The sequence below is a fragment of the Herbidospora yilanensis genome, from assembly GCF_001570565.1.
GTDB lineage: Bacteria > Actinomycetota > Actinomycetes > Streptosporangiales > Streptosporangiaceae > Herbidospora > Herbidospora yilanensis.
Genome location: NZ_BBXE01000014.1, coordinates 390798 through 438469 on the forward strand (window position 1 = coordinate 390798; position 47672 = coordinate 438469).

Annotated in this window: 29 protein-coding genes and 1 pseudogene; 16 read left to right on the top strand and 14 right to left on the bottom strand. The window is 73.4% G+C overall.

The features are described 5' to 3' along the window. Positions 1-452, top strand: a pseudogene (locus AW273_RS38425) (hypothetical protein); the annotation flags it as partial. Positions 453-508: 56 nt separating this feature from the next. Here the strand turns inward: AW273_RS38425 and AW273_RS06085 are convergent. After that, positions 509-2056 carry an ArnT family glycosyltransferase gene (locus AW273_RS06085; protein ID WP_063909848.1) on the bottom strand — a complete coding sequence of 516 codons (1548 nt, stop codon included), beginning with the start codon at positions 2054-2056 and terminating at the stop codon, positions 509-511. Then, positions 2053-3597, bottom strand: a complete 1545-nt coding sequence (locus AW273_RS06090; RefSeq protein WP_062346044.1) for a 4-hydroxyphenylacetate 3-hydroxylase family protein — start codon at positions 3595-3597, stop codon at positions 2053-2055. The genes AW273_RS06085 and AW273_RS06090 overlap by 4 nt, the downstream gene beginning before the upstream one ends. Positions 3598-3822: 225 nt before the next feature. On the opposite strand from AW273_RS06090, the gene sbnA reads away from it, so the two are divergent. The 7 genes from sbnA to rfbB are packed head-to-tail and all read left to right on the top strand — an operon-like array spanning position 3823 to position 26145. Next, positions 3823-4818: a 2,3-diaminopropionate biosynthesis protein SbnA gene (gene sbnA / locus AW273_RS06095; RefSeq protein WP_062346049.1), complete on the top strand. Its 996-nt coding sequence runs from the start codon at positions 3823-3825 to the stop codon at positions 4816-4818. After that, positions 4812-5804: a 2,3-diaminopropionate biosynthesis protein SbnB gene (sbnB, locus tag AW273_RS06100; protein ID WP_062346050.1), complete on the top strand. Its 993-nt coding sequence runs from the start codon at positions 4812-4814 to the stop codon at positions 5802-5804. Before sbnA ends, sbnB begins: the two co-directional genes overlap by 7 nt. Positions 5805-5813: 9 nt before the next feature. Further along, positions 5814-6014 (top strand): MbtH family protein, encoded by a 201-nt coding sequence (locus AW273_RS06105; protein ID WP_062346051.1) that lies wholly within the window; start codon positions 5814-5816, stop codon positions 6012-6014. 10 nt (positions 6015-6024) lie between these two features. Continuing rightward, on the top strand, positions 6025-17070 hold the full coding sequence (locus AW273_RS06110; protein ID WP_062346052.1) for a non-ribosomal peptide synthetase: 11046 nt from the start codon (positions 6025-6027) through the stop codon (positions 17068-17070). Then, positions 17067-24290 (top strand): non-ribosomal peptide synthetase, encoded by a 7224-nt coding sequence (locus tag AW273_RS06115; RefSeq protein WP_232327103.1) that lies wholly within the window; start codon positions 17067-17069, stop codon positions 24288-24290. Before AW273_RS06110 ends, AW273_RS06115 begins: the two co-directional genes overlap by 4 nt. A 2-nt stretch (positions 24291-24292) precedes the next feature. Further along, complete coding sequence (locus AW273_RS06120; protein WP_062346053.1) at positions 24293-25213, top strand: ornithine carbamoyltransferase; 921 nt, start codon at positions 24293-24295, stop codon at positions 25211-25213. Next, positions 25210-26145, top strand: coding sequence for a dTDP-glucose 4,6-dehydratase (gene rfbB, locus AW273_RS06125; RefSeq protein ID WP_062346054.1), 936 nt, complete (start codon positions 25210-25212; stop codon positions 26143-26145). Before AW273_RS06120 ends, rfbB begins: the two co-directional genes overlap by 4 nt. A gap of 15 nt (positions 26146-26160) precedes the next feature. Here rfbB and AW273_RS06130 read toward each other — a convergent pair whose 3' ends face one another. Genes AW273_RS06130 through AW273_RS06145 form a run of 4 tightly spaced genes read right to left on the bottom strand, consistent with a single transcriptional unit; the run spans position 26161 to position 30628 of the window. Beyond that, complete coding sequence (locus tag AW273_RS06130; RefSeq protein ID WP_062346056.1) at positions 26161-26835, bottom strand: response regulator; 675 nt, start codon at positions 26833-26835, stop codon at positions 26161-26163. Continuing rightward, positions 26832-27965: a sensor histidine kinase gene (locus tag AW273_RS06135; protein WP_062346059.1), complete on the bottom strand. Its 1134-nt coding sequence runs from the start codon at positions 27963-27965 to the stop codon at positions 26832-26834. The genes AW273_RS06130 and AW273_RS06135 overlap by 4 nt, the downstream gene beginning before the upstream one ends. A 21-nt stretch (positions 27966-27986) precedes the next feature. Beyond that, positions 27987-28952: a sulfotransferase family protein gene (locus tag AW273_RS06140; RefSeq protein ID WP_062346061.1), complete on the bottom strand. Its 966-nt coding sequence runs from the start codon at positions 28950-28952 to the stop codon at positions 27987-27989. Continuing rightward, the gene (locus tag AW273_RS06145) at positions 28949-30628 is read right to left on the bottom strand and encodes a carbamoyltransferase N-terminal domain-containing protein (RefSeq protein WP_062346063.1); all 1680 of its coding nucleotides are present in this window, start codon (positions 30626-30628) and stop codon (positions 28949-28951) included. Before AW273_RS06145 ends, AW273_RS06140 begins: the two co-directional genes overlap by 4 nt. A gap of 198 nt (positions 30629-30826) precedes the next feature. On the opposite strand from AW273_RS06145, the gene AW273_RS06150 reads away from it, so the two are divergent. Genes AW273_RS06150 through AW273_RS06170 form a run of 5 tightly spaced genes read left to right on the top strand, consistent with a single transcriptional unit; the run spans position 30827 to position 36453 of the window. After that, entirely contained in the window at positions 30827-32056 is a 1230-nt protein-coding gene (locus AW273_RS06150) for a class I SAM-dependent methyltransferase (RefSeq protein ID WP_062346065.1), read from the top strand. Between the two features lie 18 nt (positions 32057-32074). Further along, on the top strand, positions 32075-33064 hold the full coding sequence (locus AW273_RS06155) for a methyltransferase domain-containing protein (RefSeq protein ID WP_062346067.1): 990 nt from the start codon (positions 32075-32077) through the stop codon (positions 33062-33064). A gap of 11 nt (positions 33065-33075) precedes the next feature. Further along, a complete protein-coding gene (locus AW273_RS06160) occupies positions 33076-34614 on the top strand; it encodes a tryptophan halogenase family protein (RefSeq protein WP_062346069.1) in 1539 nt (512 codons plus the stop codon). Beyond that, the gene (locus AW273_RS06165) at positions 34607-35128 is read left to right on the top strand and encodes a flavin reductase family protein (protein ID WP_062346070.1); all 522 of its coding nucleotides are present in this window, start codon (positions 34607-34609) and stop codon (positions 35126-35128) included. Before AW273_RS06160 ends, AW273_RS06165 begins: the two co-directional genes overlap by 8 nt. Continuing rightward, positions 35125-36453: a cation:proton antiporter gene (locus tag AW273_RS06170; protein ID WP_062346071.1), complete on the top strand. Its 1329-nt coding sequence runs from the start codon at positions 35125-35127 to the stop codon at positions 36451-36453. Before AW273_RS06165 ends, AW273_RS06170 begins: the two co-directional genes overlap by 4 nt. On the opposite strand, the gene AW273_RS06175 is transcribed toward AW273_RS06170, so the two are convergent. Both AW273_RS06175 and AW273_RS06180 read right to left on the bottom strand, forming a co-directional pair. After that, positions 36426-37430, bottom strand: coding sequence for a hypothetical protein (locus AW273_RS06175; protein WP_157555587.1), 1005 nt, complete (start codon positions 37428-37430; stop codon positions 36426-36428). The genes AW273_RS06170 and AW273_RS06175 overlap by 28 nt on opposite strands. A gap of 127 nt (positions 37431-37557) precedes the next feature. Next, positions 37558-37944 carry a GntR family transcriptional regulator gene (locus tag AW273_RS06180; protein ID WP_062346073.1) on the bottom strand — a complete coding sequence of 129 codons (387 nt, stop codon included), beginning with the start codon at positions 37942-37944 and terminating at the stop codon, positions 37558-37560. Positions 37945-38304: 360 nt separating this feature from the next. Here AW273_RS06180 and AW273_RS06185 point away from each other — a divergent pair, with 360 nt between their 5' ends. Continuing rightward, complete coding sequence (locus AW273_RS06185) at positions 38305-39003, top strand: LmbU family transcriptional regulator (protein ID WP_198168020.1); 699 nt, start codon at positions 38305-38307, stop codon at positions 39001-39003. A 51-nt stretch (positions 39004-39054) separates the two neighbouring features. On the opposite strand, the gene AW273_RS06190 is transcribed toward AW273_RS06185, so the two are convergent. Together AW273_RS06190 and AW273_RS06195 are read right to left on the bottom strand one after the other, a co-directional pair. Beyond that, positions 39055-41589: an ABC transporter permease gene (locus AW273_RS06190; protein WP_062346074.1), complete on the bottom strand. Its 2535-nt coding sequence runs from the start codon at positions 41587-41589 to the stop codon at positions 39055-39057. Continuing rightward, on the bottom strand, positions 41589-42380 hold the full coding sequence (locus tag AW273_RS06195; RefSeq protein ID WP_083949535.1) for an ABC transporter ATP-binding protein: 792 nt from the start codon (positions 42378-42380) through the stop codon (positions 41589-41591). Before AW273_RS06195 ends, AW273_RS06190 begins: the two co-directional genes overlap by 1 nt. A gap of 314 nt (positions 42381-42694) precedes the next feature. Between AW273_RS06195 and AW273_RS06200 the strand changes: the two genes are divergently transcribed. Together AW273_RS06200 and AW273_RS06205 are read left to right on the top strand one after the other, a co-directional pair. Continuing rightward, positions 42695-42925, top strand: coding sequence for a hypothetical protein (locus AW273_RS06200; protein WP_062333207.1), 231 nt, complete (start codon positions 42695-42697; stop codon positions 42923-42925). 10 nt (positions 42926-42935) lie between these two features. After that, positions 42936-43172, top strand: a complete 237-nt coding sequence (locus AW273_RS06205) for a hypothetical protein (RefSeq protein WP_063909849.1) — start codon at positions 42936-42938, stop codon at positions 43170-43172. Positions 43173-43569: 397 nt separating this feature from the next. On the opposite strand, the gene AW273_RS36020 is transcribed toward AW273_RS06205, so the two are convergent. The 4 genes from AW273_RS36020 to AW273_RS37000 form a co-directional block, all read right to left on the bottom strand. Beyond that, entirely contained in the window at positions 43570-44196 is a 627-nt protein-coding gene (locus AW273_RS36020; protein ID WP_198168021.1) for a V-type ATP synthase subunit D, read from the bottom strand. Beyond that, complete coding sequence (locus tag AW273_RS06215) at positions 44193-45560, bottom strand: V-type ATP synthase subunit B (RefSeq protein WP_062346081.1); 1368 nt, start codon at positions 45558-45560, stop codon at positions 44193-44195. The genes AW273_RS36020 and AW273_RS06215 overlap by 4 nt, the downstream gene beginning before the upstream one ends. Next, on the bottom strand, positions 45557-47236 hold the full coding sequence (locus tag AW273_RS06220) for a V-type ATP synthase subunit A (RefSeq protein ID WP_062346083.1): 1680 nt from the start codon (positions 47234-47236) through the stop codon (positions 45557-45559). Before AW273_RS06220 ends, AW273_RS06215 begins: the two co-directional genes overlap by 4 nt. Continuing rightward, on the bottom strand, positions 47224-47672 hold a 449-nt coding region (locus AW273_RS37000), incomplete at its 5' end, for a hypothetical protein (protein ID WP_198168022.1). The genes AW273_RS06220 and AW273_RS37000, both read right to left, overlap by 13 nt.

Here is a 47672-nt window from a genome sequence, read left to right on the forward strand (position 1 = left end):
TCGGCGACCTCCAGGTCGTCGGCGCCGTCTTCCGGCACGACCCCGACCTGGACGTCGTCACCTCGGGCAACGTGCTGCTGAGCACCCCCCACGGGGTCGCCGCCCAGCTCACCTTCGGGATGGAGCACTCCTACCACAACGCCTACCGGCTGATCGGCAGCACCGGCCAGATCCTGCTCGACCGGGTGTTCACACCGCCGGAGACGCACCGCCCGGTGGTGCGGATCGAACGCCAGGACAACCGCGAGGAACTCGTGCTGCCCGCCGACCACCAGTTCGCCAACGTCGTCGCCGCGTTCGCGCGGGCCGTGCTGACCGGCGAGGACGTGACCGCGCAGCAGGAGGGCTCGTTGCGGCAGGCCCGCCTGATCGAGGACATCAGGGCCGCGGCCGTGCACGCCGACATCCGCTCGGGGGTCTTCCGCGAGGCGACGGCCCCGGTCCCCCGGTGAGCGCGTGACGAAGGCCCCGGTCCGTCAGCCAGCCGGACCGGGGCCTTCGACCGTGTTCAGCGAAGGGTCAGGCTCCGCATCTCCGGCCACAGCCGCGACCAGGGCTTCAGCGGCCGTTCGCAGATCCAGATCGGCGTGCCGATCGCGATGCCGATCCGGCCCTCCACGGTCCCGGCCCGCCGGACGGCGCCGAAGTGGCGGCGCAGGCTCTCCTCCGTGCCGCCGACGTACAGGACCGTCGTGACGCCGTCGCCGGGCCGGCCGAAGTCCCAGTAGCCGCGGTGCGGGCTGTGGGGACGCGGCAGGCCGCGGTCAGGGCCGAGCACCTCCAGCGCGCCGGCCTGCCAGTAGAGCTTGGTGACCACGGCGGCGCCGCCCGGCGGCCCGGCGGGCAGCGTCCGCCAGACCCGGGCGACCGAGTCGGTGAACTCGGGCCAGCCGAACTGCACCAGGGTGTCGAACCGCGCGCGCCGGTCGTCCGGCGAGGTCGCCGGGCGCACCTCCGACGGCGAGTCGATGGGCAAGCCCAGCAGCGTGAGCAGCGCGGACAGCGCGAACACCGGCCAGGTCGGCACCCAGCGCCACCAGCGGGCCGGCCGCCGCTCCTGCAACTGCACGGCCCCCGCCGCGAACAGCAGCGGGAACACGCCCGCCACGTAGGTGAACCTGCCGTTGGCGGCCACCACCGCCACGATCACGACCAGCGCGGCCCACCCGAGGTAGCGGTGCGGGCGCAGTTCGGGTGAGCGCAGCAGCTTCCAGAGGCCGTAACAGCCCAATATCGTGCCGATGGCCAGGCCCATCGTCATCAGCGCCTGGGGCAGGAAGGCCAGCCGGCCGCCCCACATCAGCTCGGTCTCCTCCGAGAGCACGGCGGTCATCTCCGCCTGCGGCCAGCCGTGGGCCGCCTGCCAGACCAGGCCGGGCGCCGCCGTCAGCACGGCGAAGGCCGCCCCGGCCCAGAGCAGCGGGCGGGTGAGCATCCGGCGGGGGCCGGCCACCAGCAGGCCGATGCCGACGCCCGCCCAGAAGATCGGGATCAGGTACTTGACCTGCAACGCCACCGCCGTGGCGACCCCCGCCCACAACAGCGGCAGATCGGCGGACCATCCGGTCCGGCCCTCGTTGTGCAGGCGCACCCACCGGGCCACCAGCCAGGTGCACGACGTCCACGCCACGAGGTTGAAGGTGCCCGTGTCGATCTGCCCGCCGTGGTTGAGGAAGGCGATGGCGAACGCCGCCGCCGCCATCACCTGCGCCCGCCGCCGCCCGCCGAGCTCGCGCGCGATGAGCGCGCACAACACGACCCCCGCCGCGACCACGAGCGCGTCCGGCGCCCGCAACCAGAACAACGAACCGGGGAAGAGCCCGTCCATCAGGGCGGCGAGCAACGGCACGAACGGCGGCTGGTCGGCGTAGCCCCAGTCGGGGTGGCGGCCGGCCGCGACGAAGTACAACTCGTCCATGCTGTAGCCGTAACGGTGGATGGTGGCCAGGAGCAGCGCGGCGGTGACCGCGGCGATGCCGCCCACCGGCCACCAGGCCACCGGCGCGGCGCCCCGCTCCGTGGTCTCCGTGTCGGGTTCGCGTTCGGTCACGCTCACCGGCCGGCCCCCGGGTTGATCAGGTCGGGGCGGGTCCAGCCGTCGAGGTCGTAGTCGGCCATGCACTGCTCGGCGAAGCCCTTGAGCTGCTGCGCCTGCCCGCTGGACTGGTACGCCAGCAGCGTCTGCACCCGGATGCCCTCGTGGTCGCCGGCGTAGGAGCGCTCGTACAGCTCGTGGCGTCCGGCGAACTCGGTGCCGACGCAGTCCCACAGCAGCTTGAGCAGCTTCACCCGGTCGACCGCCGCCATGTCGCGCGAGCCCCGCAGATAACGGTCGAGGTAGGGGCGGATCTCGGGGTTCCGCCAGTCGTCGGCGTGGGAGTTCAGATAGATCAGGCCGCTGCCGAGCGTCTTCTGGATGATCTCCTTGATCTTCGGATAGCCGACGCCCATGAACGTGCGGTACGCGTTGGCGTAGTTCACGTTCGGCCGCACCGACCCGCCGTGCCACGGGAGCGGCGACTTGGCCATGGCGTCCGACAGGCCCCAGAACAGGTCGCGCCAGTTGAGGATCTCTCCCACCTGCGCCTGCACGCCCCGGAAGGCGGACACCCCGGTCGCCTCGACGCCCTTCAGCACGCAGCCCGCGATGAAGTCGAGCTTCACGGCCAGCCGTGCGCAGCCGTGGAAGGTGAACCGTTCCTGCACCCCCGACCGGGCGGCGAACGCGTTGGCCGCGCCGGCGTCGTACATGAAGACGTCCTCCCAGGGGACGAGCACGCGGTCGAAGACCATGATCGCGTCGTTCTCGTCCATGCGGCTGGACAGCGGGTAGTCGAACGGGCTGCCCTGGGCCGCCGCCGCCCACTCGTAGGAGGAGCGGCAGATCAGCTTGAGCCCGGGGGCGTTCGTCGGCACGGTGAACACCAGGCCGAACTTCTTGTCCCTGATGGGCAGGCCGAAGTGGGCGATGAAGTTGGCGTTCGTGATGGCCGAGCCGGTGGCGACCACCTTCGCGCCCGAGACCACCAGGCCCGCGTCGGTCTCCTCCTCGACGTGCACGCACACGTCGGCCGTCCGGTCGGCGGGCCGGTCGCGGTCGATGGGCGGATGGGCGATCGCGTGGTTGAAGTAGAGCACCCGCTCCTGCGCCTCCTTGTACCAGCGCAGCGCGTTGTCCCGGAACGGGCCGTAGAGGTCGGCGTTGGCCTGCAGGGTGCCGAAGAAACCGGCCTTGTAGTCGGGGGTGCGGCCCATCCAGCCGTACACGCGGCGCTGCCAGGCCACGATCGCGTCGCGGGCCAGCAGCAGATCGTCGGACGAACGCGCCGTGCGGAAGTACGGATGGGTGAAGCCGCCGTTTCCCGTGTCGGTCGGGACGCGCAATACGCCCTCGGCCTCGGGTTCGTGCAGGGCGTCGTACAGCTGGGCGATCGAGCGGGCGCTATTGCGGAATGCGGGGTGGCTGGTGACGTCCGCGACGCGCTCTCCGCCGATATATACCGTGCGTCCGTCGCGCAGCGATTCCAGGTATTCGGCGCCGGTCATCGGCCGGACGTCATTCAATGGGCCGGCCGTGGCGGGGGAAACGGTCGTCATCTTTGGCATTCTCCTTCTGGTAGCGGAGATCGGCCTGCTGAACTGCATGTAAGCTGCTCGCGCGTCCCGCTGGCGGGACATGCGCATTTTATTGGCGGAGAATATGCCTATCATGCGGAGAACGTTGATCCGAAGGCAATGTGAACGTGGTTGCCGGGTCGGCCGGGCCCTGGTTATGGTTGCCGCGAGTTTCGGCCCGATAGCCACAGAATGGGCGGGCGAAGAATGTTCGAGAAAATCAGTGAGGGGATTCTCTCCACCATTGGGGCGACCCCGCTCGTCCGGCTCGACCGCCTTTTCGGGAATTCCGGGGCCCGGTTCCACGCCAAGCTGGAGGCGGTGAACCCGGGCGGCAGCATGAAGGACCGGTCGGCCATGGGGATGGTGCTCGGCGCGATCGACCGCGGCGAGCTGATCCCCGGCCGGTCGACGGTCGTCGAGTCGAGTTCCGGCAACCTCGGCATCGGCCTGGCGCAGGTGTGCCTGTGGTTCGGGCTGCGCTTCATCTGCGTGGGCGACCCCAAGATGACGCCGCAGAACCTGGCGATCCTGGCCGCGTACGGCGCCGAGATCGACATCGTCCGCGAGCCGGACAACGACATGGGCGACTACCTGGCGGCCCGGGTCAGGCGGGTGCGCGAGCTCGTCGAGCGCATCCCGCACGCCTATTGGCCCAACCAGTACGCCAACCCGCTCAACGCCCGCGCGCAGGAGACCATCATGCGCGAGATCGCCGAGCGGCTCCACGGGCGGGTGGACTACCTGTTCGTCGCGACGGGCACCTGCGGCACCATCAACGGCTGCGCCCGTTACATCGCCGACCACGGGCTCGGCACCCACATCGTCGCCGTCGACGCCGAGGGCAGCGCCATCTTCGGCGAGCAGACGTGCCGGCGGCTCATCCCGGGGCACGGCGCGGCGTTCCGCTCGGAGTTGTACTTCGACGGCATCGCCCACTCCGTGGCGCGCATGACCGACCAGGACTGCGTGGTCGGCTGCCGGCGGCTGGTCGGGGCCGAGGCGATCCTGGCGGGCGGCTCCTCCGGGGCCGTCGTGAGCGCCGCCGCCCAGCGGCTGGCGGAGATCCCGGACGGCGCGAACTGCGTCCTGCTGCTGCCCGACCGGGGGGAGCGGTACCTCCAGACGATCTACTCCGACGCCTGGGTCGAGGAGAAGTTCGGCGACATCGCCCATCTGTGGAAGGAGCAGACCACATGCTGATCCTGCGGCGGCGCGACGTGCTCGACCTGCTGGACGGCGCGGAGGACACGGTGTGCGCGATCGTCGAGAACGCGTACGCCGCGCACGCCCGAGGCGAGACCGCGGTGCCGCACTCGGTCTTCCTGCGCTTCCCCGACCGGCCGGGTGACCGCATCATCGCCCTGCCCGCCTACGTCGGCGGCGAGCGCCCGATCGCGGCGCTCAAGTGGGTGGCCTCCTTCCCGGGCAACACCGCCGCCGGCCGTGAACGGGCCTCGGCGGCGATCCTGCTCAACTCGCTCGCCGACGGCCGCCCGGAGGCGCTGCTCGAAGGGGCGGTCATCTCCGCCCGGCGCACCGCCGCGAGCGCCGCCGTGGCGGCTGGCCTGCTGACCGCCGGCGCTCCGGCCGACGTCCGGCGCGGCGTCACGCTCGTCGGCTGCGGCGTGATCGGCTTCGAGATCCTCCGCTTCCTGCGGGCGCGGCTGCCCGAACTGGAGGAGGTCACCCTGTACGACCTGGACGCCTCCCGGGCCGCCGGCTTCGCCGACCGCGTCGCCGGGCTGGGCCTGAAGACGTCGGTCGCCGGGGACGCGGACACCGCCATGGCCGCCCACCGCCTGATCGCGCTGGCCACCACGGCGGGCGAGCCGCATCTGGGCACCGGCGCGTGCCGCCCCGGCACGCTCATCCTGCACGTGTCGCTGCGCGACCTCACCCCGGAAGCCGTCCTCGCCGCGCGCAACGTCGTCGACGACACCGACCACGTGTGCCGCGAGGCCACCTCGCTCGATCTGGCCGCCCGCCGCTCGGGGAACCGCGACTTCGTCGACGCGGAGATCGGCGACCTGCTGACGGGCGCGGCCGAACTGCCGTACTCCGCCGAGGCGCTGACGGTGTTCTCGCCGTTCGGCCTCGGCGCGCTCGACGCCGCCCTGGCCGCCCACGTCCTGGACGGAGCCGCCGCGCGGGGACTCGGCACGCACGTACCCGACTTCATCGCCTGAGGAGGACAGATGCCCACTGAGGAGAGGTTCCTGGTCGTGGTCAACCACGAGGAACAGTACTCGGTCTGGTTCGCCGACCGTGAGCTGCCCGCCGGATGGCGGGCGGAGGGCACCGAGGGCACCCGCCAGGAGTGCCTGGACCACATCGAGCGGGTCTGGACCGACATGCGCCCGCTGAGCCTGCGGCTGCGCATGGCCGAGTCCGGCTGAAGGGAGGCCCATGTCCACGCCCACGCCCGTCCACGAGCTGATCGCGGCACAGGCGGCCAGGACCCCGGACGCCGTGGCGGTCGAGTGCGGCCCGCGGCGTCTCACGTACGCGGAGCTCATGGCGTCGGCCGGCGCTCTGGCGCACCGGCTGCGCGAGCTGGGCGTGCGCCGTGGCGATCCGGTCGCGGTCGCCGTCCCGAGGGGCGTCGAGCTGGTCGCGGCGCTCGTCGGCGTCCACCTGTCCGGCGCGGCCTATCTTCCGCTCGACCCGGGCCACCCGGCGGAGCGGCTGGCGTACATGGTGGCCGACGCCGGGACCCGGGTGCTGGTCACCGCAGCGGTCACCACGGGCGCGGCCGTGCCGCCGCCCTCCGGCGTGGCGGTCGTCCGCATGGACGGCCTCCCCCCGGCGCCCTTCTCGGCGCCCTTCCCGATGGCGGCGGCGCACCCGGACGACCCGGCCTACCTGATCTACACCTCCGGCTCGACCGGACGGCCCAAGGGCGTGCTGGTGCCGCACCGCGCGCTGGCCAACTTCCTGGACTCCATGCGGGCCCGCCCCGGCCTGCCCGCCGGGACGGCGTTCCCGGCGGTGACCACCGTGGCGTTCGACATCGCCGCCCTGGAGTTGTTCCTGCCGCTGGTCACCGGGGGCACGGTCGTCGTCGGCACGGCCGCCGACGCGCGCGACCCCGCCCGGTTGACGGCGCTGCTGGCGCGGATCGGCGCCACCGCCATGCAGGCGACCCCGGCGACCTGGCGGCTGCTGCTGGACGCCGGCTGGACACCGCCGGAGGGCTTCACCGTCCTGTGCGGCGGCGAGCGGCTGCCGCCCGAGCTGGCCCGCCGCCTGGTCGCGGCCGGGGTCGTCCTGTGGGACCTGTACGGCCCGACCGAGACCACCGTCTGGTCGTCGACCGCCCGCCTGAGCGGCGACGGGACCGTCGACTTCGCCCCGGTCGCCAACACCACGCTGCACGTCCTGGACGAGCGGATGCGCCCCGCGCCGACCGGCGAGCTCCACATCGGCGGCGACGGCGTGGCGATGGGCTACCACGCCCGCACGTCGCTGACCGCCGACCGGTTCGTCCCCGACCCCTTCTCCGCCGCCGCCGGGGCCCGCCTCTACCGCACCGGCGACCTGGCCCGGTCGCATCCCGGCGGCCGGATCGAGATCCTCGGCCGGGCCGACGACCAGATCAAGATCCGCGGCCACCGCATCGAGCCCGGCGAGATCGAGTCGCTGCTCACCGGGCACGAAGGGGTGCGCGCCGCGGTCGTGCTGGCGGTCGCGGCGGGCGACGGCGAGCCCCGCCTGACGGCCTACGTCCAGCCGGCCGGGCCGGTCCCGGACGACGAGCTGCGCCGCCACTGCGCCCGCTTCCTCCCGCCCTACCTGATCCCCGCCGACTTCATCACGGTCGACCGGTTCCCCGTCACGCCCAACGGCAAGGTCGACCGCGCGGCGCTGCGCGCGCTGCCCCCGTCCGCGCCGATCGAGGGGCGTGCGCCCGGGACCGAGGCCGAACGGGCCGTGGCGCGGGCCTTCGCCGACGAACTCGGCCGTTCGCCGATCCCCGCGACCGCCGACTTCTTCGTGCTGGGCGGCCACTCGTTGTCGGCGGTCCGGGTGACCGGGCGGCTGGGCGCCGAGTGGGGGGCCGACCTGCCGGTCTCGGAGCTCTTCGAGGCGCGGACCGTGGAGGCGCTGGCCGCCCGGCTGGAGAAGGCGGGCGGCCTGCGGCCGATTCCGGCCGCCGGTCCCGGGCCCCACCCGCTGTCGCACGAACAGCGGCGCATGTGGATCCTGCACCAGCTCGACCCCGCCGGGACCGCGTACACCGAGGCCTTCGCGGTGCGTTTCCCCGGGCCGGTGGACGAGGAGCGCCTCCGGGCGGCGATCGGCCGGCTGGTGGCCCGCCACGCCATCCTCAGGACCCGGTACGTGCCCGGCCCGGACGGCGAGCCGCGCCAGGTGGTCGACCCCGCCGTGCCGGTGGCGGAGGGCGGGCCCGGTTCCTTCGACCTGGCCGGGGCGCCGCCCGTCCGGGTCCACATTGAGCCCGGACCGGACGGCGGACGCCGGGTGCTCTTCACGCTGCACCACATCGCCACCGACGACCGCACCCACGAGGTGCTGGCGCGTGACCTGCGCGCCTTCTACGACGGCGGCGAGCCCGCGCCCCCCGCGGTGACCTACGGTGACTACGCCGCCTGGCAACACGAGCGGCCCGCCGAGCCGCCGCACTACTGGCGCGACCGCCTGGCCGGGCTCGAACCCCTCGAACTCCCCGCCGACCACCCGCGCGCCGACGCCGGACGGCGGGCCGCCGTGCTGGCGTTCGACGTCCCGGCGGCGGTGGAGAGCGGCCTCGCCCGGCTCGGCGGCGCCTGCGGCGCGACGCCGTTCATGACCGCGCTCGCCGCGTTCCTCGCCCTGCTCGGCCGCTGCACCGGGCGCGACGACGTGGCCGCCGGCGTGCCGATCTCCCTGCGGAACCGCCCGGAGCTGGACGACGTGGCCGGCCTGTTCGTCAACACCGTCGTGATCCGGGCGGCCGTCGGCGGCCACACCTCCTTCGCGGACCTCCTGGCGGCGGCCCGGGACGCGGTGGAGGGGGCGCACGCCCACGCCGAGACGCCCTTCGACCTGGTCGTCGAGGCGCTGACGGCGCACCGGGAACCGCTGTTCTCGGTGATGTTCGCCTGGCACGAGGAGTCCGCGCACGGCGTCGAGGGCGTCAGCCCGGCCGAGGCCAAGTTCGACCTCGTCTGCCACGTGACCCGCCGGGCGGGCGGCGGCTTGTCCGGCCGCCTGGAGTACGCCGCCGACGTCTTCGACGAGACGTCCATGGCCACGCTCGCCGGCCTCTACGTCCGGCTGGCCGAGGCGGCCGTCGCCGCCCCGGGCACCCCCATTCGCCGGCTGCCGCTGTCCGCCTCCGCCGTCCGGACGGCCGAGCGACGGCCGGCGGCGACCGGCGGCGGCGTCCTGGACCTGATCGCCGGGCACGCCGCGACCGGCCGGATCGCGGTCCGGGACACGACGGGCGCCCCGGCCCTCACCTTCGGCGAGCTCGACGACCGGGCCGGCCGGCTGGCGTCGCGGCTGCGGGACCTCGGCGTCCGGCGCGGCACGCTCGTCGCCGTGCGGCTGCCGCGCGGCCCCGGCCTCGTCGTGGCGCTGCTCGCGGTGCTCAAGGCGGGGGCGGCCTACGTCCCGCTCGATCCGGCGCACCCCGAGGCCCGGCTGCGGCAGGCGCTGGCCGACTCGGGCGCGCCGCTGCTGATCACCGCGGCGGACACGCCGGGGGTGCGGACGCTGAACCCGGACGACCCCGCCGAACGGGCCGCGATCGACGCGTGCCCGCCGGCCTCCCCGGCCGACCTCGGCCCGGACGACCTGGCCTACGTGGTGTACACCTCCGGTTCCACGGGCCGGCCGAAGGGCGCCATGGTCACGCACGGCGGCCTGGCCAACTACACCCGCTGGGCGCGCGACCGGCTGCGCCCCGGCGACGGCGCGGGCTCGCCCCTGCACACGTCCATCGCCTACGACCTGGCCCTCACCTCCCTCTATCCGACGCTGGCCGCCGGTGCGGCGGTCCGGCTGGTGGAGGAGTCGCCGGGCGTCGAGGCGCTCGCGCGCGCCCTGCCCGGCGGCCCCTACGGCACGCTCAAGCTGACCCCCACCCACCTGGGGCTGCTCGCCGCGACCGTCCCGGCCGCGACGCTGGCCGGGGCGGCCCGCTGCCTGGTGGTCGGCGGGGAGGAACTGCGCGGCGAGACCCTCGCGGAGTGGACGGCCCACGCGCCGGACACCCGCGTCGTGAACAGCTACGGCCCGAGCGAGACGGCCATCGCCTGCTGCGTGCACGAGGTCAGGGCCGGTGACGTGCGACCGGGGCCGGTGCCGATCGGCGCCCCGATCCCGGGCGCCGCGGTGCACGTGCTCGACGACGCGTTGTCCCCGGTGCCGCCGGGCGTGGTGGGCGAGATCTACGTCGGCGGCCGCGGCGTGGGGCGCGGCTATCTCGGCGACCCCCGCCGCACCGCCGACCGTTTCGTGCCCGATCCGTTCGCGGCGGAACCCGGGGCGCGCCTCTACCGCACGGGCGACCTGGGACGGCGCGGCCCGGACGGCACGCTGCTCTTCCACGGCCGCGCCGACGAGCAGATCAAGGTCGACGGCCACCGCGCCGAACCCGGCGAGGTCGAGGTCGTGCTCGCCGCCCATCCCGACGTGCGGGCCGCCGCCGTCCGGCTCGACCGGTCCGACCCGCGCGCGCCCCGGCTCGCCGCCCACGTCGTGCCGGCCCGGCCGGGGGTGCGGCTGCCCGCCCTGCGGGCGTACGCGGCCGAGCGGCTCCCGGCCCACCTGGTGCCCGCCCTCTGGGGGTTCCTGGACGAACTCCCGCTGCTGGGGAACGGCAAGATCGACCGCCTGGCGCTGCCCCGGCTGACCCCGGGCGAGACGGCCGGTCACGTCCCGCCCGCCACCCCGGCCGAGCAGGCGATCGCCGAGGTGTGGGCCGACCTGCTCGGCGTCGCGAGGGTCGGTCGCGACGACGACTTCTTCGTGCTCGGCGGCCAGTCGATCCTGGCCACCCGCGCCGTCGTGCGGCTGCGCGACCGCTTCCCGGTGCCGATGTCGATCCGGGACGTGTTCGCCGCCCCCACGGCCGCCGCGCTCGCCGACCTCCTCGCGGCCCGCGTGCGTGCCCGGATGGAGGAGATGTTCGGCCCGGACCTGCCCGTCCCCGAGGCCGCCGGACCGGCCGTCACCCCGATCCGACCGGCCGACCGCTCGGGCCCGCTGCCGCTGTCGTTCGCCCAGCGCGGGTTGTGGGTGCTCGACCGGATGCGTCCCGGGGGCGCCGAATACCTCGTGACGACGGCGCTGCGGCTGCGCGGCCCGCTCGACGCCGGGAGGCTGGGCCGGGCGCTGGCCTCGGTGGTCGCCCGGCACGAGATCCTCCGCACCCGCTACGTCGTGACCGGCGACGGGGAGCCCGCGCAGGTCGTCGACCCGCCGCCGCCGCCCTTCCCGGCCGTCGAGGACGGCGACCCGGCGGCCGTCGTCGACGCCGAACTGGCCACGCCGATCGACCTCGAACGCGGCCCCGTCCTGCGGGCCCGGCTCGTCCGCGTCGCGGCCGACGAGCACGTGCTCGTCCTGACCACCCACCACATCGCCACCGACGGCTGGTCCAGTGGCATCATCGCCGCCGACCTGGCCGCCGCGTACGGCGGGGCGGACCTGCCGGTCCCCGGCGTGCAGTACGCCGACTACGCCGCCTGGCAGCGTGCGCGTCTCACCGGCCCGGCGCTGGAGCCGTCGCTCGCGTACTGGCGGGACAGGCTCGCCGGGCTGGAGCCGACGGAGGTGCCGGCCGACCGGCCGCGTCCGCCGGTGGCCGACCACCGGGGCGCGGTGTCGCGCTTCGACGTGCCGCCCGGCCTGGCCGCCGGGCTGGAGGAGGTCGCGGCCCGGGCACGGGTGACGCCGTTCACGGCCTACCTGGCGGGGTTCCTGGCGCTGCTGGCCCGGTACGCGGGGCGGCCGGACGTGGCCGTCGGCGTGCCCGTCTCCGGGCGCGACCACGCCGGCACGGAGAACCTGGCCGGCTGCTTCGTCAACACCGTCGTCATGCGCGCCGACCTGGGCGGCGACCCGTCGTTCGAGGGCCTGCTCGACCGGGTGCGCGAGGTGACGACCGCGGCCCTCGACCACGCCGAGGTGCCGTTCGAGCGGCTCGTGGAGGAGCTGTCGCCCGAGCGCGACCTGTCCCGGCACCCGCTGTTCCAGGTGCTGTTCGCCTTCCGGGAGACCGGCGAGGAGCGCTTCGCCCTGCCGGGACTGGAGGTGTCGGCGGAGCCGGTGCCGTGGCGGACCGCCAAGTTCGACCTGACGATGGAGCTGACGCGGCGGCCCGACGGCGGCCTGACCGGGGAGATCGAGTACGCCACCGCCCTGTTCGACCCGGCCACGGCCGAACGCATCGGCCGCCACTACCGCACTCTGCTGGAGTCGGCGGCCCGCACCCCGGCCGCCCCCGTGACCACGCTGGAGGTCCTGGCCCGGGACGAGCGGCACGCGCTCACCGGCGGCGCGGCCGGGCCCGTCGTCGCCCGGCCCGACGCGGGGCTGCCCGAACTGGTCGCCCGGCAGGCCGCGCTGACCCCGGACCATCCCGCCGTCGAGCACGACGGCACGGCCGTCACCTACCGCGACCTCGACGCGGCGGCCAACCGGCTGGCCTGCCGCCTGCGTGCCCTCGGCGTCGGCCGCGACGACGTCGTGGGGGTCTGCCTCGCCCGGCGGCCCGAACTGGTCACGGCCCTGCTCGCGGTCATGCGGGCGGGCGCCGCCTACCTCCCCCTCGACGCCGCCCACCCGGCCGACAGGCTGGCCTGGATGTTGCGCGACTCCGGCGCGAAGGTGGTGATCGTCGGCGGCGCGGACTCGCCCGCCGCCGGCCACGGCGTGCCGGAACTGACCCCCTCGGACGCGGACGGCCACCCGGGCGACCGGGCGCCGCTCCCCACCGATCCCGACGGCCTGGCCTACGTCATCTACACCTCCGGTTCCACCGGCCGCCCCAAGGGCGTGGGCGTCACCCACCGCGGCATCCGCAACCGGGTGGCCTGGACCGTCGCCGCGCACGGCCTCGGTCCCGCCGACCGCCTGCTGCAGAAGACGGCCGTCACGTTCGACGCGTCGGTGTGGGAGTTCCTCGGCCCTCTCGTGTCGGGCGGCACGGTCGTGCTGCCGGAGGACGGGATCGAACGGGACCCCCGCCGCATGGCCGAGGTCCTGGCCGACGCCCGCATCACGGTGCTCCAGGGGGTGCCGTCGTTCTTCCGCACCCTGGCCGACGCCCCCGGGCTGGAGCGCTGCACCACCCTGCGCCTGCTGTTCTCGGCCGGTGAGCCGCTGCCCGGAGAGCTGGCCGAACGGCTGGCGGCCCGGCTGGACACCGAGGTGGTCAACACCTACGGCCCGACGGAGTGCTCGATCGACGTGACGGCGTGGGCGTACGAACGCGGCACGGTGCCCGCGACCGTCCCGATCGGCCGGCCCCTCGACAACACCCGGGCCGTCGTCCTCACCCCGGACGGCCGGCTCGCGCCCGTGGGGGTGCCCGGTGAGCTGCACGTCGCCGGCGACGGGCTCGGCCGGGGCTACCTCGGGCGGCCGGGACTGACCGCCGACCGGTTCGTGCCCGACCCGTACGGGCCGCCGGGCGCCCGCGCCTACCGGACCGGCGACGTGGTGCGCCGCCGGGCCGACGGCGTGCTGGAGTTCGTCGGGCGGGCCGACCACCAGGTCAAGATCCGCGGCGTGCGGGTCGAGCTCGGCGAGGTGGAGGCCGTCCTCGGCACCCATCCCGGGATCGCCGCGGCCGTCGTCGAGGCCCGGCCCGGCCACGACGGGCTGCCCCGGCTCATCGGTTACGTGGTGCCGCGCGACGGCGCGGACCCGGGGGCACGCGAGTTCCTGCTGGCGCGGCTGCCCGAGCCGTTCGTGCCGTCGGTGTTCGTCACCCTGGACCGGCTGCCCCGCACCACCAGCGGCAAGGTCGACCGGGCCGCGCTGCCGGAACCCGACGCCTCCCGCGCCGGGGAGACCGTGGTGCCGGCCCGGACGCCGCTCGAACACACCGTGACCACGACCATGGCCGAGGTGCTGGGGCTCGCCGTCGTGGGCGTGACCGACGACTTCTTCGCGCTCGGCGGCCACTCCCTCCTCGCCATCAAGATCGCGGCCCGGCTCGACCTGCCGGTGCGCGCGATCTTCGAGGACCGCACCGCCGCCGCCCTGGCCGCCCGCATCGGCGCCCTCGGCGCGCGCACCCCGGACGAGGCGATCCCGCGCGCCGCCGGGCCGGGGCCGGCGCCGCTCTCCTACGCCCAGCAGCGCCTCTGGTTCCTCGACCTGCTCGACCCGGAGAGCTCCCGCTACCACCTGACGTGGGCGTTCCGGCTGACCGGTCGGCTCGACCGCACGGCGCTCGAAGGCGCGCTGACCACCCTGGTCGCCCGCCACGGCGCGCTCAGGACCCGCTATGTGACCGGCCCGGACGGCGAACCGGCCCAGATCGTGGATCCGCCCCGGCCGGTGCCGCTGCCGGTGATCGAGCTCGGCGGACGGCCACTGCCCGACGTCCTCAAGACGCTCGCCGACGAGCCGTTCGACCTGCGGGAACGGCCGCCCGTCCGGCCCCGCCTCATCAGAGTCGGCCCCGACGAGCACGTCTTCGCCCTCACCCTGCACCACATCGCCGGCGACGCCTGGTCCGAGGGGATCATGGCGCGCGAGCTCTCCGCCCTCTACGGGGCCCTGACGGCGGGCCGGCCGGCCGACCTCGGCCCCGAGCCGCTCCAGTACGCCGACTACGCCGCCTGGCAACGCTCCCGGCTGACCGGCGAGGTGGTCGAACGGAGACTCGCGCACTGGCGCGAACGCCTGGCCGGGCTACGGCCGCTGGAGCTGCCGACCGACCGGCCCCGGCCCCTCGTCCGGGACGACGGGGGCGCCGCGATCACCTTCGCCGTCCCGCCCGAGGTCGCCCGGCCGCTGGTGGAACTGGGCCGGCGCCACGGGGCCACCGCGTTCATGACGTTCCTCGGCCTGTTCGGCGCGCTGCTCGGCAGGTACACCGGCGCCACCGACCTGGCCGTCGGCACCCCCGTCGCCGACCGGGGCTCCGCCGAGCTGGACGACGTCGTCGGCTTCTTCGTCAACACGGTCGTCGTGCGCCTGGACCTGACCGGCGACCCCACGACGGAGGAGCTGATCGGCCGGGCCCGGGCCGCCGTGCTCGACGGGCTCGGCCACGAACTGCCCTTCGACCGTCTGGTGGAGGAGCTCGCGCCGAGACGGGACGCGTCGAGGTCGCCGCTGGTCGACGTGCTGATGGAGGTGCGCGAGTCACCCGCGGAGCGGCCCGGCCTGGCCGGGCTGACGGCGGAGCCGGTGGCGGTCGAGCGCACCACGTCCAAGTTCGACCTCATCCTGACGCTGACCGCCGAGCCGGACGGCGGCCTCACCGGCGAGATCGAGTACGCCACCGCGCTCTTCGACGAGACCACGGTCCGGCGGCTGGCCGATCACTTCCGCACCCTCGCCGCCTCCGCCTCGGCCGCGCCGCACCGGCCGGTCGGCGAGCTGGACGTCCTGGACGGGCCCGCCCGCCGCCTGCTGCTCGACGAGTGGAGCCGCGGCGAGGCCTGGGGCGAGGGGCTGGGCGTGGGGGAGTGCCTGCACGAGGCGTTCGACGACCAGGCCGCCCGCACCCCCGACGCCGTGGCCGTGGTCGCGGGGGAGGAGCGCCTGACCTACCGTGAGGTGGCCGCGCGCAGCCGGGACCTGGCGCGGCGGCTGGTCGCGGCGGGCGTGCGGCCGGAGTCGCCGGTCGCGGTCTACCTGGAGCGCACCCCCTCGGTCGTGGTGGTGCTGCTCGCGGTGCTCCGGGCGGGCGGCGTGTACGTGCCCCTCGGCACCGGGCAGCCCGCCGAACGCCTGGCGCTCATCCTGTCGGACCTCGGCCCGGCGGTGCTGCTGACCGAGGAACGCCTGCGCGGGCGGCTGGGCGAGCCGGGCGTGCCGGTCATGACGGCCGACGAGCCCGGCGCGGCGGTTCCCGGCGGGGAGCCGCTTCCGCCGGGCGACCCGGAACGGCTGGCGTACATGATCTACACGTCGGGTTCCACCGGCCGCCCCAAGGCCGTCATGGTGTCGCACCGCGCCTACACCCACCACTGCCGGGTCATCGCCCGGCTGCACCGCATCGGCGCGGGCGACCGCGGCGTCCTGCTGTCCGCGCTCACCTTCGACCTGGCCATGGAGCAGCTCGCGGCCGTGCTGCTGGTCGGCGGCACCCTGGCGATCAGCGACGCCGAGCGTTTCTGGGCGCCGTCGGAGGCGCCCGACCGGCTGGCGGAGAACGGCGTGTCCTTCGTGTTCCTCACCCCCGCCTACCACCGCGAGGTCATGGACGGCGACCCGGACCTCGACGGCCTGCGGATGCTCCAGGTCGGCGGCGAGGCCGTCACCTACGACGACGCGAAGAGGTGGTTCGGCCCCGGCCGGCACGGCGAGTTCGTCAACTCCTACGGCCCCACCGAGGCCACGATCGTCTGCCTGACCCACACGGTGACCCCGGAGGAGGCCGCCGCCGCGCCGCCGGGGAGCGGCGTGCCCATCGGGCGTCCGGTTCCCGGCACCCGGGCGTACGTGCTCGACGACGCACTGAACCCGGTGCCCCCCGGCGTCGTGGGCGAGTTGTGCCTCGGCGGCCCCCGCCTCAGCCGGGGCTACTTCCGGCGGCCGGGGCTGACCGCCGACCGCTATGTGCCCGACGCGTACGGCCCGACGCCCGGAGACCGCCTCTACCGGACCGGCGACCAGGTCAGGCACCGGGCCGACGGCGTGATCGAGTACGTCGGCCGCGTCGACGCCCAGGTGAAACTGCGCGGGCTCCGCATCGAGCTCGGGGAGATCGAGGCGGGGCTGGCGAGTCATCCCGACGTCCAGGCCGCCGCGGTCACCGTGGCGGAGGTGGCCCCCGGTGACCGCCGCCTCGTGGCCTACGTCGTGCCGCGCGCCGGAGCCGCCTGCCGACCCGACGACCTCGGCGCCCACCTGCGCGAACGGGTGCCCGACTACATGGTGCCCGGCCTCTGGACCACCCTCGCCGAGCTCCCGCTGAACACCAGCAAGAAGGTGGACCGCCGGGCGCTGCCCGCGCCCGACCTCGCCACGTTCACCGCGCACGGCGGCGGGACCGCCCCCCGCAACCCGGTCGAGCAGGCCGTCGCCGAGTTGTGGGCGGAGGTGCTCGGCGTGCCCGCCGTGGGCGTCGACCAGGACTTCTTCCACGTCGGCGGGCACTCGCTGCTGGCGACCCGCCTGCTGGTCCGCCTGCGCGACCTGTTCGGCCTCGACGTCCCGCTGCGCACCCTGTTCGAGGCCACGACCGTGTCCGCCCAGGCCACCGCACTGGAGAGGCTCGCCGACGCGTCGGCGACGACGCAAGGAGGACGGCAGTGACGGACCAAGCGACGGGCCAGGCGACGGGCCAGGCGACGGGCCAGGCGACGGGCCAGGCGACGGGCCAGGAGATGAGCGCCGGCGTCAGGTTGCTGCACGAACGCCTGCGGGGGCGGGCGCCGCGGCCCGCCGCCCCCGGACCGGCCATCGCGCGCGCCGACCGCGACGGCCCGCTGCCGCTGTCGTCGGCGCAGAGCGGGCTCTGGGTGCTCGACCAGCTCCGCCCCGGCGGGGCCGACTACCTGGTCCCCATCGCGCTCCGGCTGCGCGGCGACCTGTCGGCCGTCGACCTGGGCGGGGCGCTCGACGAGCTGGTGCGCCGCCACGAGATCCTCCGCACCCGCTACGCCGTGGCGGACGGGGGCGAGCCCGTCCAGGTGATCGACCCGCCCGCGCCGGTCGACCTGCCCCGCGACGACCTCACCGGGGCCGCGCCCGGCGCGCTGGAGGAGCTGCTGGCCGCGGAGGCCGCGCGCCCCGTCGACCTGGCGACCGGTCCGATCCTGCGGGCCCGGCTGATCCGGCTGGCCGACCACGAGCACGTGCTGCTCGTCGTGGTCCACCACAGCGCGATGGACGGCTGGTCCATCGGCCTGCTGGTGAACGAACTGGCCGCGCTCTCCTCGGGCGGCCCGTTGCCCGAACCGGCCCTCCAGTACGCCGACTACGCCGCCTGGCAGCGCTCCCGGCTGACCGAGGAGCCGCTGGAGCGGGAGCTCGACCACTGGGCCGAGCGCCTGCGCGGCCTGCCGGCGCTGGAACTGCGCACCGACCGGCCCCGGCCCGCCGTCTGGCGGCCCGCCGGGCGGAGCGTGCGGTTCCGGGTCCCGGCCGACGTGGCGCGCCGGGCGGCGGCGGTGGCCCGCGACCACCAGGCCACGCCCTACATGGTCTACCTGGCGGCGTTCTGGTCGCTGCTGCACCGCTACACGGGCCAGTCCGACTTCGCGGTCGGCTCGCCCATCGCCGGGCGCACCACGGCCGAGACCCAGCGCATGATCGGCTACTTCGCCAACATGATCGTGCTGCGGGCCGACCTGTCCGGGGAGCCGACCTTCGCCGAGCTGCTGGGCCGGGCCCGCGACACCGCGATCGACGCCTACGCCCACCAGGAGGCGCCGTTCCAGCGTGTCGCCGACCGGATCGGCGCCGGTCGCGACCTGTCCGGGCACCCGCTCTTCGGCGTCAGCTTCGCGCTGCAGACCTACGACCCGATCCGGTTCCACGCCGGGCCGGTGTCGGGCGAGCCGCTGGCCGTGCCCTCGCGGCAGGCCAAGTTCGACCAGAGCTGGACCCTGGAGGAGCAGCCGGACGGATCCCTCGCGGGCGAGGTGACCTTCCCGGACGCGCTCTTCGACGCCGCCACCGCCCGCCGCATGGCCGACCACTACCTGCGCCTGCTGCGCGAGGCCGTCATCGGCCCGGCCCGCCGGATCGGCGAGTTGCCCCTGATGAGCGCGCCGGAGGTCGCGGAGCTGGTGCGGCCCCCGGTGACCGCCGCCCCCGACGGCCCGTGCCTGCACGAACGCTTCGCCGCCCAGGCGCGGCGCACACCCGGCGCGACCGCCGTCACCGCGGACGGCCGCCACCTCACCTACGGAGAACTGGACGCCCGCGCCAACCGGCTGGCCCACCGGCTGCGCGAACGCGGCGCCGGGCCCGAGCGGCTCGTCGGGATCCGCCTGCCCCGGGGCGAGGACCTGCTCGTCGCCCTGCTGGGCGTGCTCAAGGCGGGCGCCGCCTACCTGCCGCTCGACCCCGACCTGCCCGCCGACCGGCTCGCGTTCCTCGTCGGCGACGCCGGCGCCGACCTGGTCGTCACCGTGGGCACCCTGCCGGACCTGCCGGACCTGCTGTACGACGCCGGCCTGGTCGTCCTCGACGACCCGGCGGAGGCCGCCGCCATCGCGGCACAACCCGCCGAGGCCCCGCCGGTCGACGTGGGGCCGGGCACGCTCGCGTACGTGATCTACACCTCCGGCTCGACCGGCCGGCCCAAGGGCGTCCAGGTGACGCACGGGAACGTGGTCCGGCTGTTCACCGCCACCGAGGCCGCTTTCGGCTTCGGCCCCGGCGACGTGCACGCGCTGTTCCACTCCTTCGCCTTCGACTTCTCCGTCTGGGAGATCTGGGGCGCGTTCCTGTACGGCGGCCGGCTCGTCGTCGTCCCGTACGAGACCTCCCGCTCCCCGTGGGACCTGGCGGCGCTGCTGGCCGCCGAGGGTGTCACGGTGCTCAACCAGACGCCGTCGGCGTTCCGGTCGCTGATCGAACTCGCCCAGCGCGGCGAGCCCGTGCCCGACCGGCTGCGCCTGGTCGTCTTCGGCGGCGAGGCGCTCGACGTCGAGATGCTCCGCCCCTGGTGGGACCGGTTCGGGGACAGCTCGCCGCGCCTGGTGAACATGTACGGCATCACCGAGACGACCGTCCACGTGACCTACCGCCCGCTCTCCGTCACAGACCTGGGCGCCGACCGCAGCCCCATCGGCGGCCCGCTGCCCGACCTGGCCAGGTACGTCCTGGACGAGGGCATGCGCCCGGTCCCGCCCGGCGTCCCCGGCGAGTTGTACGTCGGCGGCGCCGGCGTCGCGCGCGGCTACCTCGGGCGGCCCGCCCTCACCGCCGAGCGGTTCGTGCCCGACCCCTTCGGCCCGCCCGGGTCGCGCCTGTACCGTTCGGGCGACAAGGCGTGCGTGCTGCCCGGCGGCGAGGTCGCCTTCCTCGGCCGCACCGACGACCAAGTGAAGATCAGGGGCTTCCGCATCGAGCTGGGCGAGGTGCGGGCGTGCCTGACGGACCATCCGGACGTCGACCAGGCGGTCGTCGTGGCCGACGAGCCCGCGCCCGGCGAGCGGCGGCTGGTGGCCTACGCCGTCCCCGCCGCCGGGGCCCGCCCGGAGGTCGCCGGCCTGCGCGCCCACATGGCCGACCGGCTGCCCGGCTACATGGTCCCGGCGGCGTTCGTGCTGGTACCCGCGCTGCCGCTGACCACGAGCGGCAAGGTCGACGTGCGCGCGCTGCCCGCGCCGGAGGCCCCGGCGCGCGGCGGCGCGGCCCCCCGCACCGCCGAGGAGAAGGCCATGGCCGAGATCTGGGGCCGGGCGCTCAACGTCGACGGCGTCGGCGTCGACGACAACTTCTTCGAGCTCGGCGGCGACTCGATCCGCGCGGTCCGGCTCGTCGGCCTCCTGCGCGCGAACGGGTTCGACCACTCCGTACGCGACCTCTTCAGGCACCAGAGCATCGCCGAGCTGGCCCGGGTCGGCGCGGGCGACAACGGTGCCGCGCACGTGCCGACGCCGCCGTTCACGCTGGTCGGCGAGGACGACCGCCGGGAACTGCCGCCCGGCGTCGCGGACGCCTACCCGATGTCCCAGGTCCAGGCCGGCATGGCCTACGAACTGCTGGCCGACCTCGGCGCCCGGCCCTACCACAACGTCACCAGCTACCTGATCCGCGACGACGGGCCCTTCTCCGCCGCCGCGTTGTCGACGGCGCTCGACACGCTCGTCGCCCGCCACGAGATCCTGCGCACCTCCTTCGACCTGGGCTCCTACACCGAGCCGCTCCAGCTCGTGCACCGCGAGGCCACCCCCGAGTTCGGCCACCGGGACCTGCGCGGCCTGCCGGCCGCCGAACAGGACGAGCGCATGGAGGCGTTCCGGGCGCGCGAGCGGGAACGGGTCTTCGCCCTCGACACCGCGCCGCTCATCCGGGTGCACGCCCACCAGGTCGCCGACGACCGCTGGTACATGTCGCTGACCGAGTTCCACGCCATCCTCGACGGCTGGAGCCACAACTCGCTGGTCACCGAGCTGCTGGCCGCCTACCGCGCCGCCCGCGCGGGCCGGACGTCTCCGGCCCCCGCCACCGGCGCGGTCCGGTTCGCCGACTTCATCGCGCAGGAGCGGCGCAGCCTCGCCGACCCCGCCGACCGGGCCTTCTGGCAGGGCCGGGTGGCCGGCGCCGACCCGCTCGTCATCCCGGCGGGCTGGGCCGACCCCGGCGGGCCCGAGTCCTACTCGATCACGGTGCCCTACCGGGATCTGGAGGAGCCGCTGCGGGCCGTGGCCGCGGCCGCCGGCGCCTCGTTCAAGAGCGTGCTGCTGGCCGCGCACCTGGCCGTGTGGCGGGCGCTCACCGACTCCGAACGCTTCTTCTGCGGGCTCGTGTGCAACGGCCGGACCGAGGCCGAGGGTGGTGACCAGGTGCGGGGCATGTTCCTCAACCCGGTGCCGTTCGTCGCCCCCACCGGCGCGCGGACCTGGCTCGACCTGGTGAAGGCCGTGTTCGCCGAGGAGGTGGAGCTGTGGCCGCACCGCCGCTTCCCGCTGCCGGAGATGCAGCGCGCGTTCGGCGACGGCGAGCGGCTGATCGGCGTGGCCTTCAACTTCCTCGACTTCCACGTGCTCGACCGCGTCATGGTGGACACCGCCGGCAGCACCGACGTCAGCCCGAACGAGTTCCCGCTGGCCGTCTCCACCCAGGGCGGCGGGCTGCTGATCATGGCGCAGTCGGCGTGGGTCGGCCGGCGCCACGCCGAACTGCTCGGCCGGATGTACCGGCGGGCGCTGACCCTGATGGCCGCCGACCCCGCCGGGCCGCTCGGCGTGCCGCTGCTGCCGCCCGCCGAACGGGCCCGGCTGCTGGCCGAGGGCAACGACACCCGCGCGCCCAAGCCGTCGCCCGCGGTGCACCGGGCCGTCGCCGAACGGGCCGCCGCCCGGCCCGAGGCGGTCGCGGTCGAGACGGCGGCGGAGCGGATCACGTACGGGGAGCTCGAACGGCGGGCGCTGAGCTGGGCGGGCCGGCTGCGTGAGGCCGGGGTGCGCCCCGGCGACCTCGTCGCCCTGTGCCTGCCCCGCACGGCGGAGGCCATCGCGGCCCTGCTCGGAGTGCTGAAGGCGGGCGCGGCGTACGCGCCGGTCGATCCCGGCCACCCCGTCGCCCGCATCGCCGGGCTGCTGGCCGACACCCGTGCCCGCGCCCTCGTCACCACCCCCGGGATCGCCGGGTCGTTGCCGCCCGGCGGGCCCGTGGTGCTCGTGCCCGGCCCGGACCACGCCGGGATCCCCGAGGCCGGGGCCCACCCGGAGGAGATCGTCTACGTCGTGCACACCTCGGGCTCGACCGGGCGGCCCAAGGGCGTCATGGCCCGGCACGGGGCGCTCGCCGACCGGGTCGCCTCCATGCGCCGCCACCTGCGCCTGTCCGAGGACGACGCCGTGGCGCTCGTGGTGCCGCTGGTGACCGACGTGGCCCAGCTCGCCGTGTTCGTCGCGCTCACCGGAGGCGGCCGGCTCGTGCTCGCCGGAGACGACTACGCCCGGGACCCGCTGTCGCTGGCCGGGCTGCTCCGCGACAGCGGGGCCCGGTTCATGCAGGCCTCGCCCACGACCTGGCGCATGCTGGCCGAATGCGGCTGGCGCCCGCCGAAGGGCTTCCGCCTGCTGTCGGGCGGCGAGGCCATGGACGCCGACCTCGTCGGCCGCCTGGTCGGCACCGACGCCGAGGTGTGGAACAACTACGGCCCGAGCGAGGCCACCGTCTTCTGCTTCGGCACCCGCCTGTCCGGCGGCCGAATCTGGACGCAGGCGGCCAACACCACGACCTACCTGCTCGACGAGCACCTGGAACCGGTGCCCGCCGGCGTGCCGGGGCAGCTCTACATCGGCGGCGACGGACTGGCCGCCGGCTACCTCCGCAAACCGGCCGCCACGGCGGACGTCTTCCTGCCCGACCCGCACGGCGGCGTCCCGGGCGGGCGGATCTACGCCACCGGCGACATCGGCCGCCGGACCCCCGACGGCCACATCGAGATCCTCGGCCGGCGCGACCACCAGCTCAAGATCCGCGGGTTCCGCGTCGAACTCGGCGAGATCGAGAACACCCTCGCGGCCCACCCCGGCGTGGTCGCGGCGGTGGCCCACCCGGTCCCCGGCCCGGAGGGCGAGAAGCAACTCGCCGCGTACGTCATCGGCCGGGCCGACCTGGGCGACCTGCGCGCCCACGCGGAGGACCGGCTGCCCGCCTACATGGTGCCGACCCTCTTCGTCGCCATGGAGTCGTTCCCGCGCCTGCCCAACGGGAAGGTCGACCGCGGGGCCCTGCCGGTGCCGTCCGGGCTGCGCCCGGAGGTGACCACCCCGTACGCGCCGCCGGAGGGCGAGACCGAGGCCGCCATCGCCGCCGTCTGGGCCGACGCGCTCGGCATCGAGAAGGTCGGCCGCGACGACGACTTCTTCGCCCTCGGCGGCCACTCCCTGCTCACGCTGCGCATCATCGCGCGGCTGCGCCGGGAGCACGGCGTCCACCTCACCTTCCGCGAGTTCCTGGCCCACCGCACGGTGCGCGGCCTGGCGACGACGGCGGGCGGCGCCGCCCCGGCCGTGCGGCCGCCCGCGTTGTTGTGGCTGGGCGGCGCGGGGGAGGGCACGCCGCTGTTCTGCGTCCACCCCGGCGGCGGCAGTGCCCGGTGGTACCTCGACCTCGCCGACGCCCTCGCCCCCGGCCGCCCGCTGGCCGCGTTCGAGTATCCGGGCCTGCACGGCGACCACGGCCCGGCCGGCAGCGTGGCCGAGATCGCCCGCATGTACGTGGACGAGATGCGCGCGGCCCGGCCCGCCGGCCCCTACCACGTGGTCGGCTGGTGCGGCTCCAGCGGCATCGCCTGGGAGATGGTGCGCCGGCTCACCGCCGCGGGGGAACGGGCCGAGCTGATCCTCATCGACCCGGTCGTCGACACCTCGCTGCGGGACAACGCGGCTCTGGTGGCCAACGTCGAGCTGTTCCGCCGCGCCGAGGACCTGTTCGCCTTCCTGCGGGACGGCGCCGACGAGCGGCGGCTCGGCGAGGCCCGCGCCGAGCTGGTCAACGTGCTGCGCGGCGTGGTCGACGACGGCGACATCGTGTTCGAGGAGGAGGACCTCGACGACGCCTGGGTGCACCGGCTGCGCGCCTGGCGCGAACTGCTGGAGGTACGGCTGCACTACCGCTTCCCCCGCCACCCCGGCCGGGTGCGGCTGATCCTGAGCGAGGAGCTGGCCTCCGGCGACCTCGACGGCGTGCTCACCCAGCGGTTCGACGACTACCTGGAGCAGTGGCGGCGGCTGGCCGCCGACGTGAGTGTGCACCTGACCCCCGGCGACCACCGGGCGGCGCTGCGCCGGCCGCACGTGTCCGCGCTGGCCGCCACGCTGGCCGAAATCGTAGAGGAGTGACCATGTCCCCCCGTCACGTCATCTCGCTGCGCGACCTGACCGACGCCGACATCGAGCAGATCGTCGAGCGCGGCGTCCGCATCGCCGCCGACCCGTCCGCCGTCCGGCCCGTCCTGGCCGGACGAGTGGTGGGCGTGTTGTTCACCAAGACGTCCACGAGGACCCGCACCTCCTTCACCGCCGGCGCGCTGCGGCTCGGCGCCCAGGTGATCGCCTACGGCCCGAACGACCTCCAGGCCAACACCGGCGAGTCGATCGAGGACACCGCGAAGGTGCTCGGCGGGATGCTGGACGGCCTGGTGATCCGCACCGCCGGGCCGCCCGCCGAGATGCGGGCGTTCGCCGCCCACTGCCCGGCCGTCGTCAACGCGATGAGCGCCGACGAACACCCCACCCAGGCGCTGGCCGACCTCACGACGTTGTCGTCCCGGTTCGGCCGGGTCAAGGACCTGCGCGTGCTGTACGTCGGCGAGGGCAACAACACCGCCGCCGCCCTGGCCCTGTCGCTGCCCCGCTTCCAGGGCGTGGAGTTGTCGTTCCACACCCCGGCCGGTTACGGCCTGGCCCCCGAGGTGCTGCGGGAGGCCGAGGACCTGGCCGCGCGGTCCGGCGGGCGGGTCGCCGAACGCCACGACATGGACCGGCTGCCCGAGGAGGTGGACGTCGTCTACACCACCCGCTGGCAGACCACGGGCACCAGCAAACCCGACCCGCACTGGCGCGACGCCTTCGCGCCGTTCCAGGTGGACGGCGCGGTCATGGACCGCTATCCGCGGGCCCTCTTCATGCACGACCTCCCGGCGCACCGCGGCGAGGAGGTGACCGCCGGGGTGCTCGACGGCCCGGCGAGCATCGCCTTCGACCAGGCCCGGCACAAACTCCACAGCGCGACGGCCGTCCTGGAATGGTGCCTTTCCTCATGAGAATCCTCGTCACCGGCGGCGCCGGTTTCATCGGCTCCCACTTCGTCCGCACCACGCGGGGCGCGAGCGTCACCGTCCTCGACCGCCTCACCTATGCGGCCGACCCCGCCAACCTGCAGGGGGTCCCGCACGACTTCGTCGAGGGCGACGTCTGCGACGCCGGCCTGCTGGCCGAGGTCGTGCCCGGCCACGACCTGGTCGTGCACTTCGCGGCCGAGTCACACGTGGACCGCTCGATCCGGGGGTCGGCGGAGTTCGTCCGGACCAACGTGCTGGGCACCGAGGCGCTGATGCGCGCCTGCCTGGAGGCCGGCGTGCCGCGCGTCGTGCACGTCTCGACCGACGAGGTGTACGGCACCATCGACACCGGCTCGTGGACGGAGGAATCGCCCCTGGCCCCCCGCTCGCCCTACGCGGCGTCCAAGGCGGGCAGCGACATGATCGCGGCGGCGTACGCGATCACGCACGGCCTGCCGGTCTCGATCACCCGCTGCGGCAACAACTACGGCCCCCGCCAGTTCCCCGAGAAGGTCATCCCGCTGTTCGTCACCAACCTCCTGGAGGGCGCGAAGGTGCCCCTGTACGGCGACGGCGGCAACGTCCGCGACTGGATCCACGTCGACGACCACTGCCGGGCCATCCGGCTCGTCGCCGAGCACGGCGTGCCCGGCGAGGTCTACAACGTCGCCGGCACCGCCGAGCTGACGAACCTGGAGCTGACCGAACGGCTGCTGACGGCGGTGGGCGCCGGCTGGGAGATGGTCGAGCGGGTGCCCGACCGCAAGGGCCACGACCGCCGCTACTCCCTCGACGACGCCAAGCTGCGCGCGCTCGGCTACCGGCCGCTGACCTCGTTCGGCACGGGCCTGGCCGAGACCGTCCGCTGGTACGAGGACAACCCCTCCTGGTGGAAGCCCAAGCGGGCCCGCTGAGGAGTCGCCGGCGGGTCAGTCGTCGAGGAGGCCGGCCTCGTGGACCAGCAGCGCGATCTGGACCCGGTTGTTCAGGCCGCACTTGGTCAGGACGGCGGACACGTGCGTCTTGACCGTGGCCAGGCTGATGTGGAGCTCGGCCCCGATCTCGGCGTTGGACAGGCCGCGCCCGACCGCGACGGCGACCTCCCGTTCTCGGCCGACCAGCACCGACAGCCGCTCCTTGGCGCGGGTGCGGCGCTCGTCCACGCGCGAGTCGGTGACCCGGGCGAGCAGCCGGCGTGTCACGGCGGGGGAGAGCACCGGGTTGCCCATCCTGACCTGGCGCACCGCGGCGACGATCTCGGCGGGCGGCGTGTCCTTGAGCAGGAAGCCGGCCGCCCCGGCGCGCAGCGCGCGCAGGACGTGGTCGTCGGCGTCGAACGTGGTCATGACGATGACCTCGGGCGCGCCGGGCCGGGACCGGATCGCCTCGGTCGCGGTCAGGCCGTCCATGACCGGCATCCTGATGTCCATGAGCACGACGTCGGGGCGGTGCCGGGTGGTCAGCTCCAGCGCCTCCCGCCCGTCTCCGGCCTCGGCGACGACGGTGAGGTCGGGCGCCCCCCGGAACATCAGCGCCAGTCCCATGCGGACCAGGGGGTCGTCGTCGGCGATGAGCACGCCGACCTTCGGCTCGGAGGCGGTCATGGAGGCCAGGGTAGCCATGCCGACAACAACCAGGCGTCGTCGCCGTCGGGGCCGTACTTCAGCCGGCCGCCCACGGGCTGGACCCGCTCGGCCAGCCCGGCCAGACCCTGACCCGGCGTGCCGCCGGGGGAGGAGGGCGCGGCGACGGAGTTGCGGACCTCGATGGCCAGCCACTCGCCCTCGGTGCCCGACACCCGGACCGAGACCTCCGCGCCGGGCGCGTGCTTGCGGGCGTTCGTCAGCCCTTCCTGGACGATCCGGTAACCGGTGTGCCCGGCCCGGCCGGGGACGGCGCCGCCGTCGAGGTCCATGGTCAGGTGGACCGTCATGCCGGCCCGCCGCGACTCGGCGACGAGTTCCCTGATCCGGTCGAGCGAGGCCCGCGAGAGCTCCTCCACGGGCGCGCGCAGCACGCCGATGACCTCGCGCAGATCCTGGAGCGCCTGGTGGGCGCTCTGCCGGATCACCGTGGCCGCCCGGGAGACGTCGTCGGGGGAGGCGTCCGGATTGAACTCCAGCGCGCCGGCGTGCACGCTGAGCAGGGACAGCCGGTGGCCGAGCACGTCGTGGATCTCCCTGGCGATCGCCTCGCGCACCCGCTGCTGCGCCTCGGCCTCGGCCCGGACGGCGGTCTCCTTCAGCGTCTCCAGCAGCCGCCGGCGATGGTGGACGAGCATGCCCCAGCCGGTGGCCGCCGTCTGGAGGGCGACCGCCAGCAGGAACAGGGTCTCGCGGGTCTCGCCGGGGCCCTGCCGGACCAGCGCGAACACGAGCGCGGTGAAGATGCTGAGCCCGAAGATCGTCATGGTGGTGCGCACCGGCCGGTGCGCCGCCACCGTGAACAGCGCCACCAGCATGGCGCCGCCGACCAGCTCGGAGAAGGCCGACAACACGACCAGGACCAGGGCCAGCTCGACCGGCCAGCGCCGGCGCAGCCACAGGGCGCCGCAGCCCAGCACCCCGACGAGCTGGTCGAGCCCGAACAACACGGGTGTCACCGGGTCGGGCATCCCGAGCCGTTCGGCCGCCGTCACGATCCCCAGCACGGCGGCGAACAGGAACAGGAGGGTGTCGACCAGCCAGTCGCGCAGGGTGCGGCGGGGCGTGCGCGTCACTCCGGGTGTCTCCATCGCATCGAAGCCTAGAGGCTCCTACTCGTAGCCGTACTGTTCGATGAGGTCGCCGAACTGCTCGGTGAAGCGGGCCACGTTCCGCTCGGTGAAGCGCTCCCGCCAGCCGCCGCTGCGCCCCTTGTAGAAACTCCACGCGTCCGGGTTGTAGACCCGGCCGGCGACCTCCTCGGCGTCGCGGCCCGAGCCGATGTGGCGCAGCACCCGGTTCACCGCGTCGAGTTGCCGCTCCCGCGAGCCGCCGCCCTGCGGCCCGACCAGGTCCTCGTAGCGGACCTTGCACACGTTGGGGTGGTTGAGCAGCCACAACGCCTTCTCGAACTGGTCGCGGGCCAGGAACGCCCGGTCCCGCAGCGCGTAGTCGATCTTCTCCTCCCAGGTCGGCTTGCTGTGCAGGATCGCGCTGAAGATGTCGGCCTCGAAGAAGTTGCCGTAGCCCTCCTTGGTGCGCCCCTCCAGGAAGTTGATCATCGAGACGACGGCGTCGCGCGGGTCGCGGTAGTTGAAGATGATCGGCGGGCAGCCGGTCTCCACCCATTCGCTGAGGAAGGTGCCGTCCACCCGCTCGATGTCCAGCTCGTGGAAGATCCAGCACAGTCCGGGCGGGGTGTCGGCGAAGCGGCTGTAGGACAGGTGCGGGTTGGTGGCGATGTGCTCGGCGTACTCGTACCGGGTCCGGCCGTACCGGTTGACGACCCGCTGGCCGAGCTGGCGCTGCCAGTGCCAGACCATGGCCGCCCACGCCTCGCGCGCCCGCTCCTCGAACGCGCCGGTGCCGCGCAGCCCGGCGAACTCGTCGTAGTCCACCTTGGACAACACCTGCGCCCCGATGGCCAGGCTCTGCTCCTCGTCGAACCGGGGCACCGTGTGCGGTCCCGGCCGGGGCACGCCGACCATCTTGAAGCCGAGCTCCAGCATTAGCTCCTGCATCAGGTGGGTGCCGCTCTTCTGCGTCGAGATCACCATGACGCGCTGTTCCCGGTTCACTTGGACCTCCTCTGGTACAGGACCCCGTCGCTCCAGATGACGTCGACCCGGCCCCAGCGCATGGCGGAGGCGACGTCGGGGAAGAAACCGCCGCCGCTCGGGCCGGCGCTCGTGCTGCACAACACCGGGATCCCGCTCCACGTGGCGTACTCGCGCAGGATGGTCGCCAGCACCGGATCGTCGTCGGCGGTGACCGTCTGGAGGCGCGCGGTGCCGTCGAGGTGCTGGATCGCGGGGATGCGGTCCACCCACTCGGGGCGGATGCGGTGCTCGTACAACATGTATGGATCGGGCGTGCCGGGGTCGAAGATGTCGGCGGCCCGCGACGCCAGGCAGATCGGCGTGACCGGGCGGTGCTCGTCGCGTTGCTTCAGCTCGTTGAGCAGCCGCCGGGTGCCGCCGTGCACCGCGGGGGCCAGCACGCTGCGCGATCCCAGCGCGCGCGGCCCGAGCTTGCCGCGCCCGCTGAGCACGACCGCGGGCCGGCCCGTCAGGTGCAGGAGCCGGGCCAGCTCCTCCGGCCGGCAGGGCGAGAGCGACCAGTCCTCCGGCGGGTGGGGCTGCCGGGTCAGCGCGGGGCCGAGCCGCAGGCTCCACTCGATCGGCCGCAGCCCGGTCTCGCGGCCCAGGTGCGCCGCCGCCGCCCCGATGGACGACCCCGAGTCGTCGGGGAACGGCGGCACCCACATCTCCCGGATCGCCGGGTCGGCCCGCAGGGCCGAGTTCCACTTGATGTTCAGCGCGCAGCCGCCGGTGAAGCACAGGTCGACCGGCCCGTCGCCCTTCCACTCACGCACCCGGGTGACCAGCCGCTCCACCAGGAGTTGCTCGATGAAGGCGTGCAGGCCGGCCAGCACGTCGGCGTCGGCCGCCCCCATGCGGTCGGCCCGCTCGCGCAGGTCCAGGAGGGCGGCGCGGGCGAACCGGTACGAGGGCTCGGCCGAGCCGCCGCAACCCACGACCGACCGGCGGTAGCCGCGCGCCCCCTCGGAACCGCCGGTGAAGTGGGTCTCGACCACCTCCCGCACCACGGCCAGGATCTCGTCCTTGGCCGCGCCCAGCGCGAGATAGGCCATCAGGTTCCCCGCCGACAGCGGGTCGGGGGCGCCGTCGCCGCCGTCCCGGCGGGCCGGCCCGAAGAACTCCGCGGCCAGCGCGTAGAAGTCGCCGACCAGCGGGAACAGGGCTCCGCCCGGTTCGATCCGGCCGTCGGCGCCCACGTGGTAGAGGCGGGGGAAGGAGTCGCCGTCCCAGACGAGGACGGTCGCCGGGGCGCCCTCGGCGGCGAAGGGGCTGGTGCAGTAGGCGGCGGCGATGTGACTGGTCAGGTGCGGATAGCTCGTGTACACGACGTCCGTCCCGCCGAGGGACATGCTGCCGCGCAGGCCGGGCGCGCCCGGGTCGGGCGACGCCGCGGTCTCCAGATAGGGCGCCACGCTCACGCCGAGCACCCGCCCGGGGGTCGTTCCCGCCCAGCCGTCCACCACCCATTCGTCGACGTCGCCGATCTCGTATCCCTGCGCGGCGAGCAATCTCGGCACGATTTCCAGATCCGGAACGCCGCTGTGCCGCGGGTTGTTATCCAGCTTCTGGATCTCGATATTGAACTCGAGCTTGCCGTCACCGAGCAGAGCCACTCCGCCGCCCTTGGTCAGCTTGAGCCCGGCAGTAATCATCGCTCTCCTCCGCATTCACTGGCGCCGTACCCGCTTCATTGATATCCAATTAATCGGGCCAAAAGCTAGCCGTAGTACTGGTGAGACGGCCATCCGTCCCGCTGGCGGGACACTGCGGAGAGAATTGTTTGCACAAATCCAGAGGGCGCGCTGAAATGCGTCGGAGAGATTCTGGGACCCGGTCGATCAGGAGCTCGTATGTCGAACCAATCGTTATGCCGTGTGTGCGGCGGGACGGTCCGTGAGTTTTTCGATTTCGGTCGTCAGCCGTTGTCGGACGCATTTCTTCCGCCCGGCGCGGACCTGGGGGAGGAGTTCTTCTACCGCCTCGCCACCGGCCTGTGCGAGTCGTGCACGATGGTGCAGCTCATGGAGGAGGTGCCGCGGGAGCGGATGTTCCACCAGGAGTACCCGTACCACTCGTCGGGATCGGCCTACATGCGCGGCCACTTCGAAGAGCTGGCCAAGCGGCTGCTGACCACCGAGCTCGCCGGCGACGACCCGTTCGTCGTGGAGGTGGGCTGCAACGACGGCGTCATGATCAAGGCCCTGGCGGAGGCGGGCGTGCGCCACCTGGGCGTCGAGCCGTCCGGGGGAGTGGCCGACCTGGCCGCCGCGAAGGGCATCCGGGTCCGCAAGTCGTTCTTCGAGGAGTCGACGGCCAGGGAGATCCTCGCCGCCGACGGGCCCGCCGACGTCATCTACGCGGCCAACACGCTCTGCCACATCCCCTACATCGGGTCGGTCCTGTCGGGCGTGTCGGCCCTGCTGGCGCCGACCGGGGTGTTCGTCTTCGAGGACCCCTACCTGTCGGACATCGTCGAGCAGACCTCCTTCGACCAGATCTACGACGAGCACTTCTTCTTCTTCACCGTCCGCTCGGTCCAGGCCATGGCCGCCGGGCACGGCCTCGAACTGGTGGACGTCGAGCGGCTGCCGGTGCACGGCGGCGAGGTGCGTTACACGCTGGCGCACGCCGGCGCCCGCCCACCCTCGCCCGCGGTGGCCGAACTCCTGGCCGAGGAGGACGCCCGGCGGCTCGGCGAGCTCGACACGCTGCGCCGCTTCGGAGAGAACGTGCTGAGCATCCGCGACGACCTGACGGCCCTGCTGCGCCGCCTGCGCGCGGAGGGCAAGCGGGTCGTGGCCTACGGCGCCACGGCCAAGAGCGCCACCGTCACCAACCTCTGCGGCATCGGCCCCGACCTGGTCGAGTTCGTCTGCGACACCACCCCCGCCAAGCAGGGACGGCTCACCCCCGGCACCCACATCCCGGTCGTGCCGCCGGAGGAGTTCTCCCGCTCCTACCCCGACTACGCGCTGCTGTTCGCGTGGAACCACGCCGCCGAGATCATGGCCAAGGAACAGGCGTTCACCGACTCCGGAGGCCAGTGGATCTTGTATGTGCCCAGCGTGCGGACGGTGTGAATCCCTGAGGAGGGCTCGATGAACCCGCAAGCCACCACATCCGCTGAGATCTTCAACTCCACCGTCGCCGGTTTCGCCATCGCCACCGCCTGGGAAGTGGGCGCGCTCGACGAGCTGCACGAGCGGGGCGTGGTCGACGTGCCCGCCTTCTGCGCCCGGCACGACCTGCACCTGCCGTCGGCGCGCGGCATGTTCGCCGCCCTCGCCTCGGCCGGCGTCGTGGTCCGGGACGGCGAGGACACCGCGCACGCCGGCCCCGCCCTGCCCGACGTCTACCGGGACAAGGCGTTCTTCCACTGGCTGACGATCGGCTGCGCCGAACTGTTCGGGAACATGCCGCGCATCGTCCGCAACGAGAACCGGGCGGGCGCCTTCTACCGCCGTGACGCGGTGGCCATCAGCTACGCCTGCAAGGACATCAACCGCCAGGCGTTCGACCCGGCGTTCTGGGAGGCGATGGAGGCCATCGACTTCTCCTTCCGCACCGTCGCCGACCTGGGCTGCGGCGGCGGGGGCCGGCTGGCCCAGATCGCCGCCCGCTATCCCGACGTCACCGGCGTCGGGATCGACATCGCCCCGGCCGCCCTCCGCGACGCCGCGGCGAACGTGGCCGCCGACGGGTTCGGCGGGCGGTTCGAGTTCATCGAGGCCGACGTCCGGGAGATGGACGCCGACCAGCGCCTGGAGAAGGTCGAGGTGCTGACCTGCTTCATGATGGGCCACGACTTCTGGCCCCGGGAGCAGTGCGTGGCCTCGCTGCGCCGGCTGCGCGAGGCGTTCCCCAACGTCCGCCGCTTCCTGCTGGGCGACACCGCCCGGACCACCGGTATCCCCGACCGGGAGAAGCCCGTTTTCACTCTGGCGTTCGAGACGGCTCACGACCTGATGGGCGTCTACCTCCCGACCCTCTCCGAATGGGAGAGCGTGTTCGAGGAGAGTGGGTGGACGTGCCTCAACGCGCGTCCCGTCCACGTGCCCGCGGATTCCGTCGTCTTCGAACTGGCCTGAGGAGTTTCATCGTGATTCGATCTGTGGTGATCGTGGGTGGCGGCACGGCCGGGTGGATGACGGCCAGCTACCTGAAGGCGGCCTTCGACGACCGGCTCGACGTGACGCTGGTGGAGTCGCCACAAGTCAGGCGCATCGGCGTGGGCGAGGCCACGTTCAGCACCGTGCGCCACTTCTTCGACTACCTCGGCCTCGACGAGGCCGACTGGTTGCCCAAGTGCGCGGGCGGCTACAAGCTCGGCATCCGCTTCGAGAACTGGGCCGGGGACGGCGAGCACTTCTACCACCCCTTCGAGCGGCTGCGCGTGGTCGACGGCTTCTCCGTCGCCGACTGGTGGCTGGCGCTGGGCGACCGGAGCGAGTCGTTCGACCGCTCCTGCTTCATCACCACCGCGTTGTGCGAGGCCAAGCGCTCGCCCCGGCTGCTGGACGGCTCGTTGTTCAGCTCCGGGCTGGACGGCTCCCTCGGCCGCAGCACCCTGGACGAGCAGCGGGCCCAGTTCCCCTACGCCTACCACTTCGACGCCGACAAGGTCGCCGAATACCTGGCCGGCATCGCGACCAAGAACGGCGTGCGCCACATCGTCGACGACGTCAAGCACGTCGCGCAGGACGAACGCGGCTGGATCACCCACGTCCGCACCGCCGGGCACGGCGACGTCGCCGGTGACCTGTTCGTCGACTGCACCGGCTTCCGCGGCCTGCTGATCAACCAGACCCTCGGCACGGCCTTCGAGTCGTTCGAGGACGTGCTGCCCAACAACCGGGCCGTCGCCCTGCGGGTGCCGCGCGACGAGGCGACGGACATGAACCCGTACACGACGGCGCGGGCGATGAACGCCGGCTGGATGTGGACGATCCCGCTGTTCCGCCGCAACGGCAACGGCTACGTCTACTCCGACAGGTTCATCAGCCCGGAGGAGGCCGAGCGCGAGCTGCGCCAGGCCGTCGCCCCCGGGCGGGACGACCTGGAGGCCAACCACATCCGCATGCGCATCGGCCGCAACCGCGACTCGTGGGTCAACAACTGCGTGGCCATCGGCCTGTCCAGCGCGTTCGTCGAGCCGCTGGAGTCGACCGGCATCTTCTTCATCCAGCACGGCATCGAGCAGCTCGTCCGCTACTTCCCCGACGAGCGCTGGGATCCGGTGTCGATCGCCGCCTACAACGACCGCGTCGCGCACGCCGTCGAAGGGGTCAAGGAGTTCCTGGTCCTGCACTACAAGTCGGCCCGGCGCGACGACACGCCGTACTGGAAGGAGGCCAAGCTCCGGGCCATGCCCGAGGGCCTGCGCGCCAGGCTCGACCTCGCGGACTCCCGCCTGCTGGACGAGGAGACCATCTACCCGCGCTACCACGGCTTCGAGAGCTATTCGTGGAACGCCATGAACCTCGGCCTCGGCCGGATCCCGCGCACGCCGGCCCCCGCACTGGCGCACATGGACCCCGCGAACGCGCGGGCCGAGTTCGCCCGGATCAAGGCCGAGGCCGACGAGCTGGTCGCGGCCTTGCCCAGTTGTCACGAATATCTGGCGAAGATCAATGACTGAGCCCGGCGGCCCGGCCACGCCGGGGGAGTTCCGCGGCTTCATGCGCTCGTTCGTCACCGGGGTGACGGTCGTCGCCTCGGTGGACGAGTCGGGCGGCCTGCACGGCCTCACCTGCAACTCGCTGAGCAGCGTCAGCCTCGACCCGCCGACGCTGCTGGTCTGCCTGGACGTGCGCAGCGGCACCCTCGGCGCGGTGCGCGACAGCGGGGCGTTCACGGTGAACCTGCTCGGCGAGGCCGCCCAGGGCACCGCCGAGTTGTTCGCCTCCGCCGAGAAGGACCGGTTCGACCGGGTCACCTGGAAGCGCACGGCGCTGACCGGCCTGCCCTGGCTGGTCGAGGACGCGCTGGCCGTGGCCGAGTGCCGGGTCAGCCACGCGGTGCCCGTCGGCGACCACGTGGTCGTCTTCGGCCGGGTGGTCAACATCGAGAGCGGCGAGGGGAACCCCCTGCTGTACGGCATGGGGAGGTTCGCGGCGGCGGAGCGGCCGACGGTGCCGGTGAGCCGGGCATGACGAGCGTCCAGGGGACCGGGCTCGGCAACGGCTGGCGGGCCGCGCTCGGCGCGGGCGCCGGCCTGCTGATCCTCGGCGCCGCCGTGGCGCTGTGGGTCCCCGGCCTCGGCGGCGCCGACGCCGTCACCAAGTTCCTGCTCGCCGTGGCCGTGATCCTGCTGGCCTGTCACGTCTGCGGCGAGCTGGTGCGCAAGATCGGGCAGCCGCCCGTGCTCGGGGAGATCCTCGGCGGGCTGCTGCTCGGCCCGTCCGTCCTCGGCGCCCTGTGGCCGCAGGCGGTCGGCTGGTTGTTCCCCGCCGACGTGCTGGCCGCCCTCGACAAGGCCGCGCAGCTCGGGCTGGTGGTCTTCATGTTCCTGCTCGGCTGCGAACTGCGCACCGACCGGCTCAAGCTGCCCCGCGTCATCGGGGCCACGGTCGTCGGAGGCATGGGCCTGCCGTTCCTGTGCGGCATGGGCATCGCGATGGTGGCGGGCCCGATGCTGGCCGGGACACGGGGGGAGGAGTGGGCGTTCTACCTGTTCTTCGGCCTGGCCGTGGCCGTGACGGCGCTCCCGGTGCTGGCGCGCATCCTCGTGGATCTCGGGATCGAGCAGACCCGCGTGGGTGTGCTGGCCCTCTCGTCGGCGGCCATCGGCGACGGCGCGGCCTGGCTGGTGCTCACGCTGATCCTGGCGGCCGGCAGCGCCGGAGGTCTCGGCCAGGTGCCCGAGACCGCCGGGCTGGCGGTGGCGCTCCTGCTCGTCACGGTGTTGTGCGTCCGGCCCGCGCTGGCCGCGCTGGCCGCGCGGACCGATTCGGCGCGGGTGCTGACGATCGTGCTGGTGGTCGGCGCGACCGGATTCTCCGCGCTGACCCAGATGATCAACCTGCATCCCCTGATCGGCGCCTTCCTCTTCGGCGTGGCCGTGCCGCGCGGCTCGGAGGCCGTCCGGCGGGTGGGGGAGCAGCTTCAGGGGTTCACGCTGATGATCCTGCTTCCGCTGTTCTTCGCGGGCGTCGGGCTGAAGACGTCGGTCGGGCTCATCGGCGCGCACCCGTGGTACTGGGTGGCGGCCCTGGGCATCCTCGTCGTGGCCCAGGCCTCCAAGGTCGTCGGCGCGGGCGGCGCGGCGCTGCTGGCCGGGCTGCCCCGGCGCGAGTCGCTCCAGCTCGGCGTCCTGATGAACTGCCGGGGGGTCACCGAGCTCGTCATCGCCGCGATCGGCCTGCAGTTCGGGCTGATCAACCAGCTCGGGTTCACGATCCTGGTGCTTCTCGCGATCGTCACCACCGCCATGACCGTCTACCTGGTCCGTTACACGGGAGGGCGGCCGCTGTCCTGAGCGCCGACGCGCCTGTACGCGGACAGCGAGCGCCGGGGCAGGCGGGGCCGGGTGTTCCCCCTCAGGGCCTTCCGGATCTCCTCCGCGCCGGTGGCGGCGTCGTCCACGGTCACGATGAGCTCGCCGCCACCGCGCAGCGCCACCAGCAGCGCCGGCCCCTTGCGAATGATCACCGCGTGCCGTTTGAGGCTGCGGACGCGCCATCCCCAGCCGCCCCAGTCGGAGGGGTCGACCTCGATCACCTCGGCGGTCTCGATCTGCCGGAGGGGGATGCGCCAGATCGCCCACGGGCAGACGCGGCCGCGGATCGACAACCTCCTGCCGTCGAAGGTCAGCAGGATCCCGCCCCACAGGTTCAGCGTCGCCAGTGACGCGAGCGCGGGCAGCACCAGCCAGTACGTGCTGACCAGGGCCAGCAGGGCCAGCACCCCGGTGGTCGCGAGCGTCTTGCGCACGAACTCGGGATTGCGCGACTGCCCGATCCAGGCCGTACGGCCCCGGTAGGCGCCGATCTGGGAGGGGATCGGGTCGGGCGACAACTCGGCGGGCGGCCCGGAGTCCCGCAGCAGCGGGTAGACCGCGACGGCCCCCAGCGCGAAGGCCGCCGCCCCGACGGCGACCGTGATGTACTCCCCGCCGGACATCGGCCTGGCCAGGCGCCAGTCGGTCACGTCGAGGTTGGCCGCCAGCGGGCACACCACCACACCGCACATGACCATCGCCGTCAGCGCCGTCACGCCGCCGGCCAGGAGACGCTGCCCGATCGAGCCGGGCGGCCGCAGGTAGGCCAGCAGGGCGAGGGTGGAGCCGATCTCGATGGTGGTGACGGTGACCTCGCCGATCATCGGCCAGAGCGGCGCGGCGTGCTCTGGACGGCCGTCGAGGAAGTGCACGGCGACGACGTCGGGCAGCCGGTCGTCCAGCGCCCATAAGGCCCAGACGACCAGGACGAGCATGGCGGCGGGCAGGACGGCCACCACCAGAATGAAACGCGTGAATATTCGCTTGAGTGCGACGCGAATGCGCACAGCGACCCCCGGATTACTTTCTGCTTCTCCCCAGTGTTTTCATCCCTCGATGAAATGATGTCTCACGTTAAAACGTTCAGTCAGAAATGCTGTCACAGTCGCTGTTCTGTCGAAAGGCGCGTGACACTAGTGTTGCGAGAGCATCCTCCGAGAGGCCCAGACGCCGGGCCTCGGCGACGAGCCGCACGACGGCGTGGTTGAGACGGCGGTCCATGCCGGGCGTGCCCGCCGAGATGATCACCGTCCCCCGTCCGCGGCGGACCTCCGCGAGCCCTTCGTCGCGCAGTTGGGCATACGCCCGCAGCACGGTGTGCAGGTTGACCCGCAGGGCGGCGGCCAGGTCCTTGGCGGGGGGCAGGTGCTCGCCGACTTGCAACGTTCCCTCGGTCAGAGCGCGTCGCAGCCCGTCGGCGATCTGGTCGAACAGGGGGATCCCGCTCGTGGGATCGATGCTCAGCTGCATGGGATCTCAGAGGCGGTCGCCGCCCGGGGGGCGGGCGGGCGGATGTGGGGGTACATCCCGGAAGCCTTTACTCATAGTTCTAGAAATTATAGAGTCACTCTGGTCTCGACGGCGACAAATGTCTCTGGGGGCCATCGAATGTTGTACAAACAACCCATCATAGGAGTCGCTCCACCGGTCGGGCTAACGGGCCGACGATCCGAGCCGCTTCGAAACGTTCGGGAATGACGTTCCGAATGTATGCGTCCCACGTTCTTGGTACCTGACCGCGGCGTTGACCCGGCCACCCTCTTCGGTGATCGGCGCCGACCTCCCATCATTCGAGCTGCCCTGGCTCGTACCCTTGATGAAAGGGCATCGATGAGTGAAATCCCACTGCCAAGAAAGAAACCCGTCCCCGGCCGCGACAGGCGGATTCCGCAGGCGGCGGGCGGCCCCGCACATGGTCTGGGTCTCGACCGCGCGGTGATTCCGCGGCGGACGGGTCTCCAGTTTCCGACACATATCCCGCTTTCCAACTGGGAAGGCATCGGCCGGCAACTCTCCCTCATCGCCGATTCCTCGGCATGGTGGCTGGGTGACTGGCTGGTCTACGGAGAGAAGCAGTACGGAGACCGCTACCGGGCCGCCATCGAACGCACCTCCCTCGACTACCAGACGCTGCGCAACTACGCCTGGGTGGCACGCAGGTTCGGGTTGTCCCGCCGCCGGGACAAACTGAGCTTCGCCCACCACGCCGAGGTGGCCGCGCTGACCCCCGCCGACCAGGACGCGTGGCTCCAGCGGGCCGAGGAACAGGCGTGGTCCAGGAACCGCCTGCGCAAGGAGATCCGGCAGGCCGCGATGCTGAAGAACGGCCAGGTGCCGGACGACGCCTCGGAGACGAGCGTCAAGGTCCAGCTCAATCCGAGTCAGGAGCAACTGGAGCGCTGGGAACGCGCGGCGCGCGAACAGAACTGCGACCTGGCCAACTGGATGGTGCTGGCCCTGGAGACCTACGCCCGGGAGATCACCAGCGGCGACGCCGTCGTGCCCGAGCTGGAGAGCGCGGGCGCCTAGCGGACACGCGAAGGCTCCGGCCGCGGCGCACGGCCGCGACCGGAGCCTTTCTCACTGCTCGTGGATGGCGCGCAGGACGTTCATCCCGGCCGCGCGCCGCGCCGGCCAGACGGCCGCCGCGATGCCGATCAGCACCGCGCTCAGCAGATAGAGCCCGAGCCGGTCGTACGGCAGGTCGAGCACCTCCATGCCGTCGCCGGCCATCACCCGCTGCAACGCCCACCCGATGGCCACCCCGAGAAGCAGCCCGAGCACCGCGCCGAACAACGACACGACGACCGACTCGTAGCCGATCATCCCGCGCACCTGGCCCCGGCCCATGCCGACGGCCCGCAGCAGCCCGATCTCGCGCGAGCGCTCCATCACCGACAGGCTCAGCGTGTTCACGATGCCCAGCGCGGCGATGAGGATCGACAACACCAGCAGCACCACGATCAGGTTGAGCACCTGGTCGATCTCCTGGCGGGCGTCCGCCCGCAGCGTCTCGCGGTCCTTGGCCGTCACGGTCGGGTGGGCCCGCAGCGCCGTGAGCACCGCCTGCCGCGCCTGGTCGGCGGCGGCGTCGTCGAGGTCGACGAACGCCCGCTGGATCAGGCTCGCCTCGGCGTGGGCCTGGTAGGCGGCGGTGCCGACGATGATCGGCAACCCGGCCACCTCGTTGTCCGCGTACACACCCGCGATCTTCAGCCGGGCGGTGGAGCGGTCCGGGTACTGCGCCTCGACGCTCTGACCGGCCTTCCACCCCCGTTCGGCGGCGAGCGACGACTGCACGAGCAGGTCGCCCGGACCGGGGAGGGCGCCGGACTCAAGGGTCAGACTGGCCGGCCGGGCCAGCGCCGCCGCGTCGGCGACCAGGACGGACGCCTGCTCACCCGCGATCTTCATCGCGCCGGTGCGCACCGGCGTCACCGAGCTCACGCCGGGCACCGCCGCCACCGCGTCGACGGTCTCCTGGCCGAAACCGGTCAGGCCTCGCGCCTCCAGGGACAGGTCGGCCGCGAACTGCCCGTCGACCCTGCGGTCGGCGGAGGCGCTCAGCGACCCGGCCACCACGGTCGAGACGGTCACGAGGGTGAGCCCGATCATCATCGCCGTCGCCGTGGCGGAGGTGCGGCGGGGGTCGCGGCGGGCGTTCTCCTTGCTCAGCTCGCCAACGGTGCCGCCGAGCCGGGCGAGGGGCCAGCCGAGCACCGCGATGACCGGCCGGCTCAGGAACGGGCTCAGCATGGTCAGCGCGATCAGCACCAGCAGGCCGCCGCCCACGACCAGGATCGCCGCGTCCGGCTCGCCGGACGCCACGCCGCCGCCCATCGAGAGCACGCCGAGCAGCGCGACGACCGTGCCCGCGACCAGGCGGAACCTCGTCGACCGGCGGGTGAGCGTGACGTCCTGCCGCAGCGCCGCCACCGGCGGGATCTTCGCCGCCCGGCGGGTCGGCAGGTAGGCGGCCAGCACGGTGACGACCATGCCCACCGCGTACGACCACGCCACCGTCGCCGGGGTGATCACCGGGGTGCGCAGCGGCACCTGCGCCCCGCCGGCGAACTGCTCGAACCCCAGCCTGAGCACGTACGACAGGCCCACCCCGGCCAGCACGCCGAGCGTCGAGCCGACGAACCCGATGCCGAGCGCCTCGCCCAGGACCATGCGCGTCACCTGCGCCCGCGCGGCGCCGACCGCCCGCAGCAGCGCGAGCTCACGGATCCGCTGCACGACCAGGATCGTGAACGTGTTGAAGATCATGAAGGAGCCGACGAACACCGCCACCCCGGCGAACGCCAGCAGGAAGCGGCTGATCAGCGAGAAGACGGAGTCGAGCTGGCTCTTGACCTCCTGGGTCTCGTCGGCCCCCGTCTTGGCCTCGTACCCGCTGGGCAACACGGCCGAGATCTGCTGGAGCAACTGCTGCTGCGAGACCTCCGCGCGGGGCCGCACGAAGACGGCCGAGTAGGCGCCCGGTCCGGTGAGCAGCGCCTGCGCGGTCTCCGGGGCGAAGGCCACGTAGGTGGCGGCCCGCCCGAGCTGGTCGTTGAGCGGCCGGAACACCCCGCTCACCCGCATGCGCTTGGTCGTTCGCTTCGTCACGATCTCGACGGAGTCGCCGACCTTGAGGTTCCCCTCGGCGGCGGTGCGCTCCTCGACCACGACGTCGTCGGGCCCCGACGGCTCCCGGCCCGACAACAACTTCAGGCCGTCGGTGCCCGGCCGCTGGAGGTAGGCCGCGCCGATGTGCCCGGTCCGATCCTCGCCGACGATCCGGCCGTCGGCGCGGACGACCACCGCGTATCCGTCGAAGTAGCCCTTGAACTCCTGCGCGCCGGCGACCTTGGTGCGCAGATCGGCCAGGAGGGACTCCGGGACGGTCACGTCCGGGGCGCCCTCTCCGGTGACGGCCTGACCGGCCCGCACGATGACGGTCGAGTTCTCGGTGCGGGCCGAGAAGATGGGGTCGAGGCTCCGGGTGGCGGTGTCGCGGAAGATCATCGTCCCGGCGACGAACGACACGCCGAGCGCGACGGCGAGCACCGAGAGCGCGAGCCTGATCCGGTTCGCCATGAGGTTCCGGAGGGCGAGTTTCGCGAGCATCAGGCCCGTCCCTCCGAGCGCTTGGCCGCCGGCTCGAACTCCGCCATCCGCTCCAGCACCCGGCCGGCCGTCGGGTCGTCCATCCGGTCGACGACCCGGCCGTCGGCCAGGAAGATCACATGGTCGGTGTACGCCGCCGCCGTCGGGTCGTGGGTCACCATGACGATGCTCTGGCCGGTCTGCCGCACCGAGTCACGCAGGAACGTCAGCACCTCGGCCCCGGACCGTGAGTCGAGGTTGCCGGTGGGCTCGTCCGCGAAGATCACCTGCGGCTTGGCCGCCAGCGCCCGCGCGCACGCCACCCGCTGCTGCTGCCCGCCGGAGAGCTGGTTGGGCCGATGGTCGAGCCGCTCGCCCAGACCGGTGATCTCGATGACGGTGTCGAGCCAGCCCTGGTCGGGGATGCGCCCGGCCAGCCGCATCGGCAGCAGGATGTTCTCCAGCGCCGTCAGCGTCGGCAGCAGGTTGAACGACTGGAAGATGAAGCCGATCCGGTCCCTTCGTACGCGTGTCAGTTCCTTGTCCGACATATCGGTGATGTCATCGTCGCCAATAAAAACCCGCCCGGAATCGACGGTGTCGAGCCCCGCCATGCAGTGCATGAGAGTCGATTTCCCCGACCCCGACGGCCCCATGATGCCGCTGAACTGACCCGCCTGGATGTTCACCGAAACGCTGTCGAGAGCGGTGACCGACACGTGACCGGTGTCGTATCGCTTCGATATGGCCTGCGCGCGAGCGGCGACCGGCCCGGTCGTGTCCTCGGCGAGCACAGCTGTTCTGTTCTTCACCTGTTCTCCTGGCTGCGTTTCGTCGAATAATGAAATGAGGCGGACACGGTCGCCGCCTTGATTTCACGCTAGAGACCACACCCGGTCGAATTCATCGGCCGAGGGGATCGGCTCGTCCGACGGAAGTCGGCATCCTCGCGGCGCGGCGCGACCAAAGTATGAGAGCGCCCCCGCCATACACCCCGGCGTGCTGGTGTGGTGGCCCGTGCCTGCCAACTTTCGTCCGATACGCCGCCTTGACGGCACGACTTCCGTCGGGCCGTTCCAGCCCGATGGGCGATCCGAGCGGACGGCCTCCGGGCTAGGCTGGACGCATGCGTAAATTGCTACAGGGGCTGGGATTCTTAATGGTCCTGGAGGGCATCAGCGGAACGATCGACCAGATCGCCGTCCAGCCTTTCTTCGGCCTGGTGCTGAACGCCTTCAACCGCTTCGTCGTGGAACGCATCGACGCGCTGCAGGGCTACGAGATCTTCGCGAACCTCATTCTCGCCGTGCTCGGGATCGTCGTGATGGTGGCGGCCACCCGGCTGGAGGATTCATAAGGAGCATCGAATGCGGAAATTAGTGGCCCTGGTCGGCGTCATCGCGATTCTGGAGGGCCTCACGGGAGTGCTGAACCAGATCATCGCGGGCGACCCCACCATTCCGCTCCGCCTGTTCGACCATTTCAACCGCCTCGTCGTCGAACGCGCGGCGTTCCTCGACGGCTACGAGATCTGGGCGAACGCGGCGCTGGCGGTGGTCGGTGTCGTACTGTCGATCGTCGCCCGCGCCCGCGTGCAGGCCTGACGGCCCAGGGAGCGCCTCCCCCCGGGCGCACCGGGCGGCTCGATTGATAGGCGGGGTTTGTCGGTCCTTCTGAATTTCGTCCCCGAAATGTCAATATTTCGATATTTCGGGGATTTTGTTAATGTCCTCGCGCGATGCCAAAGATCATCTCCGCATCCCAAGGAGCTCGATGACCTCCGCACCGTCCCTCCTGCGGGGGAGGGCGCTCTCCCCGCCGCACGCCGCCCAAGGCGGGTGCCCTGCGGGGGCGCACCCGTCCGACGGTCGCGGTGCTGGTGCCGGGGCCGTCACCCGGCTGCCGGAGTGCCTCACGGGGCGTTTTCGGCAGGCGCCCCTCACCACCGCCCGTTCCCTGCCGGCCTCGGCCGGAGTCGGCTGCCGGAACCGGGCCGGCGAGTCAGTCAGGCTGATCGTGGTCGGTGCGGGCCGCCCGGCGTAGCCGTGCGTTCTCGCCGCGTTCCGTCTCGTCCAGCGCGGTCGCGAGCGCGGCCAGTTCCGTTTCCAGCAGGGGGATCCAGTTCCGCCGGAGGGAACGGATTCGACGGCGCGTCGCCGTCACCTCCGCCGTCACGACTCTGGCCGCCTCCAGTGCCGCCGCGTGCCGGGCGGCGGCGAGGAGGGCGTCGCGGTGCGCTCGGCGGGTGGGGGCGAGGGCGGCGGTTCCGCCGACGGGTTCGGGCGGTTCCGGGAAGCGGCATGTCACCTGGTCGGGGAACCGGGCGCCCATGGCGTCGCGCCGGCGCACGAGCACCTCGGCGTCCAACTCGGCGTCGGGCGAGCCCTCGGCCAGGCGAAGCACCCGCTGCCCGCCGAGCAGGGCGGTCCGGAGCAGCCAGGCCTCCGCGTCCGCGCACGCGGCACGCCATTCCTCGCCCGTGCGGGCCGCCTCCCGGTCCAGGCGCTCCTGCTCCCGGCGGAGGATCCGCAGCTTGCGGTCGAGCAGGTCGAGGCCTCGCCGGGCGATCTCCAGCCGGTGCCGCAGCCACAGGTGGCCGGTGCGCCCGGGCGGCACGCGTGGTTTCACGAGCCCTCCCGATAGTGGACGTCCAGGGTGTCCGGGGCGAGCAGGGAGAGGTCGCGGCGGGGCAGTGCCGACAACACCCTCCAGGCCCGGGTGAAGGTCTGGTCCAGGTCGCGCCGCTCGTCGCGGCGCTGCCTCAGGAGGTCCTCCCGGAACGCCCGGGCGAAGGCCAGGTAGCGCCGGTCGGCGGGGGTGAGCGCGCTTTCGCCGACGAGTTCGGCGAGCTCGCGCGCCTGCCGCTCGCGGGCCAGCGCGGCGAGGAGCTGCGCGGCGACGTCCAGGTGCTCGGGGACCGTACGGCCCGCGCCGACGCCCTTCCGCATCAGGCGGGACAACGACTGCAGGGCATCGATCGGCGGATAGGCGCCTCCCCCGGCGAGCACGATCTGGCCCTCGGTGATGTAGCCGGTCAGGTCGGGCACGGGGTGAGTGATGTCGCCTGCGGGCATGGTGACGACGGGCAGGACGGTGACCGAGCCGGGCCGTCCCCGCACTCGTCCGCAGCGCTCGTACAGCGAGGCCAGGTCGCTGTAGAGGTAGCCGGGGTAGGCGCGTCTGGCCGGGATCTCGCCCCGGGCGGCGGAGACCTCGCGCAGCGCCTCGCAGTACGCCGTCATGTCGGCCATGATCACCAGAACGTGCCGGCCGCCTTCGAAGGCCAGGTGCTCGGCGACGGTCAGGGCCAGGCGCGGGGTGAGCAGGCGTTCGATGACCGGGTCGTCGGCCAGGTTGAGCAGCAGCGTCAACTCGCCCGCCGCGGTCCGCTCCTCCAGGGTGTCGCGTACGGCCGTCGCGTCGGCGTGGGTGAGCCCCATCGCGGCGAAGACCACGCTGAACGGCTCGGTTCCCGTGTGCGCCTGCGCGGCGATCTGGGCCGCGAGTTCCAGATGCGGCAACCCGGCCGACGAGAACAGCGCGATCTTCTGGCCGCGTACCAGCGTGGTGAGCGTGTCGATGGCCGAGACCCCGGTGAGGACCGGCTCGGCCGGGGGCCGGCGCATCGTCGGGTTCAGGGGCACGCCGCCGACCGGTGCGGTGGCCTGACCGAAGACGGGTGGTCCGCCGTCGAGGGGCCCGCCGCGGCCGTCGCAGACGCGGCCGAGCCAGCCGGGGCCCACCGGGATGCGCAGCGGGCTCCCGGTGAACGACACCCGCGTTCCCGAGCGGGTCATGCCGGAGGTCCCCTGGAGGACCTGGACGACGGCCAGGTCTTCGTCCACGTCCAGCACCAGACCGTGCCTGAGCTCCCCCGAGGCGAGGCGGACGCGGGCGAACTCGTCCCAGCCGACCCCCTCGACCCCCCGCAGCACGACCAGCGGCCCGGTCAGCTCGGTCACCTCGGCGAACTCCAGGACGGGCGCGATCACCGCAGGGCCGCCAGCACCTGGTCGCGGAGTCCGGGGACGCGCGCGGCAGGCTGCTCCCTGGCCCGTAGGAGGGGAGAGTAGTCGTGCTCCTCGATGGCCGTGATCGGCGTGCCGCCCGCGGCGAGGTCGAGGCAGTGGTCGATCACATCGAGGACGGCTCCGGACAGTGCGGTGGTGCGGTCCGGGGCGCTGAAGGCGTCGGCGGGGCTGAGGGCGCTCTGCCGCAGGAGCCCCTCCCTGATGAGCCGGCCGCCGAGCAGGACGACCCGTTCATGTGCGGGCAGTGCCCCGGTGCCGACGATCTCCGCCAGTGCCGCGATCCGGTCGGCCTCGGCGAGCAGGCTCGCCGTACGTGCCCGTTGAGTGGCCCAGGCGGCTCGTCCGTCGCGTACGTGCCAGGCGGCCAGCGCGTCGCCGTCACGGGCGAAGGACTCGGTCCACGACACCGCGGGGTAGTGGCGGGCGTAGGCGAGGTCGCGGTCCAGGCTCCACAGGGACCGGGCGAAGCGCTGGGTGAGGGTGGTGACGGGTTCGGTCAGATCGCCGCCCGGTGGGGAGACCGCGCCGATGATGGTGACCGAGCCGGCGGCTCCGCCGAGGGCGCGTACCAGCCCGGCGCGCTCGTAGAACGCGGCCAGGGCGGAGGCGAGGTCCGCCGGGTAGCCCTCCTCCGCGGGCAGTGCGCCGCTGCGTGAGGCGAACTCGCGGCGGGCCTCGGCCCACCTGGAGGTGGAGTCGGCGATGACGACCGCGTGGTAGCCCATGTCGCGGAAGTGCTCGGCGACCGTGACCCCGGTGTAGATGCTCGCCTCCCGGGCCATCATCGGCATGTTGGAGGTGTTGGCGATCACCACCGTGCGCCGCGCCAGGGGGCCGCCGGTGCGGGGGTCGGTCAGCTCCGAGAGTTCCTGGACCACGTCGGCCATCTCGTTCCCGCGTTCCCCGCAGCCGACGTAGACGACGACGTCGGCGTCGCACCATTTGGCGATCTGCTGGAGCAGCACGGTCTTGCCGGTGCCGAAGCCGCCGGGCACGGCCGCGGTTCCCCCGCGGGCCACGGGCAGCAGCAGGTCCACGACGCGCTGGCCGGTGATCAGCGGGACGGTCTCCCCCAACCGGTCGCCGAACGGCCGGGGGCGGCGCACCGGCCACGACGTGGTCACCCCGACCTGGTCGCCGCCGACCGTCGCCACCGCCGCGCCGATGGGCAGTCGCCCCTCGGCGCGTACGGCCGTGACCTGCCCGCCCGGGGAGAGCAGCAGGTAGGGCAACGCGCCCGCGTCGTCCAGCCGCCCGACGGGCGTGCCGGGCTCGGTATGGTCACCCTCGGCCGCCAGGGGCGTGAACCGCCACTCCTGATCGCCGGCCACGTTCACGGACCTGGGCCCGAGCCAGGTGGCGGCGCCGGTCAGTGGCCGAAGGAGACCGTCGAAGACGCCGCCGAGCAGGTGCGGCCCGAGCCGGGCCGACAGCGGCACGCCCAGGGCGGCCGCCGGTTGTCCGGGCGCGAGGCCGCCGGTGTACTCGTACGCCTGGACGGTGGCGCCGTCCCGGCGGATACCGACGATCTCGCCGGGAATCCGGTCCGGCCCCAGATCCACCAGGTCGTACATGGCGGCCTCCGACAACCCCGACACCTGGACCAGCGGCCCGTTCACCCGGGTCACGACGCCCACAGGATCTCCACCTCCGCCCCCAGGGCGTCCACCGCCTGATCGGCCAGCGTCTCCATCGTGGCGTCGACCCGGCGGCCCGCCGCCTCGGCGATCACCCCACCGCCGGGCTGCCGGGCCACCGTCGCGCCGACCCCCGCCCGGGCGCCGGCCAGTTCGGTGAGGCGCGCGATCAGCTCCGGGTCCTCGCCGAGAGCGCGGGCCGCCGCGCGGGCCCGGCGGCGCAACTCCGCGTACGCCTCCCCTTTCGCCGCCAGGACCGTCTCGCGGGCGCGGCGCCTGGCCCCGGCCCGCTCGGCGCGGGCCCGTGCCTCCGCCGCCGCCGCTCCCTCCGCCCTGGCCTCGGCGAGCACGGCCCGAGCCTGCTCGCGGGCTGCCGCGGTCGTGGCCTCGGCCTCGGCCCGAGCGGCCCGCCGCACGGCCGCGGCGTCACGGCGGG

What these genes read in the sequence shown, in the direction of transcription:
- AW273_RS06110 (WP_062346052.1), top strand. Translation starts at nt 6,025, where the DNA reads ATGTCCACGCCCACGCCCGTCCACGAGCTGATCGCGGCACAGGCGGCC.
- sbnB (WP_062346050.1), top strand. Translation starts at nt 4,812, where the DNA reads ATGCTGATCCTGCGGCGGCGCGACGTGCTCGACCTGCTGGACGGCGCG.
- sbnA (WP_062346049.1), top strand. Translation starts at nt 3,823, where the DNA reads ATGTTCGAGAAAATCAGTGAGGGGATTCTCTCCACCATTGGGGCGACC.
- AW273_RS06120 (WP_062346053.1), top strand. Translation starts at nt 24,293, where the DNA reads ATGTCCCCCCGTCACGTCATCTCGCTGCGCGACCTGACCGACGCCGAC.
- AW273_RS06150 (WP_062346065.1), top strand. Translation starts at nt 30,827, where the DNA reads ATGTCGAACCAATCGTTATGCCGTGTGTGCGGCGGGACGGTCCGTGAG.
- rfbB (WP_062346054.1), top strand. Translation starts at nt 25,210, where the DNA reads ATGAGAATCCTCGTCACCGGCGGCGCCGGTTTCATCGGCTCCCACTTC.
- AW273_RS06165 (WP_062346070.1), top strand. Translation starts at nt 34,607, where the DNA reads ATGACTGAGCCCGGCGGCCCGGCCACGCCGGGGGAGTTCCGCGGCTTC.
- AW273_RS06180 (WP_062346073.1), bottom strand. Translation starts at nt 37,944, where the DNA reads ATGCAGCTGAGCATCGATCCCACGAGCGGGATCCCCCTGTTCGACCAG.
- AW273_RS06190 (WP_062346074.1), bottom strand. Translation starts at nt 41,589, where the DNA reads ATGCTCGCGAAACTCGCCCTCCGGAACCTCATGGCGAACCGGATCAGG.
- AW273_RS06185 (WP_198168020.1), top strand. Translation starts at nt 38,305, where the DNA reads ATGAGTGAAATCCCACTGCCAAGAAAGAAACCCGTCCCCGGCCGCGAC.
- AW273_RS06090 (WP_062346044.1), bottom strand. Translation starts at nt 3,597, where the DNA reads ATGACGACCGTTTCCCCCGCCACGGCCGGCCCATTGAATGACGTCCGG.
- AW273_RS06130 (WP_062346056.1), bottom strand. Translation starts at nt 26,835, where the DNA reads ATGACCGCCTCCGAGCCGAAGGTCGGCGTGCTCATCGCCGACGACGAC.
- AW273_RS06105 (WP_062346051.1), top strand. Translation starts at nt 5,814, where the DNA reads ATGCCCACTGAGGAGAGGTTCCTGGTCGTGGTCAACCACGAGGAACAG.
- AW273_RS06200 (WP_062333207.1), top strand. Translation starts at nt 42,695, where the DNA reads ATGCGTAAATTGCTACAGGGGCTGGGATTCTTAATGGTCCTGGAGGGC.
- AW273_RS06205 (WP_063909849.1), top strand. Translation starts at nt 42,936, where the DNA reads ATGCGGAAATTAGTGGCCCTGGTCGGCGTCATCGCGATTCTGGAGGGC.
- AW273_RS06145 (WP_062346063.1), bottom strand. Translation starts at nt 30,628, where the DNA reads ATGATTACTGCCGGGCTCAAGCTGACCAAGGGCGGCGGAGTGGCTCTG.
- AW273_RS06170 (WP_062346071.1), top strand. Translation starts at nt 35,125, where the DNA reads ATGACGAGCGTCCAGGGGACCGGGCTCGGCAACGGCTGGCGGGCCGCG.
- AW273_RS06135 (WP_062346059.1), bottom strand. Translation starts at nt 27,965, where the DNA reads ATGGAGACACCCGGAGTGACGCGCACGCCCCGCCGCACCCTGCGCGAC.
- AW273_RS06155 (WP_062346067.1), top strand. Translation starts at nt 32,075, where the DNA reads ATGAACCCGCAAGCCACCACATCCGCTGAGATCTTCAACTCCACCGTC.